Annotated in this window: 45 protein-coding genes, 2 pseudogenes and 1 riboswitch; of the genes and pseudogenes, 31 read left to right on the top strand and 16 right to left on the bottom strand. The window is 45.9% G+C overall.

Annotation, left to right across the window (positions count from 1 at the left end):
• Positions 1-486 precede the first annotated feature (486 nt).
• The 7 genes from RH949_RS21685 to RH949_RS21655 all read left to right on the top strand — a co-directional run bounded on the left by RH949_RS21685 (position 487) and on the right by RH949_RS21655 (position 10,633).
• Entirely contained in the window at positions 487-2,214 is a 1,728-nt protein-coding gene (locus tag RH949_RS21685) for a succinate dehydrogenase/fumarate reductase flavoprotein subunit (RefSeq protein WP_006103981.1), read from the top strand.
• Positions 2,215-2,608: 394 nt separating this feature from the next.
• Positions 2,609-3,376, top strand: coding sequence for a PEP-CTERM sorting domain-containing protein (locus RH949_RS21680; RefSeq protein ID WP_446356051.1), 768 nt, complete (start codon positions 2,609-2,611; stop codon positions 3,374-3,376).
• A 665-nt stretch (positions 3,377-4,041) separates the two neighbouring features.
• Positions 4,042-5,652, top strand: a complete 1,611-nt coding sequence (locus RH949_RS21675) for an NAD(P)H-quinone oxidoreductase subunit 4 (protein ID WP_006103950.1) — start codon at positions 4,042-4,044, stop codon at positions 5,650-5,652.
• A gap of 152 nt (positions 5,653-5,804) precedes the next feature.
• The gene (locus RH949_RS21670) at positions 5,805-6,311 is read left to right on the top strand and encodes a hypothetical protein (RefSeq protein ID WP_446356049.1); all 507 of its coding nucleotides are present in this window, start codon (positions 5,805-5,807) and stop codon (positions 6,309-6,311) included.
• A 315-nt stretch (positions 6,312-6,626) separates the two neighbouring features.
• On the top strand, positions 6,627-7,850 hold the full coding sequence (locus tag RH949_RS21665) for an HlyD family secretion protein (RefSeq protein WP_006104009.1): 1,224 nt from the start codon (positions 6,627-6,629) through the stop codon (positions 7,848-7,850).
• Between the two features lie 38 nt (positions 7,851-7,888).
• A complete protein-coding gene (locus tag RH949_RS21660) occupies positions 7,889-8,170 on the top strand; it encodes a hypothetical protein (protein WP_446356047.1) in 282 nt (93 codons plus the stop codon).
• Positions 8,171-8,281: 111 nt separating this feature from the next.
• Positions 8,282-10,633, top strand: a complete 2,352-nt coding sequence (locus RH949_RS21655; protein ID WP_446356045.1) for a glycosyltransferase — start codon at positions 8,282-8,284, stop codon at positions 10,631-10,633.
• An 83-nt stretch (positions 10,634-10,716) separates the two neighbouring features.
• On the opposite strand, the gene RH949_RS21650 is transcribed toward RH949_RS21655, so the two are convergent.
• From RH949_RS21650 to RH949_RS21640, 3 genes are all read right to left on the bottom strand, one after another.
• Positions 10,717-12,381 (bottom strand): 2-succinylbenzoate--CoA ligase, encoded by a 1,665-nt coding sequence (locus tag RH949_RS21650; protein WP_446356043.1) that lies wholly within the window; start codon positions 12,379-12,381, stop codon positions 10,717-10,719.
• Between the two features lie 106 nt (positions 12,382-12,487).
• Positions 12,488-13,834, bottom strand: coding sequence for a cytochrome P450 (locus RH949_RS21645; protein ID WP_446356041.1), 1,347 nt, complete (start codon positions 13,832-13,834; stop codon positions 12,488-12,490).
• A gap of 98 nt (positions 13,835-13,932) precedes the next feature.
• Positions 13,933-14,892, bottom strand: a complete 960-nt coding sequence (locus RH949_RS21640; protein ID WP_446356039.1) for an o-succinylbenzoate synthase — start codon at positions 14,890-14,892, stop codon at positions 13,933-13,935.
• 75 nt (positions 14,893-14,967) lie between these two features.
• Here RH949_RS21640 and alr point away from each other — a divergent pair, with 75 nt between their 5' ends.
• The 4 genes from alr (at position 14,968) to RH949_RS21620 (ending at position 20,743) form a co-directional block, all read left to right on the top strand.
• Positions 14,968-16,113, top strand: a complete 1,146-nt coding sequence (gene alr, locus RH949_RS21635; protein ID WP_446356055.1) for an alanine racemase — start codon at positions 14,968-14,970, stop codon at positions 16,111-16,113.
• Positions 16,114-16,432: 319 nt separating this feature from the next.
• Entirely contained in the window at positions 16,433-16,768 is a 336-nt protein-coding gene (locus tag RH949_RS21630) for a hypothetical protein (RefSeq protein WP_446345811.1), read from the top strand.
• A 307-nt stretch (positions 16,769-17,075) separates the two neighbouring features.
• Positions 17,076-19,604 carry a heavy metal translocating P-type ATPase gene (locus RH949_RS21625; protein WP_446356037.1) on the top strand — a complete coding sequence of 843 codons (2,529 nt, stop codon included), beginning with the start codon at positions 17,076-17,078 and terminating at the stop codon, positions 19,602-19,604.
• A 704-nt stretch (positions 19,605-20,308) separates the two neighbouring features.
• Complete coding sequence (locus tag RH949_RS21620; protein WP_006103925.1) at positions 20,309-20,743, top strand: FHA domain-containing protein; 435 nt, start codon at positions 20,309-20,311, stop codon at positions 20,741-20,743.
• 71 nt (positions 20,744-20,814) lie between these two features.
• Here the strand turns inward: RH949_RS21620 and RH949_RS21615 are convergent, their stop codons facing one another.
• Positions 20,815-21,162 carry a hypothetical protein gene (locus tag RH949_RS21615; protein WP_006104062.1) on the bottom strand — a complete coding sequence of 116 codons (348 nt, stop codon included), beginning with the start codon at positions 21,160-21,162 and terminating at the stop codon, positions 20,815-20,817.
• A 379-nt stretch (positions 21,163-21,541) separates the two neighbouring features.
• Here RH949_RS21615 and tmk point away from each other — a divergent pair, with 379 nt between their 5' ends.
• Both tmk and holB read left to right on the top strand, forming a co-directional pair.
• Positions 21,542-22,183 carry a dTMP kinase gene (tmk, locus tag RH949_RS21610; protein ID WP_446356034.1) on the top strand — a complete coding sequence of 214 codons (642 nt, stop codon included), beginning with the start codon at positions 21,542-21,544 and terminating at the stop codon, positions 22,181-22,183.
• A 48-nt stretch (positions 22,184-22,231) separates the two neighbouring features.
• A complete protein-coding gene (gene holB, locus RH949_RS21605) occupies positions 22,232-23,164 on the top strand; it encodes a DNA polymerase III subunit delta' (protein ID WP_446356032.1) in 933 nt (310 codons plus the stop codon).
• Between the two features lie 419 nt (positions 23,165-23,583).
• On the opposite strand, the gene RH949_RS21600 is transcribed toward holB, so the two are convergent.
• Positions 23,584-24,159, bottom strand: a complete 576-nt coding sequence (locus RH949_RS21600; protein WP_446356030.1) for a permease — start codon at positions 24,157-24,159, stop codon at positions 23,584-23,586.
• Between the two features lie 78 nt (positions 24,160-24,237).
• Positions 24,238-24,380: riboswitch (guanidine-I (ykkC/yxkD leader) on the top strand.
• A 74-nt stretch (positions 24,381-24,454) separates the two neighbouring features.
• Between RH949_RS21600 and RH949_RS21595 the strand changes: the two genes are divergently transcribed.
• The 5 genes and pseudogenes from RH949_RS21595 to RH949_RS21575 all read left to right on the top strand — a co-directional run.
• Positions 24,455-25,648, top strand: a complete 1,194-nt coding sequence (locus tag RH949_RS21595) for an agmatinase family protein (protein WP_446356028.1) — start codon at positions 24,455-24,457, stop codon at positions 25,646-25,648.
• A gap of 53 nt (positions 25,649-25,701) precedes the next feature.
• Positions 25,702-26,067 (top strand): hydrogenase maturation nickel metallochaperone HypA, encoded by a 366-nt coding sequence (hypA, locus tag RH949_RS21590; protein ID WP_446356026.1) that lies wholly within the window; start codon positions 25,702-25,704, stop codon positions 26,065-26,067.
• Positions 26,068-26,082: 15 nt separating this feature from the next.
• The gene (hypB, locus tag RH949_RS21585; protein ID WP_006104056.1) at positions 26,083-26,751 is read left to right on the top strand and encodes a hydrogenase nickel incorporation protein HypB; all 669 of its coding nucleotides are present in this window, start codon (positions 26,083-26,085) and stop codon (positions 26,749-26,751) included.
• Positions 26,752-26,837: 86 nt separating this feature from the next.
• On the top strand, positions 26,838-27,269 hold the full coding sequence (locus tag RH949_RS21580; RefSeq protein WP_446356024.1) for a CsbD family protein: 432 nt from the start codon (positions 26,838-26,840) through the stop codon (positions 27,267-27,269).
• A gap of 140 nt (positions 27,270-27,409) precedes the next feature.
• Positions 27,410-27,649: pseudogene (locus RH949_RS21575) on the top strand (Uma2 family endonuclease); the annotation flags it as partial.
• Here the strand turns inward: RH949_RS21575 and RH949_RS21570 are convergent.
• Positions 27,642-27,905, bottom strand: coding sequence for a hypothetical protein (locus RH949_RS21570; RefSeq protein ID WP_157453322.1), 264 nt, complete (start codon positions 27,903-27,905; stop codon positions 27,642-27,644). The pseudogene RH949_RS21575 and the gene RH949_RS21570 overlap by 8 nt on opposite strands.
• Before the next feature lie 913 nt (positions 27,906-28,818).
• Between RH949_RS21570 and RH949_RS21565 the strand changes: the two genes are divergently transcribed.
• The 6 genes and pseudogenes from RH949_RS21565 (at position 28,819) to RH949_RS21540 (ending at position 35,877) form a co-directional block, all read left to right on the top strand.
• Positions 28,819-31,197 (top strand): heavy metal translocating P-type ATPase, encoded by a 2,379-nt coding sequence (locus tag RH949_RS21565; protein WP_446356022.1) that lies wholly within the window; start codon positions 28,819-28,821, stop codon positions 31,195-31,197.
• A gap of 87 nt (positions 31,198-31,284) precedes the next feature.
• Positions 31,285-31,518 (top strand): hypothetical protein, encoded by a 234-nt coding sequence (locus RH949_RS21560; protein ID WP_006103972.1) that lies wholly within the window; start codon positions 31,285-31,287, stop codon positions 31,516-31,518.
• 481 nt (positions 31,519-31,999) lie between these two features.
• A pseudogene (locus RH949_RS21555) lies at positions 32,000-32,212 on the top strand (type II toxin-antitoxin system VapC family toxin); the annotation flags it as partial.
• Between the two features lie 209 nt (positions 32,213-32,421).
• Positions 32,422-34,419 carry a glycoside hydrolase family 10 protein gene (locus tag RH949_RS21550; RefSeq protein ID WP_446356019.1) on the top strand — a complete coding sequence of 666 codons (1,998 nt, stop codon included), beginning with the start codon at positions 32,422-32,424 and terminating at the stop codon, positions 34,417-34,419.
• A 264-nt stretch (positions 34,420-34,683) separates the two neighbouring features.
• Positions 34,684-35,256, top strand: coding sequence for a Uma2 family endonuclease (locus RH949_RS21545; protein WP_446356017.1), 573 nt, complete (start codon positions 34,684-34,686; stop codon positions 35,254-35,256).
• A 48-nt stretch (positions 35,257-35,304) separates the two neighbouring features.
• Positions 35,305-35,877, top strand: coding sequence for a Uma2 family endonuclease (locus tag RH949_RS21540; RefSeq protein ID WP_446356015.1), 573 nt, complete (start codon positions 35,305-35,307; stop codon positions 35,875-35,877).
• Between the two features lie 289 nt (positions 35,878-36,166).
• On the opposite strand, the gene RH949_RS21535 is transcribed toward RH949_RS21540, so the two are convergent.
• Complete coding sequence (locus RH949_RS21535) at positions 36,167-37,408, bottom strand: hypothetical protein (protein ID WP_446356013.1); 1,242 nt, start codon at positions 37,406-37,408, stop codon at positions 36,167-36,169.
• Positions 37,409-37,602: 194 nt separating this feature from the next.
• On the bottom strand, positions 37,603-39,216 hold the full coding sequence (gene cobA, locus RH949_RS21530; RefSeq protein WP_446356011.1) for a uroporphyrinogen-III C-methyltransferase: 1,614 nt from the start codon (positions 39,214-39,216) through the stop codon (positions 37,603-37,605).
• 149 nt (positions 39,217-39,365) lie between these two features.
• Between cobA and RH949_RS21525 the strand changes: the two genes are divergently transcribed.
• Positions 39,366-39,734: a hypothetical protein gene (locus RH949_RS21525; RefSeq protein ID WP_006103906.1), complete on the top strand. Its 369-nt coding sequence runs from the start codon at positions 39,366-39,368 to the stop codon at positions 39,732-39,734.
• 360 nt (positions 39,735-40,094) lie between these two features.
• Here RH949_RS21525 and thiL read toward each other — a convergent pair whose 3' ends face one another.
• Entirely contained in the window at positions 40,095-41,102 is a 1,008-nt protein-coding gene (thiL, locus tag RH949_RS21520; protein WP_446356009.1) for a thiamine-phosphate kinase, read from the bottom strand.
• A 20-nt stretch (positions 41,103-41,122) separates the two neighbouring features.
• A complete protein-coding gene (locus RH949_RS21515) occupies positions 41,123-41,419 on the bottom strand; it encodes a hypothetical protein (RefSeq protein ID WP_006103918.1) in 297 nt (98 codons plus the stop codon).
• A 228-nt stretch (positions 41,420-41,647) separates the two neighbouring features.
• Here RH949_RS21515 and RH949_RS21510 point away from each other — a divergent pair, with 228 nt between their 5' ends.
• The gene (locus tag RH949_RS21510; protein ID WP_044209638.1) at positions 41,648-42,907 is read left to right on the top strand and encodes an RNA-guided endonuclease InsQ/TnpB family protein; all 1,260 of its coding nucleotides are present in this window, start codon (positions 41,648-41,650) and stop codon (positions 42,905-42,907) included.
• 502 nt (positions 42,908-43,409) lie between these two features.
• Here RH949_RS21510 and RH949_RS21505 read toward each other — a convergent pair.
• Positions 43,410-44,558 carry a peptidylprolyl isomerase gene (locus tag RH949_RS21505; protein WP_006103902.1) on the bottom strand — a complete coding sequence of 383 codons (1,149 nt, stop codon included), beginning with the start codon at positions 44,556-44,558 and terminating at the stop codon, positions 43,410-43,412.
• A gap of 317 nt (positions 44,559-44,875) precedes the next feature.
• Between RH949_RS21505 and efp the strand changes: the two genes are divergently transcribed.
• The 3 genes from efp (at position 44,876) to RH949_RS21490 (ending at position 46,567) form a co-directional block, all read left to right on the top strand.
• On the top strand, positions 44,876-45,433 hold the full coding sequence (gene efp / locus RH949_RS21500; protein ID WP_006103982.1) for an elongation factor P: 558 nt from the start codon (positions 44,876-44,878) through the stop codon (positions 45,431-45,433).
• 146 nt (positions 45,434-45,579) lie between these two features.
• Positions 45,580-46,119, top strand: a complete 540-nt coding sequence (gene accB / locus RH949_RS21495) for an acetyl-CoA carboxylase biotin carboxyl carrier protein (protein WP_446356006.1) — start codon at positions 45,580-45,582, stop codon at positions 46,117-46,119.
• 94 nt (positions 46,120-46,213) lie between these two features.
• The gene (locus RH949_RS21490; protein ID WP_044209635.1) at positions 46,214-46,567 is read left to right on the top strand and encodes an ArsR/SmtB family transcription factor; all 354 of its coding nucleotides are present in this window, start codon (positions 46,214-46,216) and stop codon (positions 46,565-46,567) included.
• 339 nt (positions 46,568-46,906) lie between these two features.
• Here RH949_RS21490 and RH949_RS21485 read toward each other — a convergent pair whose 3' ends face one another.
• Positions 46,907-47,515: a GerMN domain-containing protein gene (locus RH949_RS21485; RefSeq protein WP_446356003.1), complete on the bottom strand. Its 609-nt coding sequence runs from the start codon at positions 47,513-47,515 to the stop codon at positions 46,907-46,909.
• Between the two features lie 205 nt (positions 47,516-47,720).
• A complete protein-coding gene (locus tag RH949_RS21480) occupies positions 47,721-48,509 on the bottom strand; it encodes an LmeA family phospholipid-binding protein (RefSeq protein WP_446356001.1) in 789 nt (262 codons plus the stop codon).
• 154 nt (positions 48,510-48,663) lie between these two features.
• On the opposite strand from RH949_RS21480, the gene RH949_RS21475 reads away from it, so the two are divergent.
• A complete protein-coding gene (locus RH949_RS21475) occupies positions 48,664-48,864 on the top strand; it encodes a hypothetical protein (protein ID WP_006103978.1) in 201 nt (66 codons plus the stop codon).
• Positions 48,865-49,018: 154 nt separating this feature from the next.
• On the opposite strand, the gene RH949_RS21470 is transcribed toward RH949_RS21475, so the two are convergent.
• Positions 49,019-50,008: a GDSL-type esterase/lipase family protein gene (locus RH949_RS21470; RefSeq protein WP_446355999.1), complete on the bottom strand. Its 990-nt coding sequence runs from the start codon at positions 50,006-50,008 to the stop codon at positions 49,019-49,021.
• Positions 50,009-50,194: 186 nt separating this feature from the next.
• Positions 50,195-50,566: a hypothetical protein gene (locus RH949_RS21465; RefSeq protein WP_006103903.1), complete on the bottom strand. Its 372-nt coding sequence runs from the start codon at positions 50,564-50,566 to the stop codon at positions 50,195-50,197.
• Positions 50,567-50,816: 250 nt separating this feature from the next.
• Between RH949_RS21465 and RH949_RS21460 the strand changes: the two genes are divergently transcribed.
• Positions 50,817-51,005, top strand: a complete 189-nt coding sequence (locus RH949_RS21460) for a heavy-metal-associated domain-containing protein (RefSeq protein WP_006103988.1) — start codon at positions 50,817-50,819, stop codon at positions 51,003-51,005.
• 107 nt (positions 51,006-51,112) lie between these two features.
• Here the strand turns inward: RH949_RS21460 and mnmG are convergent, their stop codons facing one another.
• On the bottom strand, positions 51,113-53,059 hold the full coding sequence (gene mnmG / locus RH949_RS21455) for a tRNA uridine-5-carboxymethylaminomethyl(34) synthesis enzyme MnmG (protein WP_446355997.1): 1,947 nt from the start codon (positions 53,057-53,059) through the stop codon (positions 51,113-51,115).
• Between the last annotated feature and the right edge of the window lie 697 nt (positions 53,060-53,756).

The following is a 53,756-nucleotide window of genomic DNA, read 5'->3' as shown; positions in this document are numbered from 1 at the left end:
ACCCCTGAGATTGACAACCTGCGTATCAACTCACGAATAACATCGGATTGAGTTCTTTCCGTTACTTGACAAAACTTGGCGAGGTGTTCATATTCTCTATTTGATACTCGTGTTGTTACCTGTTTCATAGTTGTCAATGTGCTTTCAATGTGCTACGATTGTAGCGTATAGGTTAAACAAAATTAAAAGCTAATCGCTTGCCTGTGCATTGAACCTTGACAACCACCGAATATGGGGTTCCGTCCAGAAACCGACTACTCGTAGTCGCATCTGTGGGCGGGTAAAATTCTAGCAGTACAGAGGTATGAACACATCTTTGTATTGTTCCGGCGCGGAGGGGCATCCCGTGTCGTTAATAAAGCCAAGAGTCTCCTAAGCTCTCTTCCGGATTGTCTTGGAAGCCTACACCATACTTGACTCAGTTGGTGTAGGAGTATGTCACTAATCAGTCAAGATAGATAACAGCAGAAATTCAATCGAGTTGAGATGCGAGAACACGATGTCATTATTGTCGGCGGTGGTTTAGCCGGGTGTCGGGCGGCGTTGGAAATTAAACGCACTGATCCGAAGCTGAATGTGGCGCTGGTTGCCAAAACCCATCCGATTCGTTCCCACTCCGTTGCGGCGCAAGGGGGAATGGCGGCGACGCTGAAAAATGTGGATGCGGAGGATACCTGGGAAGCCCACGCCTTTGATACGGTTAAGGGTTCGGATTATCTGGCGGATCAAGATGCGGTGGAAATCCTCACCCGCGAAGCCCCCGATGTGGTGATTGATTTAGAACATCTGGGGGTACTCTTTTCCCGCTTACCTGATGGTCGCATTGCCCAACGTGCTTTTGGGGGTCATTCCCATCGCCGTACCTGCTATGCTGCCGATAAAACGGGTCATGCGATTTTGCATGAACTGGTAAGTAATCTCCGCAAGAACGACGTGACGGTGTACGAAGAATGGTACGTCATGCGGCTGATTTTGGAAGATGGGCAGGCAAAAGGGGTGGTAATGTTTAACCTCCTGACGACTCACCTACAAGTGGTACGGGCAAAGGCGGTGATGTTTGCCACTGGGGGCTATGGACGGGTGTTTAATACCACCTCCAATGATTTTGCCTCAACGGGGGATGGTTTAGCCATGTCCGCGTTGGCTGGGGTGCCGTTGGAGGATATGGAGTTTGTCCAGTTTCATCCAACCGGGTTATATCCGGTGGGAGTGTTAATTTCCGAAGCGGTACGAGGTGAAGGGGCGTATCTAATTAATAGCGAAGGCGATCGCTTCATGGCAAATTATGCCCCCAGTAAAATGGAACTCGCCCCACGAGATATTACCTCACGCGCGATCGCATTAGAAATTCGTGCGGGTCGCGGGGTGCATCCAGATGGGAATCCTGGAGGTCCTTGTGTCTATCTGGATTTGCGACACATGGGCAAGGAAAAGATCATGAGTCGGATTCCCTTCTGTTGGGAAGAAGCCCACCGACTGGTTGGCGTTGATGCCGTATACGAACCGATGCCCGTGCGTCCTACCGCCCATTATTCCATGGGTGGCATTCCCGTCAATACCGATGGACAGGTGCGAAGTGGACCCGATGGATTGGTTGAAGGGTTTTTTGCCGCCGGGGAATCCGCTTGTGTCTCAGTTCACGGTGCCAATCGCTTGGGGAGTAATTCCCTGCTAGAATGCGTGGTTTACGGCAAACGAACCGGGGCTGCGATCGCGCAATATATTCAAAACCGCAAATTACCCGACATTGATGAGCAAGTCTACCTCAATGCTGCTCAAAATAAGATTAATGCCTTGCTGGGTCAATCCGGAAGCCTACGCATCGGTCAACTGCGTCAAAACTTCCAAGACTGTATGACTCAATACTGTGGTGTCTTCCGCACCGAGGCATTAATGCAGGAAGGATTAAATCAACTGCAACAGTTGAAACAGCAGTATCAAAATATCTATTTAGATGACAAAGGAAGCTGCTGGAATACGGAATTAATCGAAGCGTTGGAACTGCGGAATCTCATGGTGGTTGGGGAAATCATTCTCACCTCTGCCCTAAATCGCCAAGAAAGTCGCGGTGCCCATTCTCGCGAGGATTATCCCCAACGGGATGATACCAACTTCTTGAAGCATACCTTGGCGTACTATTCCTCAGCCGGAATTGATTTGCAGTATAAATCGGTGGCGATGACCCGATTTGAACCCCAAGAACGCAAGTATTAAGCAATTCTGGCTCCCCTCTCCTCATTCTCCCCTTACTAAGGAGGAAACGTTCCCTCCCCTTGATCAGGGGAGGGTTAGGGAGAGGTTGCGTCAAACTATTGCGTTCTGGCAAGAGCTTAAGTTGACACCAATGAAGGCTTGCGCCTCTCAAAACCGTAAAATCTATTCCACCATTTTAGCGATGCCACGCCAGTGGTAGCGTGACGCTTACAACTTATAATTTATTAACATTTTTTGACTGTTTACCTAAGCTAATCATTAAGAAAATATGCAGTTCACTAAGAAAAGTATAATGATATATTTTAGTATAACATTTCTGAATTAACTCTGCTCAAAGAATTAAACTACTTGGCAGTAGATATAAAAATAATCTCCACATTACTTGGAGGTTGCCATGAATTTAATACGCAACAAGCTGATTACCACAAGTTTAGCTGTAGGAGCATCTGTCATTAGTTTTGGCGTGCTATCCCAACCAGCATCTGCGGTCAACGTAACCTTTGTCAAGGAGGGAGGGAATCCCCCCGATGGCTGGACTAACTTGAACTGGACATTAGAAGGCAGAGCTGGTAAAGAACCAGGTGACTGGGAGTTTGCCACCAAAGAAGATGATGGTAATCCAATAGAGCAATTGGAATGGGAATGGCAAAACCAGGAAGAGGTTCCCTGGACGTTGGAGTGGGATGGAAATACGGTTTCCTTTAACATTCAGGATCAAACTATTTCATATTACCAGGCGACTCCACCTGCAACATCCTTTGATGGATTCTATCTCTGGACAAGAACCACAACCAGCGATGGGAAAGTCGCTCCGGGTACTAAAATGTTCTTGGAAGTCGATGCGGTTAACGGAATTGATATTGATCCAGTTTCAAGTTCCGCTATTGCGCCTGAACCAGATGGTCAAAATATCACGAAAAACTATTTTTCCAGCGATACCCAAATTAGTACTCTTTCTGGTATTGCCACGATGAGTTGGTCGGATGGAGCGCCTAACCCTAACCTGGCGGCAGCTCGTTCCCTAGTCGGCTTGAAAATTGAAGGGTTTTCTACCTCATCCACGCCTGTACCTGAACCCTTGACTCTACTTGGTTCGGCTACAGCCCTAGGTTTTGGAGCATTGTTTAAACGACAATATTCAAAACAACACAAATCCGGTTAAACCATTCAAAACATCTACCTTGAGAAACTAAGGCAGCAAATTATCTGGCGTGATTGCTGTTGTAGGGGGAAGTTGTTTTGCCCCTCCGGAGAACAGAAAACCTGCCTCTACCTTGGGAAGGGGCGGGTTTGATTTAACATTATCATCTAATAACAAAACGAAAGTCCATAAACCCGCCCCTACAAACCATGCTCAACGGGCGCTCATACTTGCGCCTGATTACAATGGTCAAATCTAATCCACAATTTTAGCTGTGTCAGTCAACTACTGGCGTGACCCACCTAAAATAAAGCTTTGTTTGTAGTGAGAACTTTAGTTCTCTAACGTCTAGCTCGACAGGGCTGAAGCCCTCACTACGAACCCAATCTATTGCACCAAATTAGCTGTGTCAGTCAACTACGCTCACATCCCCAATCAGCAATTAAGCCAATATCCTTCAGGATAATGGATGGGCGATCAGTAACCAAGGATTTAACTATTGACAATAGTGTTGCAGTGTGGTAATAGCTTCACTCAGAGCCGCTCCTCAATCTGAGTTGAAGAGAAGCTTACATTAGTCCTGTTTATCGTGAAGATTTGGTATGCTTGTGCTTCTCCTCTTCTCAAACCTTTACGAAACTTAATACAATGTAACCAACATTAACGATAAGCATATATCCTTAGTCATGATTGGCAGTCAGATTCCCTGGATAACGACGATTATTCTATTGCCGCTACTGGCGTCTCTAGCGATTCCTCTGATCCCTGACAAAGAAGGTAAAACCGTCCGCTGGTATGCCCTAGGGGTTGGCATGGCAAACTTCCTCCTCACCATCCATGCCTTTTGGCGTCACTACGATTTACAAAACTCTCAGTTCCAACTCCAAGAAACCTATTCCTGGATTCCCCAATTGGGCTTAAACTGGTCAGTCGGAGTCGATGGACTTTCTATGCCCTTAATTGTGTTATCGGGCTTCGTCACTACCCTCGCTATTCTGGCATCTTGGAAAGTCAACCGTAAGCCTCGTCTGTTTTATGTCTTGATGCTGGTGATGTATAGCGCCCAGATTGGCGTATTCGCAGCTCAGGACTTACTATTATTCTTCTTAATGTGGGAATTAGAACTGATTCCCGTGTATCTGCTGATTTCCATCTGGGGTGGAGAAAAGCGCCTCTATGCCGCGACTAAGTTTATTCTTTATACAGCAGCAGGTTCTATCTTCATTCTCGTCGCCGCATTAGCAATGGCATTCTACGGCGACACCGTTACCTTTGATATGCAACAGCTAGCCCAGAAGCATTACCCGATTGGGATGGAATTGGCGGTATATGCAGGGTTCTTAATTGCTTACGGCGTAAAATTACCGATTTTTCCCTTACATACCTGGTTACCCGATGCTCACTCTCAAGCCTCTGCCCCTGTCTCAATGATTTTAGCGGGTGTGTTGCTGAAGATGGGGGGTTACGGATTGATCCGGATGAATATGGAAATGTTGCCTGATGCCCATATTCGCTTTGCCCCGGTACTGGCTGTTTTAGGTGTCGTCAATATTATCTACGGGGCGTTGACTGCCTTTGCTCAAGATAACCTGAAACGGCGCTTGGCGTATTCTTCTATTTCCCACATGGGATTTGTCCTAGTTGGTATTGCCTCCTTCACGGCATTAGGTACAAATGGCGCAATGCTACAAATGATCTCTCATGGATTAATTGCCGCCGCGTTATTCTTCCTGTCGGGTGTAACTTATGATCGCACCCATACCCTGGCAATGGAAAATATGGGCGGTATGGCAAAACAAATGCCTAAAGTATTTGCCCTGTTTACGGCTGGTGCTATGGCATCTTTAGCATTACCGGGAATGAGTGGGTTTGTGGGAGAATTGTCTATCTTCCTCGGCATGTCTACTAGCGATGCCTATAACTCATCCTTTAAAGTAGTAATGGTACTGTTAGCCGCCGTGGGATTAATCCTCACTCCCATCTATCTACTCTCCATGCTGCGTCAGGTGTTCTATGGCACAGCTAAGGCGGAATTGGCGATGGATAATTATTTTGGAGATGCCAACCCACGGGAAATATTTATCGCCCTGTGCTTGTTAATTCCCATCGTCGGCATTGGTTTATATCCGAAGGTTGCTACCCAAACCTATGATGTCAAAACCGTGGCGGTAACGGCTCAAGTGCGTCAAGTTTTGCCAGTCGTTGCACAAGAACGGACAAACCTGTATTCTGGTAAATTCAACGCACCATCCCTACCCAAAGCCAAAGCCCAACCTTTGCTGGGTATACTTGAATAAGTTGACTCTCCAGATTATCAGGTCAACTCGCATTTACGAAACAAGTAGGGGCACGGCACTGCCGTGCCCTTACCTATGTGTTATGTGTGTTATGTAAAGGTAGTAGACTCGCACCAAGAAAAAAGTATCTTTTTAGACAACGTGGTATCAGGATGGATCAGATACAGGCAGAAATTGAGGCAATTCGCTCCCAACTCGAGGCACTACGTCACGAACGGGATACTCTAACCAATCAGGAGGTTCAACCGGAGAATAATTCACCCAAAGCGATCGCGGCGGCTTATCGTCATCAAGCGAGGGTAGCCGCAGAGGTTTCCGCCGAAGTCCAAGGAATTGATAATGCGATCGCGGCGTTGCAGACGCAGTTAGAGCAAAAACATCAACAGCTACAGCCTCTCGCCAAACCCAAGCAACCCTTAACCTTCGCTGATGAGGTAGAGATCGCCACTCAACAGGCTTATGATCATGCCAATCGGATTAACGAACTCGCCACTGAACTGGTGGAAGAACTTAGGGCTTTAAAATCGATCGCCAATGATATGAGTTCCAGCTATTGGCAGTTGCATCACAAGCCATTTATTACCGGGTTTAAGGGTACGTCTGTTCCCTATCTGCGAGCAGATCAGGGGGTTTTAATGATTGGCAAAATCATTATTTAGGGCTTGCTGCACAACTCCAAAATCCTTTTTATGTAGTCTATTTGCTCCGGAAAAATTTAGCTGAAAAATAAAAATTATGGTAATTTTGAAGATTTGTTAAAGTTGATTTTATTTAACAAAACTAATGCTAAATTAATAATCAAGGAACTTACAAAAAAGGAATACGTCGCCATCGGATTTGATCTAAACGCCGCAAATCCCCGACAAGCTTTCTAGATTTTCTAGTTCACTTTCTAGTGCAGGAAATCCAAAAGCAGTTTGAAGTCTGGAAGTAAAAATCCAGATAAATCCAGGTACAACCGATGAGATTGTAGCATGAGTAGCACTCAAGACTATCCAGCACAAACTTCCCCAAGGTCATGGTTAGCCAATATCCTAATTATCTTAGCGGGTGCAGGGTTGATTTATTGGTCGTTTCGTTTACTACAAACCCGATTAACGTCGGTGATTAGTCGCGATGCTATCATTAATGGCGTTCTCATTGAACTCAAAGCTCCCGCTGCAGGAGAAGTATCAAAACTCGCCGTTGAAACCGGAGAAGTAGCGACGAAAGATAAAGTTTTACTGGCACTGAAGAATGAACGAGTGAGTCAACTTGAAGTTCAGGAAATTACCAGCCGAATTAATGAGCAAAAAGCTGAAATCGAACGCGCTAAAGCTCAGTTATCTCGGCAGCTAGCCCTGGTAAAAATATTGGAAATAGACCATCAAAACCAATCGAATTTACAAGTCCGTGAGGCTAAACAATCAGTGGCACAAGTCCAATCAGATTTACAAGCCGCTCAAGCGCGTTATCAGCTTGCTCAAGTTAACTATAAACGCACAGCATTTTTGACCAATGAAGGGGCATTACCAAAAGCTGAACTGGATACAGTTAAGTTAGAAATGCAGGAAAGCAAAGCGGAGATAAATCGCTTGAATGCTCGCTTAGAAGCTGCCCGTGCGGAGGAAAAAGCGGCTCTTGTGGGTTTATCATTAGATCGAAGTAGCAGTAACTATGATCCGAAAATACGCTTACAAGAACTACTGTTAGATATCGCAGATCAACAGAAAATCATTCAAACGCTACAGCAAACCGTTAAAGATGCTCAAGCCGAATTAGCCCAAGCTCAAGCTGATATGCAGCGACAACAAACGGTAGAGGTAAAAACACCAACCACGGGTGTTATTTGGCGTCTCAATACTCAAAAAGGTCAGTTTGTGGAAGAAGGAGACACTCTAGGAAATGTAGTGGATTGTGGGCGACGCTGGGTTGATGTTTACGTAGAAGAACGCGCCTTGCGATCGCTCCAACCCGGTACACCCGCCACAATTGAACTCTATGGCTCGAAATCTCAGGTGTTTCAAGGAAAAGTCAGTTTAGTGCGATCGGGTTTAGGGCGACTCGCCGTCGGGGAAGATGTGGCGATTCCCCTCACCCCAAATTTGCCTCGCGATAGCCAGGTGCGCGTTGAACTAGCTCCCGATACAGATAAAGGTGAACCCAATCTTTTCTGCTATGTCGGGTATACCGCCCGAGTCAGTTTTCAAGTTAAATAAAATCAACAGACTTACCCTTTTATAACCCATCAGTTGCCATGAAAAATAATCTCAACGAACCCAAATCCTTACCGAAAACTAAAACCAAAACTCATATCTACCCCTGGGCTTGGACAATGTTCGTCAGTAGCGTAATTCTCTTTATCGGTTCAGTATTTTTCAGTACTGTGACTAGCACTGGACCCGCATTATTTTCAACAGAGGAGTCATCCAAAGATAATCCGGAAGCCCATTCTTTTCCTGGAGAACCTGGAATCCACCCTGACAGCGATTTGCTTAATTCTCCGCAGAAAAATTTTCTGATACAAAGGTTTGAGTAGAAAGAAACCCAAATAAATGGAGTGGATTCTTGTTTTTGAATCTCAAGTTTACTTTACACTAATACAAGTGGGTCGCCTCTACAGGTTGTTAAAAGAATATGAATAACACCAATGCTGCGGAAAAAACGTCAACCCACCTCCTCAACTAAACCGAAGACCAAAGGTTTAATTTCCCCTTGGGCTTGGGCAATCTTTATCGCTGGAATCGTGCTATTTTTCGGCACAGTCTTTAGCGGCAATTGGACTAGCAACAGTCCCACCTTTTTTTCTCCAGAACAGTTGCGTCCAGATGTTCGCCCTTCTCTCCTTTCAACTTCACCATCCAGTAGAGGAATTATTCCGTCAATTCCCTCCGATGAAACCCAAAAATCTAACTCATTAGTCGCGCCATTACATCCATTCCCTAACCGCTCTCTCCCGGAATTTATTCAGCCGCCGGGACAACCTTGGAACCTGTTATTTCCGACGATTGTTGTTGCCTACATCTGTTTGCTGCTGCGCTTTATTCCCTCCAATAATTGGACTCGTTTAATTGTCAAGGGTATTCTCTTGATATTAATGACGCGCTATTTTATTTGGCGCACCATCGCTACGCTCAATTTTGATCATTTGGCAACTGCTACCTTTAGTCTCCTGATTTACTTTATTGAATCACTAGGTATTCTCTCGTTCATCCTTCATATTCCCCAAAGTGTTTGGTCAAATGCCAAACAACGCAGCGCCCAAGCTGATCGCTATTCTCAGGATATACTCTCTGGCAAATACCAACCCTCCGTAGACGTTTTTGTTCCTACATATAACGAACCCGAATCTGTGGTAAGTCGCACAGTGATTGGTTGTCAAGCGATGGACTATGCCAATAAAAAAGTTTACATTCTCGACGATACTCGCCGTCCCAATATCCGCGCCCTGGCTAAGGAATTGGGGTGTGAATATATTACGCGCCCGGATAATCAACATGCAAAAGCTGGTAATCTCAATAGTGCCTTACCCAAAACTCAGGGAGAACTGATTGCGATTATGGATGCTGATTTTGTGCCATTCAAAAACTTTTTGACGCGCACGGTTGGCTTTTTTCTGCAGCCAAAGATTGCCCTAGTTCAGACACCGCAAGCTTTTTATAATCCTGATCATCATGCTCGAAATTTAGGAGTTGATCATATTTTGTATGATGATTTAGCTAACTTTTTTGGTTTTAGTTTATCCTGTCGAGATGTTACCAATAGCGTGCTTTGTTGCGGTACATCTTATGTAGTCAGGCGAATGGCATTGGAAGAGGTGGGTGGATATAACACAATTTGTCTGGCAGAAGATTCTCCTACCTCTACAACTATGTTAACTCTTGGCTGGCGCTTGATTTATTTGAATGAAGTGCTTTCAATGGGAGAATCAACCCGCACCTATGTGGATTTTCTTAAACAACGAACGCGCTGGCATCACAGTAATTATCAGATATTTTGCTGCGGGGATAAGATACCCATTTGGTCTACAATGAATTGGTTACAAAAAAGCTATTTTTTTACTTTTTTCCTGGGGACATTCGATCCCCTATTTCGGACAGTCTTCATGTTTACTCCCTTAATGAGCCTAATTTTAGGTATTTCTCCCATTGTTTCTACAACCCCGGAAATGATCTATTATTTTTTGCCCTGGATATTACTAATGGCTGGGAGTACAGGTTGGGCAACAGAATATTGTGGTTCGTTCTTTTGGAATGAAGTTTACCAAACTATCCTTTGCTTTCCTACCTTAAAGTGCCTGATATTTGCGATTCGTGATCCTTTTGGTTTAGCATTTAAGGTCACCCGTAAAGGGGTGAAAGCAGAAACGAAAAATTACAATCTCAATCAAACCTGGCCCCTGCTAGTTGGGGTAATATTGATGATTGCTGTCCTCTGTCTCCATCTGGTGGGTTATCACTGGGGGGTGTGGCAAACCGCAGCGTCTTCTGAATTTGCCATGATCTTTCTGTTGCTGATCTACAATATCATCATTATGAGTATCGCTTTTCTCGCCGCGATCGACCAGCCAGAGTGCCGAGGGATGGATCGATTTCCGTTGCGTACAGGTTGTACGCTTAGAGTTGGTGATTTCTCTAATCCTAACCATTCAATTTCCCGTGTTTATGAAGGATATACGGTTGACCTTTCTGAAGGTGGCGCGAGAATTATTTTGATAACCGATAATGTGGTGATAGAGAATGAACCCATTTCTCTAGAATTGCCCGATTATCATTTTTCTGTAACCGCAAACTTGCGCGGCTACACTGTCAACAGAAATAATACTGAAGTCACCTTAAAATTTGTCAACGTCACCACTCAAAAAAATCGACAATTAGTCGAGATACTTTATACAGATATGACGTGGTGGAAACGGAGTAAGAGACCCGGTAATTTAGATGTATTAATCGCGATGCTGGCATCTTTGTTGACTCTTAGACCTCTACGGAGTAAATATAATTGAGGCGGGTAAGCTGTCATGCATTTAATTTTGACTGACATTAAGATTTAAATGAATGGATTTTAAAGATAAAGGTTGGTGAATTTTTAAGCCATAGGTAAAAATTCTAAAGCCGTTGTTTTCACAGATTCATAATTTACCTTTCCTTGCTCATTGCGGGGTAATTGTTCAACAGGAACCCAATATTTAGGCTGCTTAAACCTACTTAACTGATTGACCAGCGCGGCTTTTAAACTATCCACAGAAACGTCCGATGCGCGAGGAACGTAAACCGCTGTAACGGCTTGACCCCAATAATTATGCGGTATGCCAATCACACACACATCACGCACTAATTGGGTGGCTAAAATAGCCGCCTCGACTTCGGCTGGGAAAATATTTTCACCTCCACTAATGATTTTATGACTGTGCCGTCCGACAATAGTTAGATATCCCTGATCATCAAAAAATCCCAAATCATCGGATTGCAGCGTTGGAATTTTATCAGGCGTTGCATGACTATTAGGGATTGGTGATTGGGGATTGGGGAAGTGTAGAGATACGCCATTATTCCTCTGTAGGGGCGAGGTTTGAAAATTCGCGCCAGTGGTTGACGATAACGTTTCCTCAACACCCGCCCTGATTGGGACATGGTTTTGAGTTAACTCTCCATCTTCCTTATCTCCTGAAGAATAGTAACCCAATGCCAAAGACTCTGCTGCAATCGTGACAATTCCAATTTGATTTGTCCCCAAAAATTCCCCGGTTGTACTGCAAATGGTAACGTGGGCGTGAGGGAGAACTTGACCGCAACTATTATTCCCCGCTAAAAATGCGTCCGGTTTCAGAGTAACCACTTGAGACGCCGTTTCCGTCATTCCATAAGTTGGCGCTAAACGAATACCCTGTTGTCTCGCCTCAGTTAAGAGAGACTCATAAGCTGGCGCACCACCTAACAAAACCGTGTGAAACTGGGATAACCAATTTGCTGCATTCGCCCGGAGTAAGCGTTGTAACTGAGTGGGAACTAGGGAAATAAAAAAATCTCTGGGGTCAATATCTCGTCCTTTCCCCGCCACCACCTCTTTAAAGGGTAGACTAGCAAACTGTCCTCCTGTGGTTAGCGATCGCAGAAATTGCATTAACCCACTCACATGATACACAGGCAAGACACAGAATGAGTTCACTGGCTTTTGGTCAAAATACTGATGAAACCCTCGCACCGACGCCATTAAAGTATCCCAACTGTGCATCACGAAGCGAATCTTACCAGAGGAACCCCCTGTAGGAATCATTATTTTAGGGTTCGTAGTAAGCACTTTAGTGCTATCAGCGTTCGTAGTAGGCACTTTAGTGCTATCAGCGCTAAAGCGCTGACTACAAACGCCCAATTCAGTGACACCCATTGTCGGTTCCGTCTTGACTATCCCTTGTCCCTTATTTTTGACAAATGACTCTTGACGAATCACCGGTGACAAATCTCCCCAAATTAAATCGGGTTGAACTAATGCTAAAACCTGCTGCCATTCCGGTTGTGTCCAGTTGGGATTGCCCAAAACTACTGAACAATCGGCAGCAATAGCGGCGCTCAATGCAGCAAGGAATCGCCAAGGGTTAGATTCAGCCAAAATAATCTTAGTAACGGTTTGACCTAGAGACAAATTATAAAATTGAGCAAATAATTTATGATTTATTTCTTGGAATTGCTTATTGTCAAAACCAATGAGCCAATCATTATTTCGCTGTTTTATATCGATTAAAATAGAATTCATTTCCTTAAACCCACCCAAATAAAATCTTAGGACGGGTTGCGCATTCTAGTTAGGAAGAAAAACAAAATTAATCCCTAAACCCGCCCCTACAAATACCCTGGTTCCCCTATCTCTTACCTTGCATAATTAACCTTACACCCGTGCTAGGCGCTAAGGTTACGCTCCGTCGCTGAGGTTGCTCAGGTTGCTGCTGTGCTAGAGTTAGTTGATACTGAGAGGCAATTTTGGCAAGGACTAATTTCATTTCAAAGAATGCCAAAGCTTCACCAATACAGCGACGTATCCCACCGCCGAAGGGGAAAAACTCATAGGGAGAAAACTTGCGTTCTAAAAAGCGTTCTGGCTTAAATTGATGAGATTCTGGATATAAATCCTGGCGATGATGAGTTAAATAAATACAGCCATAAACTCGGGTTCCCGGTTGTAGTTGATATCCCATCAATTCAACAGGTTCTTTCACGGCTCTCGGTACAGTTAAGACAGCCACAGGATAAATCCGCAAGCTTTCCTGGCACACGGCTGTGAGATACGATAAACGAGCAATGTCCACAGGGTCTGCTTGTTGACCCAGAGAATCCAATTCCTGCAACAGCTTGTTCTGCACATCAGGCGATCGATAAACCCAATACAAAGCCCACGCGATCGCAGTAGCGGTAGTTTCGTGACCGGCTACTAATAAAGTAAACAATTCATCATGCAATTCTTCATCTGTCATGGGTTGACCTTCTTCATCCTGTGCCGATAACAGTAGGGTGAGAATATCTGAACCCGAAGAGTCTTTCTGTTGACGGCGCTCTCGAATTTCCGCATAGATTAGCTGACTCACTTGCTGCTTTAAGCGACGAAACGCACCCCAAGGTGTCCAATCTTTCTGTAGGGCTGGAAAAAAAAGTAATCCTGATGTGAAGGGAGATTTAAATTGATCCATCATGCTAGCAATTAGCCCTTTCAGTTGACCAAATCGCTCTGGATCATGAATGCCAAAAACAGAATTTAAGATAACTTCTAAAGAAATTTCTTGAGCTAGAGAACGAGCCACAAAGATTTGACCGGGACGCACCTGCTGCATTACCTTATCCGTTAGGTCACAGATAAGTTGCCCATAAGTTTGGATGTGTTCGCCGTGAAACGGTGGCATTAAGAGTTTGCGTTCCCGACGATGGGGATTGCCTTCTAGCACAAATATTGAATGATCTCCAACAATTGGCTGCAAAAGCCTATCTGGAGGAGCTGTAAATTGCTTGGTATCGTTGGTGAAAATCTGTTGTAAGGCTTGGGGATGACTGACAAACAACATACAGGAATGATTGCTAATAACAGGCGCATTGAAAATATCACCATATTGTTGTCCTGCTGCATCCATGTAATCCAGCGGCTTAGTAATCCACTGAATTTTTTGCCACCATTTGGGGGCTTTTGGTCCTTCGGGTTGTTTAGTTTTGACTTGAATCATAAGCTGTTGAGCCGTTGAATTTTGATTCTAAATTTCTCAAAGGGAATAGAGAATAGGCAACAGGCAATAGGGAATACAGAATTGAAATGCACATCCACTTAGACAAACCAGTGATTAACTCCAAACCCAACTGCCCGATGGGGATGAGATAATTCTACAGCTAAATTGAGAACCGCTTGTCTGGCGATCGCACTTTCAAAGACGGAGGAGAAAACCACGTCGATATCGTGGGCTTGACAAAATTGTCGGAGTTGTGTAGGAGATCCGGCGATCGCCGCTTTAATCACAAAGATTCCTCGCCATCCCTGCTGGTAACAGGTTTTGAGTTGGTTCAACGTAGCAACGGATTCATCAAGGGCGATCGCTGTTTTATACTGATCTTGGATTGCCCTGAGTGCGGCAAATTCCTCTGGTGGCAAGGGTTGTTCCAGAAACTCGACAATTCCCACCTGATCCGCCACCTGCAACCACTGTTGAGCTTGATGCTGTGTAAGTCCCCCATTCGCATCTAAGCGTAATTGAGCCGATTCAGGTAAGATTTGAACCAATTGTTCAAACCACCTCAGTTCCGACTCCATAGAGGTTACACCAATTTTCCATTTAAACGTGCGATCGCCCTGTTGCCAACCTTGCTGCCAAGAGGTTAACGCGGCTTCCCCAGTGGGCAAAAGATAACTGTATTTCAGCGACGAATTGGGTAACAACGAACTTGTTTTTTCCGTTTCAATACGACTCTCTCCCTCATCTTCCCCATTACTTGTGACTAACCCATCCCACGCTGACTCAAAGCCAAACTGACAGGCGGGAAATTCAGCCGGAATCGAGAAAATATCGGTTGACGTAATCTGAGACGGGAACTGCTGACAAACGGTTAGGGCTTGTTCTAAGGTTTCAGAACCAAACCAAGGAAGTGGGGCAATTTCTCCCCAACCCACTCGCCCCTTTTCATCCACCAAACGCAGGATAATCCCCTCGCGTACTTTCCAGATGCCATGATGAGTGGTTAGGGGATGTCGAAATTGGCGCTGGTAAGGATTAAACTCAAAACGATACGTCACCGGAAACCTGTTTAATACTCAATAGTGATAGAGGAGTGGAGGAAAATGCAAGAACTCATCCCCACCAATGGGTTTATGCCCAACTTATGGGAAGTCTCTGGCGGATTAACGGAACGCGCTTGGGTAGAAATCGATCGCGCGGCACTTGCCCATAACCTAAACCAATTAAAACAGCTTTTGTCTGCCAAAACCCAACTCATGGCGGTGGTGAAAGCAGACGCCTACGGACATGGTGCCACAATGGTTGCCCAAACCGCACTCGCCACAGGTGCTTATGGATTATGTGTCGCCACAGTAGAAGAAGGTATTCAACTGCGAGAAGCCGGAATTGACGCGCCCATCGTGATTTTAGGCGCAACCAATACCCCCGAACAAGTGCGTGCGATCGCGCATTGGTATTTACAACCCACTATCTGTACACCCCAACAGGCTTTAGTTTTTTCGGATACCCTAAGTCGTTGTCAAACACCCTTATCGGTTCATCTCAACATCGATACTGGGATGTCTCGCTTGGGAATGTCTTGGCAACAAGCCACAGAGTTTGTGCAATTAGTCCAGCGATTACCCCATTTAAAACTAGCCAGTGTCTATTCCCATTTAGCCACAGCAGATAGTCCAGATCCCACCGTGATGAGACTACAGCATCAGCGGTTTGAAGCGGCTATTGCCCAACTTCACGCGGCGAATATCGTCCCACCCTGCTTACACTTAGCTAACTCCGCCGCCACGTTAACTGACCCCGCTTTGCATTACGATTGGGTTCGAGTCGGATTAGCGATTTATGGACTCTATCCCGCACCACATTTACACCCAAAAGTCAACCTAAAACCCGTCATGCAAGTCAAAACGCGGGTCACTCAAGTGAAAACAATACCGGCGGGGATGGGGGTGAGTTATGGATATACATTCAGGACACAAAAACAGCTACGTCTAGCGGTAGTGGGTATCGGTTACGCCGATGGCGTTCCCCGGAATCTCTCGAATAAAATGACCGGATTAATTCGGGGTCAAAGGGTGTCCCAAATTGGGGCGATTACCATGGATCAACTGATGTTTGATGTGAGTAATATTCCCGATTTACAGGTTGGTGAAATCGTCACCCTAATTGGACGAGACGGGGACAGGCAAATCTCTGCGGATGACTGGGCGATATCGTTAAACACAATATCCTGGGAAATCATTTGTGGCTTTAAGCACCGACTCCCGCGTGTGGTGATTTAAAAGAACGGGTCTTCCGTAGTTAGTGTGCTAAATTGTTAGTTTGATTTGCCGGAATAATTCATCATTTTGTCATTATCAAAGCTATATTTAGTATCTGTTGTAAGAAGGGTTAACGCCATAAAGCTGAGATAAATATGAGTAAAGATTCTGTGAACCTAAATTGGCTTATGCCTTCGACAACGCAACAAATACTTATATAGCATCCGCCAAATAGCGCAATAGTCTTAGCAGCTATTGCTGAGGTAATCACTCACCTGAATCAGCTAGTTTAGAGGTGAAAAGACCCAGAAAGCGAAAACTATAACAAAGGAGTAATCAAATGGACGAAGCTGTTAGAAAAATTGCGGCACTAGGATTCCCAGGAATTATTCTCCTGATTGCAATGGCTACCACGGGTTTTACAGGAGCAGCGGCAATCACAGCCGCCTTAGCAATGCTCGGACCAGGAGGAATGATTGGAGGCATCATGTTCCTTGGAGTCATAGGTATAGCTACCGATGCCTTATCTAAGTTTGGGCTGGAAGCTTTACTGGTGGGCGTATATCAAGATCGTCAGGAAAAGGGAGAAACCTTAGAGGCTCTTACAAAGGAGATTAGTGGACTATTTATTTCTGATGACTTGAAGCGCAAACTAAAAGAAGAGCTTGGCTGTTAAGCAGGCGACTTAAGACGAATGGCACGCTCCTCATATTCTGGTGGGCAATGCCCACCCTACGGAATATCAATGGTTTTGGCGATCCGAAAATGCTTATTTAACTGCCACCGGATCGGGAAAAACATAACGCCTCCCTATCCCATCAAAAACACACCTCAAACCTCCAACCGATCATCGGCATTGTCATCAAAATATGATATTGGCTAGTGGCAGAGCGCATTGGCAAAATAATCCTTATCATTAAAGAGACGTATTAACAAAACTCAGCATTCAGGCATCGCAACGCCTATCGGTATTAAAAACATCTATGCAAATTTCTCCCGAAAAAGCCGTCGATATCCCCACCCCAACCATTGAGCAAATGACGCTAGATGTTGGGGGAATGAAATGTGCAGGCTGTGTCAGTGCGGTAGAACGACAGCTAAAACAGCAACCCGGAGTTATTTCCGCCCAGGTCAACTTGGTTACAGAAGTGGCTGTGGTTGAGTATGAAGTCAGTCAGGCTGATCCCGCCACCCTAGCGGAAAAATTAACCGCAACCGGGTTTCCCTCCCAACCCCGTTACTCCCAAGCCGGGGAAACCTCAGAAGAACGCCTCACCCCGACTCAACGCCATGAACAAGAGGCAAGGGAACAACTGCAGCAATTAATAATTGCTAGTGTCCTAGTTATTCTCTCGACCATTGGACATATTGGTCATTGGTTTAATGGACCCATGTTACCCGTGTTTAGCACCATCTGGTTTCACTGGGGATTGGCAACCTTAGCCCTGCTAGGACCTGGGCGTCCAATTATCAGCGATGGCTGGCGGGGATTGCGGCATCAAACCCCGAATATGAATACCTTGGTAGGATTGGGAACCTTGGCGGCTTATGGGGCGAGCTGTGCCGCATTATTGTTTCCTCAATTGGGCTGGGAATGCTTCTTTGATGAACCCGTGATGTTACTTGGCTTTATCCTGCTAGGACGTACCTTGGAACAACGGGCAAGGCGTCAGGCATCAGCGGCTTATGAATCATTATTGGCACTGAAACCCAAGGTAGCCCGGTTAATTGGTAAATCCACCCCCACAGCCACAGAACTGGGGATCGAGATTCCTGTCGAACAAGTTCGCGTGGGCGAGTGGTTGCGGGTTTTGCCGGGAGAAAAAATACCCGTTGATGGGGAAGTGGTGACGGGTCAGTCGTCGGTGGATGAGTCAATGTTGACGGGGGAACCCTTACCTGTTCTCAAGCAACCTGGTGATCCGGTTACGGCTGGCACCTTAAATCAATCCGGTGCGATCGCCATTCAAGCCACACGCATTGGACAGGAAACCACATTAGCGCAAATTGTCGCCCTGGTGGAAGAGGCGCAAACCCGGAAAGCACCGGTGCAGAATTTAGCCGATAAAGTCGCCGGGTATTTTACGTATGGGGTATTGACAATCGCCACCTTCACCTTTCTATTTTGGGAGCTGGTGGGGACAAAAATCTGGACTCAGGTTTTAGGGGAAGGAGACTCCCTGATCGGTGATTCAACCTCACCCTTACTATTGAGCTTAAAATTAGCGATCGCGGTATTAGTGATTGCCTGTCCCTGTGCCTTGGGATTGGCAACCCCGACAGCGATTCTAGTCGGCACCAGCTTAGGGGCAGAACGGGGCTTACTGATTAAGGGAGGTGACATCTTAGAACGAGTCCATCAACTCGATACCATCGTCTTTGACAAAACAGGCACTCTCACCCAAGGAAAACCCACCGTAACCGATTGTCTGTTTGTTGGAGAATGGGCAGAGGAAGATGGGGAGACGGGGGGTACAGGAGCCGAGGTGTACAGTGAAAGCTCGGTCAGGGCGGGTTTTGAACAAAGCTTATCCTCAATAGCTGGCGCGAATTTCCTAAACCCGCCCCTACAGACGAATAATGGCATATCTGGTAACTCAAAACTCCTTCAACTTGCCGCCGCAGCCGAAAGAGGCACAACTCATCCCCTCGGAGAAGCGATTTGTACAGCAGCAGCACAACAAGAGTTACCTCTATTAGCCGCTAAGGATTTTTATACCGAAGCCGGACTAGGAATATCTGCCCTAGTGGACAATCAATCGGTATTACTGGGGAATGAAGATTGGTTACGTCAGCAAGGCGTGACTATTAGTGATACCACCCAAGCCCAAGCCCAAACCTTAGCGGCTGTCGGGAAAACCGTGGTGTATTTAGCCGTAGATGGAGAATTGGCTGGACTCATTGCCCTAACCGATTTACCCAAACCCGATGCCAAAACCACCGTAGAACAGCTACAGGCGATGGGACTGCGGGTGATGCTGCTAACCGGAGATCAACCCAATGCCGCCGTGAAAGTGGCGCAACACCTTGCCATTGATCCAGCCAACGTTATGGCAGGTATCCGTCCCGATGGCAAAGCCGCCGCGATCGCCCAACTGCAAACCCAGGGAAACTGCATCGCCATGGTTGGAGATGGAATTAACGATGGTCCAGCCTTAGCCCAAGCTGATGTTGGTATCGCCCTGCAAGCTGGCACAGATGTTGCCCGGGAAACGGCGGGGATTATTCTTATGCAACCAAGCGCTAACAGTCCTCAAGCTGGCGGCTTGCTGGATATTGTCCAGGCGATTCAACTGTCTCGCGCTACCTTTAACAAAATTCGCCAAAATCTCTTCTGGGCGTTGGGATATAACACGTTGGGTATTCCCGTAGCGGCTGGTGTACTGCTACCCGGATTTGGTATCGCTCTCAATCCGGCTGTAGCTGGCGCACTGATGGCATTTAGTTCAGTGACTGTAGTTAGCAACTCTCTGCTATTGCGTCGAGGTTGGAACTCTGACAACGGGGTGTAGAGTGTGGGGTTTGGGGTCTTGGTAAAATACTCATCCTTTATCCCGCATCATCAGGCAAGACTGGGAAAATTCACACCCGTTCGTTCAATGGGTCCTAACCTTTATGTAGTATGTAGTAGAATACAAAGTAATGGTGGTGTCTGGATGATTCTTTTCAAGTCTCGCTTACCAAGCGGCGAAGGCTGGTAAATCTTAGGTTATCACCCGCTTTCCTCCCCGCCCATGTTAAGCATGGACTTTCTGCGGAGCAGGACAAAGTCCGGTATCCAGCGGGAAAGTAGGGTGAACATGATAGCCAAATTGAGAAAGTTTTATCGGTACGAATTTACAGCCTACTTGTGGGATCTTCTAAACCGGGAGTGTAACGCAGCTATTAAGATCACCAGAGAGGAGTTATTACATAGTCCTCATGATAAAAGCCGGAAGCACTGCCAATTAGCAGAACCCCAAAGGAAGCCTACAGGCTCTCCAGGAGGGTCAGTGTAAAAAAATGTCACAAAATTGTAACATTAGAGTCTATGCCATGATCTGCATTAATGCTTATGATGATTGAATGGGGGGAAGACCAAGTTGAAGGTCGGCAATTCGGTCATTTCTTCTTGATACGTTAAGGAAAGATTATTAAGCAGTTTGCTAATGTAAGAAAGCATAGACACAGCGACAGTGAATTAACTGCACTCTCTATCCCTATTTTTCGATGTTCAATGCCTGCAAAATCCAATCAAAACCATCTGTTAATTATTGAAGACGAAAAAGGACGCAAGGAATATACCTTGGAGGAACCCGTCTATTCTATAGGCAGAGATCCGGATGTGGATATTCGTTTGTTCTCACAATTTGTATCTCGCCGACACGCCACCTTAGTGCGGCGAGAACGAGAGGACGGCAGTCTCTACTACCGCATTGTCGATGGTAACCTCAAAGGTAAAGCCAGCGCCAACGGACTCGTAATTAACGGTCGTAAACTTCAAGCCCACGATCTTGAAGATGAGGACGAAGTCGTCTTCGGTCCTCAAGTTAGTGCCAAATATTACATACTCAAGCGAGACTCTGTTCCCACTGGACCTCCCGATGAGTTTGATATCACCCTGATTAGCCCAAATATGATGGGGGGAGATCCAGATGACTGGACACCCTGATTATTAGCCCAACTATGATCAGGGAAATCCAGAGGATTGAAACCAGAGGATTGAAACAAAACCAGAGGATGTCAACCAGCAACACTTTCTAAGAGTTGCCAATGGCGGTTTTGGGCAACCGCCTCTTGAACTTCATAAAACTTATCGTGACAGTGGTTGTCTACCTGTAAGGGCAACTCTTCATTTTTGATCACGAAATTCATGCGAATTTCCTGATCGGTAGCCATCGATTTGTCAATCAAGACTTCCACTGTCACGAGTTTGGCAAAGGCAACATGACCGGGGATCTCCCGTGCCATGATATAGTCTCCCGTATCATAAATAATGTCGAAATCGCAGGATTGTAAAACCTCAATCAACGATGGCTGAAGGTGATCGGGAGAAACTGCAACCGTAAATGAACAAGTGTAGCGAGCCATATTTAACCCTTGGCGTCAGATAGCTAGATCATTACATAAGATCTATCCAAAGCAACCCACAAGTGGGCATCTGGAGGTACTTACTTCCTGCTTCACTCTGGCTGTGACAGCACTGAACACCTCGACTACGCTCAGTGTTAACCAGTCCACAGGCTAACACCACCTGTACGGGCTTGGTTACCAAGCTCCTACGGCGGCTATCTAAAGTCACCTACCTAGCTGTGGTCTTTGGCTGGATAGGTATACCAATAAAGTATACATACTCTTGACGGTAGATTCCATCGGGACAAACATCTGCCCATCTTTCACTTTATTTGAGGACATGATTTTGGGTGACAATGGGGAGAGATGTAATCAGATGAGGCGTGGATAAGGGGAAATGCTGATTGTGTTTGAGGGAGTCGAAGGCAGTGGTAAAACCACCCAAATTCAGCGATCGCGCGATTGGTTCCTCAGCAGTGGCATACTCGACATGCTGGGCAATAGCGGCAACCCCCCACCTGTGATCATCACCCGCGAACCCGGAGGAACCGCCTTAGGCATAAAATTACGTCAACTCTTACTCCAAGAACAGTCCTCATCCCTACAACACCGCACCGAACTCCTCCTCTACGCTGCTGACCGATCGCAGCATGTTGAAGAATTGTTACAGCCTCAGCTTGACGCCGGGGCAATTATTTTGTGCGATCGCTACACGGATTCAACAATTGCCTATCAGGGGTATGGACGAGGGATTGACCTAGCCCTAATTGAGCAAATCAACCACATCGCCACAGGAGGGCTAGAAAGCGATTTAACCTTGTGGTTAGATGTCGATGTCACAATAGGCTTACAGCGAGCCAGAGAACGGGGCGTCGCCGATCGCATGGAACAAGCAGAGTTAACCTTTCACCAACGAGTACAGCAGGGTTTTGCCCAATTAGCCTCCCAGCATCCCCAGCGAATTGTCCGGATTGACGCCAATCAAAGCCCTGAAGCCGTACAACGAGATATTCAGGCGGTGTTACGTCAACGGATTTAAATACACGATGTCATGGAAAAATGACATAAGACATAAGACATAAGACCAATGACAATAATCGGACAAAAACAAGCGATCGCACTCTTAGAAGGGGCAATGACAGCCAACCGCATCGCCCCAGCTTATCTATTTGTCGGTTCTCCTGGAGTCGGGCGGGGTCTAGTCGCCCGGTGGTTCATTGAACAGTTATTTTGTCAAGATATTCCACCCCAGAAACAACCCTTAGTCCAGAAACGCCTCCAACAGGGGAACCACCCGGATCTCCTCTGGGTTGAACCCACCTACCTACACAATGGCATTCGCTTATCCGCCAAAGAAGCCGCAGAAAAAGGACTCAAGCGCAAAGCCCCCCCGCAAATCCGCTTGGAACAAATTCGCGAAATTAGCCAATTTTTAGGACGTTCTCCCCTAGAAGCCTCCCGCCAAATTGTGGTGCTAGAACAGACGGAAACCATGGCAGAATCAGCCGCCAATGGCTTGCTCAAAACGCTAGAAGAACCTGGAAACGCCACATTAATTTTAATCGCGCCCAGTCCCGATGCCTTATTACCCACCTTAGTATCACGTTGTCAACGCATTCCCTTTTCCCGATTGGCACAAGACGACATGGCACAGGTACTACAGCAAACGGGTTATCAGCAGATTCTCCAAGAACCCTCGATATTAGCCATTGCCCAAGGGAGTCCCGGAGAAGCGATCGCGGCGTTTGAACAACTGCAAGCCATTCCCCCAGAATTACTGGCAAAGTTGAACCAATTGCCCAACTCATCCCGTATGGCGCTAGAACTGGCTAAGGAAATTGATAAAACCCTTGATCCCCAAGCCCAATTGTGGTTAGTGGATTATTTACAGCATCAGTATTGGCAACACCAACCCCATACCCAAATCATTCACCAATTAGAACAAGCCCGAACCTACTTACTTGGCTATGCTCAACCTCGATTGGTTTGGGAAGTGACATTCTTAGAGTTAAAGCGTTGATCAGTGTAGTGGCGTGGCACATTTAATTTGATAGATTAGCTTGGTTTTGTAGTAAGGGCTTTAGCCCTAGATATATTTTGCTGGGTTTCCGCGATTTTTTAGCCGCCCTACTTATGTACAATCGCTGAAACCTTGATGTAGCGTGGGTTTCAACCGATCTCTTGTCATATTGCGAAAATACCGCGATACGTTCCTTCGGAACAGGCTCCGCCAACGCGGTATTTTTGCAAGTGCTACATGGGTACGTTTTTTGAGGGTCTTGAGCGTTCAAACCATTACGGTATAAGGCTTTAGCCTGGGTGCAGTACATCTGTATGGGGGGAACTTCAGTTTAGAGTTTGTAGTAAGCGCTTCAGCGCTTATGGCACTAAAGTGCCTACTACGAACCCAGCTTAAGTCAGTGACATTCAACCTAACCTCTACTTAATAACAGCAGCAATCAAACCCCCAGCTAACCAGATATAGGAGACAATCGCCAGCCAAAACAGCACCCGCTCAATGATACTTTTCTTACCACCGCCGTGATGCATTCCACCTTTGTGTTCTTTTTTGCCACCCCAGCGCAGCCAAGCCAGAACCCCGGTGACAGCGAGAAAGGCAAGATTCAGCCAGAAGGTATAGTCAATGGCAAAACGTTGTGTCTCAGCTTGACTCTGCCCAGTGCTTTCTGGCAAAAGCCCGAATAGGGAAAAGCCATAGTGCATAACAATCGCTGTCGCCACCAACGCCGCTAAAAAGACACCCAGGATATAGAATGCCATTTTCCAGCCATAGTATTTGGCATTAATCCGAATCACCGGGAACACAACTAAATCACTAAAAATAAACGCGATTACCCCAGCAAAACTCACCCCATTGCTATAGAGAACCGAAGCCAAAGGAATATTTCCCATGGAACCGATAAACGTGAAAAACGCCGGAAGCCCCACCCTGTCAGGAAGCGCAGCACTGGGTACGTCACCCAAGGGTAGCCAGTTTACGATTCGCTTACCCAAGCCAATTTAAATGGATTTTTGTAACTTTTCATACATTTTGTTACTATCAGAGAATAGTAATTATAAAGAAAGCGAAATAGAATTAGCTTCTAGGGTTCCGATTTCGGATTCAACCGCTGAAATGACTGGTCCAAGAGAAGCAGGCTACCCAAAAAAGATTTTATCAATCCTCACGGATTACTAAATCAGTAGCCCCACGGCGGGAGAAAAGCCCGGGAGATGTTGGCGAAGGCAAGAGTCGCCACACTTCTGGGTATTTTTCCTGTTTTTTGGTGACATTAATCTGGAGAAATTTATGAGTGAGTCATTTCCATTTCAACGCCCGAATAACAACCCCAATGGATACCCCAGCGAAGCTCAACGTGCTTTAGAACGAGAACAACAGCTTCCTTTAACTGGCTGGCAACAAGAAGTCAACCAAGGGTTAGACTACGGTTTAGAAGCCGCTGAAAGTATCCGCGATCGCACGATTCCTACGTTTTCGCGAGGTGAATTGCCCCACTATGCTGGGATTAATACCTTTATGAAAGCGCCCTATTTAGAAGATGTACGTCAAGTTGGCAATTATGACGTAGCGATTATCGGGGTTCCCCATGATTCCGGTACAACTTATCGCCCGGGTACGCGGTTTGGTCCCCAAGGGATTCGTCGGATTAGTGCCTTGTATACGCCTTATAATTTTGAATTAGGCGTTGATTTACGCGAACAAATTACCCTCTGTGATGTGGGCGATATTTTTACCATCCCGGCGAATAATGAAAAGTCCTTTGATCAAATCTCCAAGGGAATTGCTCACGTTTTTAGTTCCGGTTCATTCCCAATTATTTTAGGCGGCGATCATTCCATTGGATTTGCCACAGTGCGGGGAATTTGTCGGCATCTGGGGGATAAAAAAGTGGGCATTATTCACTTTGATCGCCATGTCGATACCCAAGAAACCGATCTCGATGAACGGATGCATACCTGTCCCTGGTTTCACGCCACTAATATCAAAAATGCTCCGGCTAAAAACCTAGTCCAACTGGGAATTGGTGGCTGGCAAGTACCGCGTCAAGGGGTTAAAGTTTGTCGAGAACGGGCGACGAATATTCTCACTGTTACTGATATTACAGAAATGGGATTAGATGCAGCAGCCGATTTTGCGATAAAACGAGCCACTGATGGGACAGATTGTGTCTGGATTAGTTTTGATATTGATTGTATTGATGCTGGATTTGTTCCCGGAACCGGGTGGCCCGAACCTGGTGGGTTACTGCCCCGTGAAGCCCTCTATCTGCTCAAGAAAATTGTCCAAAATGTTCCGGTTTGTGGGTTAGAAGTGGTCGAAGTTTCACCACCCTATGATATTAGTGATATGACCTCGCTCATGGCAACCAGGGTGATTTGTGATACGATGGGTCATTTAGTCGTATCGGGTCAGCTTCCTCGCCAGGAGAAGCCTGATTACATTCACATGAATTATCAAGCTGAAATGGTGGAATGGGTTTAATTCATTTAAGTAGAAAATGGCAGAAATTGAGAAAATTGGCGGAGGGATAAAGCGTGCATGAAACCGATATGACCAAAGCGTTAATTTTGACAGTCCGCCAATGGTGGGAGGAACAACCCTCTCGTCCGCAAATTGATACGATTCATCTAACAGTGGGGCAATTCACTTGTGTGGAACCGGCTAGTTTGCAATTTGCGTTTGCGGCACAGACTCAAAAGGGTTTTTTAGAGGGGGTAAAATTAGCCATTCACGAGACGCCTTTGGTCGCCTTCTGTCACGCCTGTCAAGAGGAATACAAACCCGAAATCGGATTGCACTATTCTTGTCCTAGTTGTCAATCTCCGATGGAGGATATTCGTTCGGGACGAGAACTGAAAATTGATCGGATTGAATATACTCAATCTTGTGTTGAAATTTAAGCTATCTATCTAATAATGCACCAAACCGTTGAAGCTGCTTTAGAAATTAACTTACTCCACGCTAACCAAGCGGGAGCAAATCACAATCGCGCCCATTTTGATCAGTGGGGAATTACCTGTCTAAATATCATGAGTAGCCCCGGTGCGGGAAAAACCGTGCTGTTAGAGCGTACTTTAGCCGCCCTGAATCCTGACTTAAAAATGGCAGTAATTGAAGGGGATATGACAACTGAATTAGACGCCGAACGGCTGCGTCAATACGGTGTTCCTGTGATTGCGATTAATACCGGGCGTTCCTGTCATCTTGACTCAAAGATGGTATCAGGAGGACTTCACAGTTTAGCAGCAGACTACAATCCAGCGGAATTTGATCTCGTTTTTGTCGAGAATGTCGGTAATCTGGTTTGTCCGGCTGAATTTGAAGTGGGAGAACATGGCAAGGTTGCACTGATAAGTGTCACCGAGGGAGAGGATAAACCATTGAAATATCCAATCATGTTTCAAGAAGCAGACTGCTTATTAATTAGCAAAATTGACTTAGCCCCTTACCTGGATATTGATCTCAACCGTCTGGAATCTAACGTGCGTCAAATTAATCCCCAGGTTACGATTATTCGGCTTTCGGCGAAAACAGGTGCAGGATTAGAAACCTGGTTGACTTGGTTGCGAAATCAGGTCAAATAATCAAAATGTCTATCTAAGGGATGAATCCTGAACAGGGTTGAATGGGTTATCATTCGAGAGTTCAAGTTCTAAATTCTCAATTAAGTATGTTCAGGATAACTAATCAAGTTTCGGGAAATTCTCAACAATACCGGGCTAAAAAGGTACTGTCAGTTCTTTTGTCGATGGCATTAGTGGCATTGACTTGGACAGGCACCTTATTTAATCCCATGCCTACAGCCCAGGCTTTAACCGTGAAAACGACACAATTTATCATTGCTGATAGTAACCCCGTTGATAAAGTATTTGGTTCGGGAACCAGCGACCAAATTCAAGGGAAAGCCAAAGAAGATATTGGCACGGTAGAACGAAATATGGGCAAAGCTAAGGAAGATATTAAAGGTGCAGCCAAACAAGTCCAAGGGCGGGCGGAACAAGATACAGGTATGGTTAAAAATCGCGCCGAAGATGCCGGTTCGGAGCTAGAAGATGCTGCTGAAAATTTGGGAGATGCGATTAAGAGTTTGTTTGGAGAATAGTAGCTAAGGCGCTTGTCTAAACGAATTGGCTACAAACTGCTCAACAAATGGTAAAATTAGTGAGTTAATAACGGCTTTTTTGACTTCAGTAGAAACGTTCTAGTAGAGCGTCTCTACTGAATTTGTAATTTTTTGATAGTATGACGGCTCTTTCCCCAATTGTTAAACCCGTTAGCCAGATGCAACTAGCACCCGGCAGTGCTGTGACAATTCCTAATGTCAACTGGCAGGAATTTGAGTCTATTTTGGCAGAGTTAGGAGAAAAACGTCCAGCAAGACTTGCTTACAGCCAAGGAACGTTAGAAATTAGGGTTTCTTTACCTGAGCATGAAAAACCGCAGGATATTATTTCAGATATTGTCAAGCTATTGCTTAAGGCGAGAAGTTAGAGGAATTTGAAAGAGAAGGGCGGTTCAAACCGCAGCTACACAAACTAAACCCGCCTGCGCGGGTTTCACAAATTCCATTCGCCAGGGTTTGTTTGAGGTTCTTAATGAGTGTACTATTTCTCTTATGCTGCTGATTATGGGAATTATTATCTGGTTTCAGACGCGATCGCATTCCCGGCGCTAATTTTAATCCCTCATCGGGATTCACGGAAATTCCAACATTCCAATAATTGTAGGGGCACGGCATTGCCGTGCCCGTGTCAACTTAAGGTGAAACTAATACAGGGGAAGCGTTTCACCCTCATCCCCTAACCCCTTCTCCCATCAAGGGAGAAGGGGAACCATCATATAAATAGGTTTCCAAAATACCCTAGAATACCGCTTCCTTCTTGCTCCAAGGTAGAATCTGTCATGCTGAGCAGAATGCAGTGAAAGGGAATGACGCGAAGCATCTGTCCAGATTCTTCGCTTCGCTCAGAATGACATGATAGAACGCAACTTGGTATCAGGGGAATTTAGACCGGAAGTTCGCGCCATACCAATGCTTTTATTTTGGTTTCAATCCCTGATAGGGATTCAGGGGAATTTAGACGTTAGACGCTGGTACTATTACTGAGAAGGAATACCGTCGTTTCAATCCCTGATAGGGATTCAGGGGAATTTAGACTGCCGACCTCTGAAACGCTTGCTGTATTTAGTTTTCAAGGTAAAATTCCGAGAGACTCCATTAAAGATATCATTTCAGACTTCGCTAGACAAGAGGCATCTCAAAAAAAAACTCCCAAATCCACTCCCAGTAAACGTTTCAAGATTTCCGAGAACCTCACCCTGAGGCAAATTTCCTCAAACCTAGATCAGACAAGGAATACAGCCCGAAAATAAGACTCGCCCAAAAAAACACCTACCCCCTCTCGGATTTCATCCCAAAACATCGACCTGATCATCCTTCATACTCAACCCATCTCCCTTATCGACACAGGTTGCAGTACAACCATCCTACCCCACCAGATCAGCAACGATACTAATTAGCTCTTGACTCTCCAGTCTACTGGAGACTTTATCCTATATCTATAACACCCTTAAGACCTTAAAACCTGCTATCGCCCCTTTGCACCCCTGCACCCCAAACGCCCCAAATTGCAGATCTCCAGGAGTCAACCATGGAAACCAGCCATCTACGACTACAAGGAATGGGTTGCGCCTCTTGCGCCGCCACCATTGAACAAGCCATCAAAAACGTTTCTGGCGTTGTTGACTGTAATGTTAACTTTGCCATGGAACAAGGAACTGTAACCTATAATCCCAAAGCGACAACCTTAGACACCATCCAAAAAGCCGTCGCCGATGCGGGATATGGGGCGCATCCCTTAGATACCACCCGAATGGGTGAAGACACCGACGCCGAAAAAGAAGCACGAGAAGCCCATCAACGGGATCTCAAACGTAAAGTTATCGTCGGCGGCGTTATCAGTCTCCTCCTCGTGGTTGGTTCACTTCCGGCGATGACAGGATTACACATTCCCTATTTTCCCTCCTGGCTGCATAATGCCTGGGTGCAACTGGTTTTAAGTACACCTGTACTATTTTGGTGTGGTCAATCCTTCTTTGTCGGCGCATGGAAAGCCTTTAAACGCCATGGCGCGGATATGAATACACTGGTGGCGCTGGGGACAGGTTCGGCTTATTTATATTCTCTATTTGTTACCCTTTTTCCTGGCTTTTTAATCGCCCAAGGCTTGTCCCCAGATATCTATTATGAACCCGCCGCCGTGATTATTACCCTCATTTTATTAGGGCGACTGTTGGAAAATCGGGCAAAGGGTCAAACCTCAGAAGCGATTCGTAAGTTAATGGGATTACAGGCAAAAACCGCGCGGGTAATTCGGAAAGGAGAAGAGGTTGATATTCCCATTGAACAGGTAATCGTCGATGATATTATTGTTGTGCGCCCTGGGGAAAAGATTCCTGTGGATGGAGAAGTGGTTGATGGTGCATCCACGATTGATGAATCCATGGTTACGGGTGAACCTATCCCGGTAAAAAAACAAGCTGGCGATGAAGTGATTGGCGCTACGATTAATAAAACCGGGAGTTTTAAATTCCGCGCCTCACGAGTGGGAAAAGATACGGTATTGGCGCAAATTGTCAAATTAGTGCAAGAGGCGCAAGGGTCAAAAGCCCCAATTCAGAAACTCGCGGATCAAGTCACAGGCTGGTTTGTACCCGTTGTAATTGCGGTTGCGATCGCGACCTTTTTGATCTGGTTTAATGTCATGGGTAATGTTACCCTTGCCACGATTACAACGGTTGGGGTTTTAATTATCGCTTGTCCCTGTGCCTTAGGATTAGCTACCCCGACATCGATTATGGTTGGCACTGGCTTGGGCGCAGAAAACGGGATTTTAATTAAAGGGGGAGACAGTTTAGAACTCGCTCATAAACTTCAGGCAATTGTTCTGGATAAAACCGGAACGATTACCGAAGGAAAACCCAGCGTAACTAACTATGTTACTGTCAAAGGAACAGCTAATCGTAATGAAATTAAACTGCTCCGATTAGCCGCCGCTGTAGAACGGCTTTCAGAACATCCCTTAGCTGAAGCCATTGTTGATTATGCCAAATTACAGGGCGTAGAATTCCCCTTACCCGACGTACAAAACTTTGAAGCCGTAGCCGGAATGGGCGTACAAGGTGAAGTGGAGAATCACCTCATCCAAATTGGTACTCAACGCTGGATGGATGCATTAGAAATTGATACTCAATCCCTACAATCCCAGAAACAAACCTGGGAAGCGGCGACAAAAACAACGGCTTGGATTGCTGTGGATGGTAAGATGGAGGGATTAGTCGGTATTGCTGACGCCTTAAAACCCTCCTCCGTCGAGGCGGTAAAGAAACTGCAACGCCTGGGGTTGCAAGTAGTGATGTTAACAGGGGATAATCAACAAACAGCAGACGCGATCGCACGAGAAATTGGTATCCAGCACGTCTTTGCCGAAGTGCGCCCCGATCAGAAATCGGATGTCATCCGTTCCCTACAAAGTCAAGCGATTAAGAAGACTCCACAATCAACAAATAGCCAGGGCGGGTTTAGTAAAATTAGTGGTTTTTTCCTAAACCTTATCGGTAAAACCCGCCCCTACACTATCAACAATCAACATTCAAATCGTATTGTTGCTATGGTAGGCGATGGCATTAATGACGCCCCAGCCTTAGCCCAAGCGGATGTGGGAATTGCTATTGGTACGGGTACGGATGTGGCTATGGCGGCTAGTGATATTACGTTGATTTCTGGGGATTTAAACGGGGTGGTTACGGCGATTCAACTCAGCCAAGCCACGATGCAAAATATTCGCCAAAATCTGTTTTTTGCTTTTGTTTATAACACCGCAGGGATTCCGATTGCGGCGGGAATTCTTTATCCATTATTTGGTGTATTGTTGAATCCTATTATCGCCGGGGGAGCCATGGCACTGAGTTCAATTTCTGTGGTCACAAATGCATTACGATTACGGAATTTTAAGCCCAAAATTCTGTAGGGGCGACCCGCTGAAATCAATGAACAACTCAAATCTATTCAACTTTATCGGGTCGCCCTTTACTACCCTTGAGGAGGAATCAAACCAATGGCAACTAAACCTAAAATCTTAGCCTATCTGATTAGTTTAGGACTTATATTCGGAGTTGCTGTTAATCCAGCTACGGCTAAACTATCAGAACATCCGTCCCAGAAAACGAGTCAATTTAGCAAAATTGAGCAACCGTTACTCCTGAAAGTGAGTGTTACTTTAGGGGGAGTTGTATTAATTGGTGCAGAACTTTGGTGGTTTTTATTCAGCAAACATCAATCCAATATGTAGAGACGCGCCATGGCGCGTCTCTACAATGGTGACTAAATGGATACAAAAGCGTCTTCAGTCAGCGTTGATGTATTAATTCCACTCAACATAGCTAAGGTTTGACCGTTGTACCGAATCTCGTTCCCTTGGAAGAACAAATCGTTAAAGGTGACACCGTTGGTTAAACCCAGTTTGTCTCCTTGACCTAAACTAAAGTCAGTGATCCATTACGGGCAAATAATAAATGGCAACTTAATTAACGGTCAACTGATGAAATCTTATGTCTTGACAAGATGACACAAGTATGGATTTAATGAAATTTGCTTGAGTTTTTATGGAAGTTCGCTTTTGTTCTCCTTTTTATTGGCTTAAGGCTGGTGGGTTTCGACTTCGCTCAACCCACCCTACGATATATCAAGGGTTTTGATGCTCCCCAAATGCTTAAGTGGGAAAGGTGCGTTACGCTACGCTAACACACCCTACACATAGGGGCTTTGCGTAAGTCCTATATCAGCTAAACAAGCTAACTCTGCCGCAGTCACCCGAAATCTATTTACCACAACAGCGGGTTCGCCATCAAATTGCTAGCCTGAGTCTTGATGAGGATAGTGTTGCTCAACTTATCAAGCTGCCTTTATTACACCGTGATCCCTTTGATAGAATGCTTATCTGTCAGGCTTTGCACCATCGTTTAACCATTGCCACCGTCGATTAAAATATTCGTGCCTACTCAATCAGTGTTATTTAACTAGGTTAGTGGAAATAAACTCAACTAAATTAAGTTTGGTAAACCCGCCTTAAATCCTTACAAATGACAAATGACGTAGCTTGCTTCTCGCTCTTCGAGTATGACGAATGACAAATGATGATCCCTACCGTTAACTTTAATGAAAGTCCAACTACTTAGCTAGGTTACCAATCCTCATGGCAGCATCAACTCCCCGTTTCCCCGATATCCAAAACCACTGGGCGCGTTCTTTTATTGAAGGGTTAGCCCAGGTGGGTATGATTAGTGGCTTTCCGGATGGGCGTTTTCGTCCCGATGATCCCATGAGTCGGGCGCAGTTTGCGGCGTTGTTGCAGAATGCTTTTGCTAAACCGAGTAAACGCCCGAATGTTCCCTTTGTGGATGTTCCCAGCAAACATTGGGCAATTGGGGCGATTGCTAGGGCGTATCAAACTGGGTTTATGTCAGGGTATCCGGGAAATCGGTTTCGCCCAGAGGCGAGTATAGCCAGAGTGGAGGTGTTGGTGTCTCTGATCACGGGATTGGAGATAACTACTGCTGGATTAACGGAAGTGAAAGCCGCCCTACCGGAACTCTATGATGATTTTGGTGAGATTCCCAACTATGCTATTGATCGGATTGCGATCGCAACCAATACGGGAATGGTGGTGAATTATCCCCAGCTTAAGCGCTTCAATCCCCTCAAAGCCGCCACTCGTGCGGATGTTGCGGCGTTTATTTACCAGGCGTTAGTCTATACTGGGAGACTTGACGCCATTGGTTCAGACTATATTATCGTGCGCCAGCAAACCCTGAAACTGAGCCATCAACGGGAGTTTCGCGGGGTGTGGGTGGCTACTGTCTGGAACATTGATTGGCCCCCCCAACGAGGCTTGTCTGTCGCCCAACAGCAACGGGAACTATTACAAATTATTGACCGCATGGCGGAACTTCAGTTAAATGCGTTAATCTTACAAGTTCGACCTACAGGTGATGCCTTTTATGCCTCTGAGTTAGAACCCTGGAGTGAATGGCTTACTGGAGTACAAGGTCAAGCTCCCGATCCTTATTATGACCCTTTAGAGTTTGCGATCGCGGCTTGTCATCAGCGCAATATTGAACTCCACGCCTGGTTTAATCCCTACCGCGCCAAAACCTCTTCCCACAGTTCCGCCAGTGTCGCCCCTCACATTAGCGTCACTCATCCCGAATATGTGTATAAATATGGCAATCAGCAGTGGATGGACCCTGGGGTGAAAGTAGTTCAAGATTTAACCTATAACGTAATCATGGATGTGGTGCGGCGTTACGATGTCGATGGCATTCATTTAGATGATTATTTTTATCCCTATCCCATCGCGGGGGAAGACTTCCCCGATGATAAAACATACAATGCTTATCAAGCCGAAGGTGGTACCCTTAGCCTAAGCGATTGGCGGCGGGAAAATGTCAATCAAATGGTTCAGCGCCTTTATAAAGGGATACAGGCGACAAAAAAACAGGTTAAATTTGGTATTAGTCCCTTTGGCATTTATCGTCCCGGACAACCGCCTCAAATTAAAGGATTAGATCAATATGAATCCCTGTATGCTGACCCGAAAAAATGGTTAGAAGCAGGATGGATTGATTATATCGCCCCGCAATTGTACTGGCGTATTGACCCCCCAGCCCAAAGTTATCCCGTTCTCCTGGAATGGTGGACTGATAATAACCCGAAACAGCGCCATATTTATCCCGGCAATCGGTTAAGTATGTTGGATGATAAGGACTGGTCATTTTTGGAATATGAACGACAAGTTGATATTACCCGCAACCTTGCCACCAAACTCTCCCTGGGCAATATCTTTTATAACATGAAAGTCTTTAATGAAAATCGTTTTGGAGTGGTTGAAAAGTTCCAAGCGTCTGTTTATAATCAACCCGCCTTATCTCCAACCATGTCGTGGCTGAGTGATACACCGCCAGCGATTCCGGTTCGGGTGAGAGTGATTGGAAATAAGCTAATTTGGAATGCAGCGATTAACGCCAAGATTCGCTCTTGGACAGTGTATCAGCAGCAAGGCGAAAACTGGACACTGCACAAAATTTTGCCAGAGGAGATAACCGAGGCAGAATTAGCACCGGGAACCTATGCGGTGTGTGCTGTAGACAGACTGGCGAATGAAAGTTTAGGCGTTGTGGCATCTATTCAATAATGCCTTTTAGATGTGGAAATCAGGGTAGACAAAGGGAACGGAGAACAGGGAACAGGGAACAGAGAATACATCATTTAAATGCACATCAGTTTATTCGTGATATACCGTAGGGTGGGCACTGCCCACCAGCCTTAAGTCTGTGCCATTCGACTTAAGCGTTTAGCCAGGAATTAGAATCCCTGGCGGGAAGAAAGCGAGAGGTGTTATGACTTTGTACAGATGTTATAACTGCTATTACTAGACTGATAATATTGGGTAAAGCTCATGAATACTGTAACCTTAAATTTAGACACCATTCCCTTAACCGACGAACAATTCTATCAATTATGTCAAAATAACCGCGAGTTTAATTTTGAAACAACGGCGAATGGAGAATTAATTATTATGCCACCCGTTGGCGGAGAAAGTGGAAATCGAGAATCTGAACTGATTGCCGATTTGGTCATCTGGAATCGGCAATCTGCCCTAGGTTATACCTTCAGTTCCTCCACAATATTTAAGTTACCCAATGGCGCGAAACGTTCCCCAGATGCCGCTTGGATTCGCCGAGAACGCTGGGAAGCGCTCCCCCCTGAACAACGGCGCAAATTTCCCCCGATTGCACCCGATTTTGTCATCGAATTAAGGTCAGCCACCGACGATTTGCAACGGCTACGTGACAAAATGCAAGAATACATGGATGCTGGGGTACAATTGGCATGGTTAATTAATCCCCAACAACAGCAAGTGGAAATTTATCGCTGGGGACAGCCAGTAGAAATACGAAATCTGCCGACAGAATTATCGGGTGAAACCCTATTACCAGGATTTAGCTTAACTTTATCTGCCTATTTGTAGATTCAATGATAGGGAAGTTTAAATTTAATTTAAGCGAGTGCAAAGACCATGAATACTGTAACCTTAAATTTAGATACAATTCTTTTAACCGACGAACAGTTCTATCAATTATGTCAAAATAATCGCGAGTTTAACTTTGAAACGACGGCGAATGGAGAATTAATTATTATGCCACCCGTTGGCGGAGAAAGTGGAAATCGAGAAGCTGAATTAATTATCGATTTAGGACTCTGGAACCGACAAACTGCCCTAGGTTATACCTTCAGTTCCTCCACAATATTTAAGTTACCCAATGGCGCGAAACGTTCCCCAGATGCCGCTTGGATTCGCCGAGAACGCTGGGAAGCGCTAACGCCTGAACAACGGCGCAAATTCCCCCCGATTGCACCGGATTTTGTCATCGAATTAAGGTCAGCCACAGACGATTTGCAACCGTTACGTGACAAAATGCAAGAGTATATGGATGCTGGAGTGCAATTGGCATGGTTAATTAATCCTCAACAGCGACAAGTGGAAATTTATCGCTGGGGACAGCCAGTAGAAATGCGAAATCTGCCGACAGAATTATCGGGGGAAACCCTATTACCGGGATTTAGCTTAACTTTATCTGCCTATTTATAAAGATATGGAATTTGAAATATGATTTAAGTTTGGGCATAGCTATGAACACTGTAACCTTAAATTTAGACACCATTCCCTTAACTGACGAACAGTTCTATCAATAGCCATCAATGCTTTGAGCCGTAGAGAAAGTTGTTCATCTTCAAGGAAATGTGAGACTATCTATAACAACTATGGCGATAGAATCACCGAAAATGTACCATTGCTCCCCCAGCTAAGAGACGTAGCATGCTACGTCTCTACATTGCTTCAAGAGCTCCCCCTCACCACAACACTTATTCAGCAAACCTTATTCGGTTTTGTCCTCTGGCTTCTGCTCCTTGGCTTTTACTCTCTTCCTAACTTTACTTGGCTTCGGCTTGTTGGCTTCTAGCTTCTGCTCCTCTGTCGTAGGTTTCTGTTCTTTGGCTTCTGGCTTCTGCTCATCTGTACTAGGCTGTTGCTCTTTCGTTTCTACCTTCGGCTCTTTGGCTTCTGGCTTCTGCTCATCTGTACTAGGCTGTTGCTCTTTCGTTTCTACCTTCGGCTTTTTGTATGGCTTCTGCCGTTTTATACTCGGCTTCTGCTCTGTGCCTTCTGACTGCTGTTCTTTACCTTCTGGCTTCTGCCTTCCCGTACTCGGCTTCTGCGGTGACTTATTCTGCCGTTTCTCCTGCTGTACGGCTGTCTTATCCGCCTTCGACGCCTTCAAAAACTTAGGTGCTTTATCCAAGGGTGGTGCTAACAGAGCATCAAACTCAAAAAGATTCCGAGTGGGCAAAAATTTAGCCTTGACTTGAATAAATGCCGGATGTCCTTGCTCCTCTTTGGGGGTTTTGGGATTGAATCGGAACGGCTTAACCGGAGAATCTTTCCACATCAACGGTAGGTGAGACGCCTTCATAAATCTCACCTTTTGCGCGGGTTCAGCTTGCTTGATATAATCTAAGCGATCGCGATTGAAATTACGGAAAATCGAGACAACGGGTCCTCGACAAACAGGTATAAATTGCCACAAGCCACGAAGCTGAAACTCAAAATCGTCCAATTGTGCCGCAACACCATCGGGTTCTCCTTTCGAGAATCCTACCAACTGAAAGGAAATCTGATGCGACTTGGTGCGCTGAGGAAAGTGGGTGACTCTGGGATAAACGATTAATCGTTGAGTCGCTTCGCCAGTGTTTTTGATTTCCAGTTTCAGAGCGTTGAAAGCCTTGCGTAATCGAGATGTATAAAACAAGGGATAGTCTCGACCCGCCATAGTAAGCATAGCCCGCCCCTCGTCTGACCAGCTAACATCACCGACGACGATTCCAATCGCTTGGAAGATAATTCCATCATTTTCTGATTCCTTTGTTTCCTCCTTAGGAGTGTCAGATGTTTCAGGAGTGTCAGATGTTTCAGGTGTTTCAGATGTATCCGATGTTTCAGGGGGTTCAGGTGTTTCAGATGTATCCGATGTTTCAGGTGGTTCAGGTGTTTCAGGCTTTTTAGGTGTGTCAGGTGTTTCAGGTGTTGCTGTCGTCTGTTCGAGTTCTGGCTCTGTCATCATGGCTGCTGCTGACTTTTTCGTTCAGGGTAGCATTAGAAGCTATATTCCGTCGCCAATTGCGGTACGTTGATTCAATTACAACCGACGGAAATTCCTATCCCGTCGTGTTTGGACGCCTGTAAGCGGTTTGCTGGGGGCGTTGAATCTCTGGCAAATTATGGCAATTAGTGCGGCTGCGGTTTCCAGAATGCAATTTATGTTTGATTTACCCATTGTACAATGGCTTGGGTTAACCCTTCTAAGGTATACTGTTGCGCCTCTACATCCACTCGTCCTAAGAGTTGTTGACAGGTTTTAGAGGTTTCTGGACCAATGGAGGCAATACAGACATTTTCCAAAAGCGAGAGTGGATGATTACTGTTTTTGTCCAAAAGCTTCCTAAAATTTTTGACGGTTTTAGAACTGGCAAAGGTAATAATATTGACGGTATGATTTTGCAACGCTGCCGCAGCTGGGGGTGCTATTTCCCCTGGACAGGTTGACTGATAGGCTGCTACTTCCACAATAGTAGCACCCTGGGCAGTTAAGTCTTTGACTAAAACCTCTCGTCCCCCAGTTTCTACACGCGGGAACAGGATAGTTTGTTCCGCCAAGGGTTCCGGAAAATGTTCAACTAGAGAATCGGCGACAAAATCTGGGGGAATAAAATCTGGATGTAATCCCCGTTCCTTTAAACTAGCCGCCGTTTTCTTGCCCACAACAGCAATTTTGACGCCGGATAACGCACGACTATCTTTTCCTAGTGTCAGCAATCGTTCAAAAAAGTACTTGACGCCGTTACTTGAGGTGAGAATTAACCAATCAAAATCGGATAAATTAGTAATGGCTTGATCTAAGGCGTCCCAACTCGACGGCGGTGTAATCACCAAGGCGGGCATTTCAATCACCGTTGCGCCTTCTTTCTCCAACAAGTCCCGAAATGTACTCGACTGTTGCGCCGAACGAGTGACTAAGATTGTTTGACCCTGAAGCATCTGCGGGAAACTACGTTTATTAATGTCCTCGCCTATTGTCTCTTGTTTTGGGGTAAACTCAACGGGTAACTGTTGGTGCGATCGCAAATAGTCTCGTAATCCTACCACTTCTCCCACGACAATCACCACCGGAGACAGGGAGACACCCGCCGTTTGCTTAACAATACTGGACAGGGTTCCTACCCAAACCTGTTGCTGAGTCTGTCCACAAGCCCGAATCACCGCCACAGGGGTTTGATAGGATTTGCCATAACGCTGTAGCTGCTGAACGATAGTGGCTAAATGACGCCCACCCATTAAAATAGCCAGAGTATCGATTCGCGCCAATGCTTCCCAGTCTAAGGCTTCGGGTTGATGCGCCGTCAGGACAGTAAAACAGCGACTCAAAACCGCATCAGTCAGGGGAATATTTGCCAGTAATGGTGCAGCTAGGGCAGAGGAAATCCCCGGTACGACTTCAAAGGCACAATCGGCATCGGTTAACGCTTGAATTTCCGATGTAGCCCGACCAAAGATAAAGGGATCACCACTTTTTAAACGGGCGACTTGCTTTCCTTGTTGGCATTGTTCAACCAACAATTGATTAATCTTTGCTTGTGGAGTTGAGGGACGCCCCCCCCGCTTTCCCACATCAAACTGGCGGCAATTTGCGGGGACTAATTGTAAAAGTTGGGTGTCTACTAAAGCGTCATAGACTAATACCTCCGCTTGACCAAGAAGTTGTTGCCCGCGTAGGGTGAGGTATGCCATACTTCCGGGTCCAGCACCGACGAGATAAACTTTACCCAAAGGGCGTCGAGAACCCAGATTTTTAGCAGGATTGGGGTGAATCATTCTCAAAATTTAAACCGTTTTGGTGAATACATCCCTCTTAAGTATAATTTTAGTTATCACCTAGGTGATAAATACACAGTTACAAATAATCCTACATCAGGGGAATGTATTCCGTTTAATCTGACAGGTAAAATGGACTGTCGAACTACATGGAAATCAATAGTATGCAATTTATCCGCGAAAAACTCTTTTCTGCACGTCCAGTGCGTTTTCTCATTGCTGCTTCACTGTGTACATTTTTGTTTTTATCAAATGCTTTGCCAGCAGTGGCTGTGGGTGGCTCTGATAAAGGTGGCACAACCCTAGACGAAATAGTCGAGAAGGCTGAACAAGTCGTCAAACAAGAACCGCGTTCTATGCAACAGGTACAAGCGGAGGCGAATAAAAGTACGAATACGGTTCAAGGATCAGCGAATAAAGAAAAGATGGAGCAATCTCAAGATTCTAAGTCCGGACCGGCTATGGCAGAAGACATCAACGAAGCGGTCAAAGACATGGAAGATACTGATTATGATTAGAGCATCATTCAATTATTAATACCACATCCGCCTTTATCACCCCATGCAAGAGGAGGCGATTGAAATCGCTGCTACACAAACAAAGTCCGCCTGCGCGGACTAGGGGGCTGTCTTAGGTTTGAGTAGTTCAAGGTTAAGCAAGATCCCCGACTTCTTAGAGAAGTCGGGGATCTGTCTGTGTACCTAACTTACTTTAAAAGCCCTGTAAGCTGTCATGCATTTAAATTAGGAATGGGTAGCAAGGAGGAATGGAAAACAGAGAACGTTTACAGATTATTAGAAATAGCTTATATATATGAGCGCACATTTTCCCACTATGAAATAATAGTATCAAAAACTAATCGAATTGTCTAGATTTTTTCAAAAATGCTGAAATCCTCGACTTAGGGTTAATAATTCATCCGCATACTTTCCTGTACTATCCCGGAGACAAACCGACCTACCGGATGTAATGTAACCAATAATGGCTGATCCGGCTGCAAATTTTTCGACAAATACCTGAGCCAATGGTTCAGACAAACATAACACCAGTTCAAAGTCTTCACCCCCATACAAAACCCAATCCCAAACTTGTTCTGGAGACGTTAGCTGAGGTAATACGGAGGGGATAGGAATCGCATCCCGTTTCACCACAGCCCCCACCCCACTCGCTCGACAGATTTGGGCGATCGCATCCGCTAGTCCATCACTGCTATCCATTGCGGTTAGGGGGATTGGAGATTGGGAGGCTAGACTTTCCCAGAGTTGAGGTAAGATATCTAGTCTTGGTTTAGGGCGTTGGTGAGCTTGGATGAGACGCGATCGCTCTTTTTCATTCAAGTCTTTGCCGAATTCCGGATTAAGTAACAATTCCAACCCAACTCGTGATCCACCATGAACTCCTGTCACCACAATCGCATCGCCGACTTTAGCATTAGAACGCCGCATGACGCGCTGGGGTAAGACTTGACCAAATGCAGTAATCGATACCGTAATCACCGGAGACTGACAAACATCACCCCCGACAATGGGCGTATTATACGGCTGTAAACACTCAGACATACCTTGATAGAGTCGTTCAACCCAACTCACCGCCACATCACCCGGAAGACTCAAGCCAACCGTAATCCCCAGAGGCGATGAACCCATTGCAGCTAAATCCGATAAATTTGCCGCCACCGCACGCCAACCCACATCTTCCGCCGACGTCGTGCGATCGCTAAAATGAATTCCATCTACTAAAACATCGGTTGTCACCACTAATAATTGCCCCGGTTCTGGATTTGGCATAATCGCCGCATCATCACCCACAATATCTGAGGGACAAAAGCGCTGTAATCGTTTTAAAACACCCTGTTCTCCAATATCTCTAATTACATCATTGCTCATTTGTCAATTTATGGGTTTCATTATTCATTCATACGCCGATGTAGTTTCGGAAAGCGATAGTAGGTATCTCCATCCGGATCAACTTCTGGGATAGCATTAAACACCTGAACTTGGTGTTCCAAATACTGCTGTGCGATTTCGGGTTCAACCCTAGCGGCTGCAGCCAACTGAATCAGAGAAATACAGCTATTTTCCGTTTCTAATAACTGATAAAACGTTTCCTCTAATTGCTTTTGTTGACTTCGGGTGGCTTTTTGCAAGAACAAGATACCTAAAACACCTAAAGTGATCACCAATAGCAAGTCAATAATTGGCATATTCAGGGAACAGAGAATAGGGAACAGGAAACAAACCGATGATCCTTACAGTACAAGCGATGGTGCAGGCTCCCTCGTGATTTATCCGAGGGATGAAACCGAATTTCGACAAGCTCAATTGCCGCAAGGCGTCCAGCCTAGCCACTTGAGTTGCGAGTATATTTTTTCTAAGCCTCCTCAATTAATAGTGTATTATAATGTTAGCAAACATTGTATATTGTCGAGCAAGTGTTTAATCTGATTTACGAGTTTAAGCTAAAACCAACTACCGCTCAAGTCGCCACTTTTGCTGAGTGGCTAGAACAATGTCGTCGAGTCTATAACTATGCCCTTTGTGAGCGGAAAGATTGGGCAAATTCCCGTAAGTCTCCACTAAACGCTTGTTCGATTAAATACGAGTACATTATACCAGCGGATGCACCAGCACCCAACTATTCCAGTCAGTGCGAAAGTCTCACTCAGGCTAAAAAAAATATTCCTGCACTTAAGCAGGTACACTCACAAGTGCTACAGCAAACCCTTAAGCGTTTGCAAAAGGCATTTGAGGGAATGTGGGAGAATGGGCGAGGGTTTCCACGGTTTAAGAAAGCGGGTCGGATGCGGTCATTTGTTTTTCCATCAATGGGAAAAGATCCCATTCAAGGGAGATCTGTCAAATTCCCTAAAATTGGGCGGGTTAAATTCATCCAATCCCGTCCAATTCCCGATGATGCAATTATTAAACAAGCACGAATCGTCAGACGGGTATCCGGCTGGTATGTACAGTTAACCTTACAATGGAAAGTAGATGTGCCCTTCGGCAAGCTCAGGGCGTCGCCTGAAATCAGTCCGACTGGTACATCACTGGGAATAGATGTCGGCTTAATGCACTTTGCCGCCCTGTCTAATGGGCGAACGTTTCCCAATCCACGACCATTTAAACATCTAGAAGGCAAGCTTAAATCGCTGCAAAAGAAGGTGTCTAAAAAGCGTCCAGGGTCAAACAATCGCGCCAAAGCACAAGCCAAAGTGTCACGACTACATGAGCGAATAGCTTGCCACCGCAAAAACTACCATTGGGAGTTAGCCCATAACCTTTGTGATTGGGCGGATATGATATTTGCCGAACAACTCAACCTGAAAGCGTTAGGTCGAGGCTTTTTAGCTAAACACTGCCTAGATGCAGGGTGGGGTCAGTTTCTCGATATCCTATCTCAATGTTGTTTTAAGCGGGGTGTGTACTTCCAGAAAGTACCCGCAGCCGGAACAAGTCAGACTTGCCCCAACTGTTTAGAGGATACAGGTAAGAAAAAGCTCTCTCAACGGGTACACAAATGCCAGTATTGTGGGTATGAATGTGATCGGGATGTAGCATCCGCTCGCATTATAGAAATTAAAGGACTGCAAGCCGTGGGACACACGGTAGGTAAGCTTTCTGAGGGTAAAGGTTTCATCCTAGAAGATGTAAAACTCTGCCTCCCTGTGACGGAAGAATCACCCGCGTTTTAACCGGGTGAGTGTCAACTTAACCTGAATGGCACGCTCAGATGAGGCTGGTGGGCATTGCCCACCCTACGGGATATCAAGGGCTGAAGGGGTGACAAGCTAGCGTCAAAAGTAGGCAGGGTGTGGGGTATGGGGTGTGGGGCTGGCTCTGTAAGGAACACAAAAGCCCATCAGAGGAGATCGGGTATAGAGTTTTTGGTGACTCCCTGAGATTAGTTCAACACCTCGACTCCGCGGCAATTGAGCGTTCGACTAAGCGCTCACGCCGAAGTCCTGTCGAAATTCGGTGTTGACGCTGAGCGGAGTCGAAGCGAGCGACTTGTACCGAGCGCAGTTCGACTAGGCTCACTGACCGTCGAGGTAAGTCGAAGCGTCAATTTTTCCCTACACTTTACACCCTACATCCCTACACCCTACACCCAGTAGTACCTTCAAGACCCTTGTCACCCCCTCAGTATCAAGGGTTTTGGCAATTCCAAACGGCTTATTGAGCGTGCCATTGTACTTAAGCTGCAACGTCGGGTTCAACCAAATTATCAGCACCCTGAACAACTGTAGCTGACTCAATGATATCGCCGAGTTCTAGCTTGTCCAATACGTCTTTCCCCTCAACAACATAACCAAAGACCGCATAACGCCCATCCATAACATTAAAACCAGGAGGGGTTAACTCACTATCAAACTTGAAGAAAAAGAACTGAGACGAACCCCCATTGGGATCATCTCCTGGACGCGCCATGGCGACAGCACCGTAAGCGGAGAAAGGAAGCACGGGTTCATCTAAATAAATCCCCGCCTGTTCTAAGGTCATACCATAGATGGGTTCCTCATCTCCCCTGACTAACACTTCAAAGGGAATAGCCCGATATTCACCTGTCTTGGGATCGATAAATCCTTCTTCAGGTCCAGGTGGATCACCAGTTTGCACGTAGAAGTCTTCAGTACGGGTAATTGCCAGCTCATCATAAAAACCCCGTTGCACCAAATCAACAAAGTTACCCGCCGTAACCGGGGCGCTATAGCCATCAACGACTAAGGTCATATCCCCTTTATTCGTAGCTATCTCTATCGTGGCGCGACCTTTGAGTTGAGGTAAATTACTATACTCTGAGGGGACTTCAAAAGGAAATCCCTTGACCATCATTCGTTCCAGTTCACCCACCTTGTCAAGGATTTTGCCTCGCTCAATCCAGACGGCTTCTTTATCCTTGGCTTCAACTGCTTCTCGGAGTGAAACGATATCATCTTTCATGGTGGTAATGATCGCTTCAGCTTGCGGTTTTTGCTCCTCTGGGATGTCAGCCAGCACTTTTTCCGGGCGATTGCTCAAAATTACATCCGCTTTGGTGATATCCCGGTTAATCGGACTCCAGCGCTTTCCCCGTAACTGAGTGGCAATATCTTCGAGACTTGCTTGCACGTTCCGCACCGCTTGGTTTTCAATGGGCAGAGCATACCGCAGTAGGGCTTTGCCATCAGTAATCGCATTCCCTTGCGCCAAGCGACTTTCTCGGGCAGGTGGTTGTTGATCATTACCAAAATTCCACCAGGCACCGCTTAAACTTACGGAGAGTGTCACCAGTAGCAGCGCCACAAAACTGGTTTTGAGCAGACGTTGGCACCAATCGAGCTTGAGAATTTTTAAAGGTCGCATAAACATATCGCCTAAGGCTGAATACCATTAGGTTGAGGCTAACTTACAGCATTGAAACAGATATTCTTCATCTTGCCATACGGGGTGTCCGTGCCAAAACATCCGAGCGCGAATACCTCTCTTGCCGAATTAACTATGGGAATGTTCTTCTACAAAGGTATAATAGAGTGCCGAATGTTATGCCCAAAGTTATGCCGAAGCCGTCAGCCGTCGCGAATTAGGGGTTTGACAAGTCTGATGTGGGCGTTACGTTTAATGCTGACCTCAATGCCAGCTACAATATCTTGCGTACACTATTCCCCAACCCTTGAGGAACAATGATTTCAAGTAACGACTTTCGCACGGGTGTCACGATTGATTTAGAAGGATCGGTGTGGCGGGTGGTGGAGTTTCTCCACGTCAAGCCTGGAAAAGGCTCGGCTTTTGTCCGCACCAAGCTGAAAAATGTTCAGACGGGGAATGTCATGGACAGAACCTTTCGGGCTGGGGAAACAGTACCCCAAGCCATCCTAGAAAAACGCACCATGCAGCATACCTACAAAGATGCTGACCAATTTGTCTTTATGGATATGGAAACCTTTGAGGAAAATCGCCTCAATGAAGAGCAAATTGGCGATCGCGTCAAGTATCTCTCCGAAGGGATGGAAGTCAATGTGGTGACGTGGAATGATCAAGTCCTGGAAGTGGAGTTACCCAACTCCGTGGTGCTGGAAATTGTGGAGACTGATCCGGGTGTCAAAGGTGATACCGCCACAGGTGGTACTAAACCCGCTACGGTGTCTACGGGAGCGCAAGTGATGGTACCACTGTTTATTTCCGTCGGCGAGCGAATTAAAATCGATACTCGTAACGATTCCTATCTGGGTCGCGAGTAAATGGATCTGAACCAATCAATCAACAGCTAAGGTGAATATCCAAACACCGCTTTTGCCCAGCTCAAATCGTGATCAATCCTGCCTGAGGTATCATGTAGAACTCTAACCTTGAATTTTTCCAGAATTCCTATCTCCCTAATTTAGTTGTGCCATTAGACTTCAACCAAATCCGTGAACTGCTAACCGCGATCGCTCAAACCGATATTGCGGAAGTGATATTGAAAAGTGATGACTTTGAACTGACGGTACGTAAAGGATTATCCGCCAGTCCTCCTAGCGACTCAACAGTGAGTCGAACAGATACCGCTGTAGCGTCCAGCGTGGGAACAGCGGTGGCTGGAATGGCTCCCCCACCGCCTCCCCCTTCCACACCCACACCTGAACCAGCACCATTGGCTCAAACGGGAACAGCTTCAGCTACACCGTCTCCAGGAGTGGAGTCAAAATGGGAAGAGGTGAAGTCGCCCATGGTTGGCACATTTTATCGGGCACCATCGCCAGATGACACCCCTTATGTCGAAGTTGGCGATCAGGTTCGCGTCGGTCAAACTATCTGTATCATTGAAGCGATGAAGTTGATGAATGAACTTGAAGCCGAAATATCCGGACAAGTGATGGAAATTTTGGTCGAAAATGGCGAACCGATTGAATATGGTCAACCGTTGATGCGGATCAATACAGGGTAAATGAGCGATGTAAAGGATTGATGATTACTCTATTGTTATCAATTGACCAAAAATAGGCTAAAATTTGATGATCACCTAATTTCGGGTTAGACCGATGCCAAGAGTAAAAACAGTCCCTCAAGAGGTCGTCCAACAAGTTTCTGAGTATTTTAGTATCTTAAGTGAACCTATGCGTCTACGCCTGCTCAATTTACTCCGCGAAGGTGAAAAATGTGTCCAAGAATTGGTAGAAGCCACAGAGACGAGTCAGGCAAATGTCTCTAAGCACCTGAAAGTGATGCTACAGGCGGGAATACTTAGCCGCCGCACTGAAGGCACATCTGCCTACTACAAGGTAGAAGATGAGCTGATTTTTGACCTATGTAATTTAGTGTGCGATCGCCTCGCTACCCGCATCGAACAACAAGCCCGCCATTTTCGGAACTTTACTTTGACGAACAAAGGGTAGAAGGGGAATTTTTTTGTCCAAAAATTGAACCGAACAGGCGATCTAAGTACCGGGACATAAATTCTGTTCGCTGTAAGCTGTCATGCATTTAAATTGGGTATTAGTAGCGAGCAAGATGGGTATTAGTAGCGAGCAAGATGGGTATTAGTAGCGAGCAAGATGCAAAGCCTGCGGCATGGCTTCGCTAAACGCACTACAAGGATTGCGCCATTATTGATATTTAAGGTTTAAATGCCGAACAGCTTACTCAGTTAACAAGCGTCAAAACCTTACTGTTCCCCGTTCCCCGTTCCCTGTTTCCTTGTCCTCAGGCTAAACTTTAATCATGGTTGTTTGACCTTAAAGTTGAAAGTTTGTTTCAAAGTTTTGGCGAGTCATCGGTTGATCGACGATCAACCCTTCACCTCCTAAGACTTCAAGGGGTTTTCCTTCCACATTAATCCAGATTTGAGCATCCGGATCTAAGCTGGTGGCTGTATAGATAATTTGTCCGAGGCGGCTTTGCATCGAAGTACTGCCACCCCCTGTGGTAAAGTCTTCAGATAGATCTAGATGCACTCCGTCAGATTTGATCGAAAGATTCCGTAGCTCAGTTCCTTCGGGAATTGCCGAGGCTACCGCTTGCTGTTCAGGTCCAGACAATAATTGCTGGAATGCCATCTCTAACACTTCAGATGGATTATCAGCATTTTCGACAGTAATGGAACTGGGAACCAATTCAATTTGATTATTGACAGCATCAACCCAATACACTTGAACCTTTTGTTCAGTCGCGGGCGGCGTGTCTTGGGGCGATTGGGAGAGGGTAGGCACTTCGGATTGGGGGGGTGAGGCGGTAATCGTATTCCAAGCCCACCAAGCGCCTCCACCAGCGGCGGCTAACATGGCGACGGAAACACCAGCGATCAAACTTGTGGGAATACGACGTGTATCTTGTGGATTTTGCATAGTTATTACCTGTCCAATCGTTCAATGTTTTGTAGGATTAAGAAAAAATGTGATATTGTTTCACTGACAATGTTCCCTCTGTTTCCTTAACAAGGGCGGGTTTAGTTCAGTTAGGGCTTATCTCCAAAACGTTAGCGGTAAAACCCGCCCCTACAGAACGTATAAACTACCCAGACCTTAGGTGGGAAACGTATGAGGTGCAGGTTTAGTCCGCTTGCGGTACATCAGCTCGAACAAATGCGGCTATCTGTAGATCCTGATTATCTATCTCTAATTGTAAGAGTCTGACCGTAATCCCAGCATCTTCCAAGCTACGGAGATTGGCGCGATCGCTTATTCCCTTGGCGAAGCCTTCAACCAAGCGAGACGGTAGCGCTTGACCATCAACGGTTACTTTTGGTTCAATCAGTTGCAAGCGATGTCCGGCTTCAATCCCCAATCCAGATTCCACAACGATGGCTAGGGATTGACGATTCCCTTCCACCGCATCCACTTGGAAACGCAGGCGATTATTTCCCAGCAACTCTAATCGAGGATTGAGAAACTGGTAACGTTGTGCGGTATCTCTGGAGAGACGACTACCGAGTTGTTGTAATTTTGCAGCAACTCTAGGAGACTGAAGCATCTGGTTGAGATCCGATTCGGTTAAAACCAGACGCACCCCTGCTTGTAACGGTTGACGTAACGAGGCTAAGGGCGACGTTTGACCCTCCTGTCTCAGACGGTTGATATCCAGATTAATCGGATCAGTTTCGACTTCTAGAACATCAATCCGAATGTCTGGTGTCAACCATAACCCTCGACCCGCAATCCGGACTTGTTCGAGTTTCCCTTGCAAAGCTCGATAATTCGGCGTATTGTCAATCCGCACATCAAGCTGTTCAACTCTCTCCAATTGAGAACTCAGGACATTTTCCACCACGCGATCGATGATTAAGCCCGGAGGGGAACCCAGCGTGAGTAACGCCGATAGGAGGATGCTCAAAATTTCCATATTTCGGTGGAGTTGTTTATATTACTTAACATTTAACCCCTAAATCTTTAAACTTTATTGCAGTTTTATTACAGAGTGAGAGCCGATTGCCATAGGCATGATACCTTCAATGAGGTGTTGACGAAAAGCACAAGCCTAAGGAAAGGAGGACATTTTGGATTTGCGTTCTGCTCAAACCCCCAACGACTTTGTTCATGAAGATATTAGTGAGTACGTGGCTCAGCTCCAGCTACACATGGCGTTACAAGCCCGGAATTTAGTCCCGACTCTCACCAAAGCAGTAGATAGCCGAGAGCAGTTGTTACAGCAAACCCAAGCCACCTTGGAAAAGCTAGCGTCTCGACAGGCGGTTTAGTTGAGTGGTGAGTGTTGACCCTTCGCTTCGCTCAGATAACCGATTTGGTAGGGGCGGGTTTCACAACTATCGTTTCTGATCTCACCCTAGATGTAACTAAACCCGCCCCGACTGAGTGTTGTTTGACATAAGACATAAGACATAAGACAAATAATTAACGACTCGCCAAAATTAAAGCATCGGCGTAGTTTAAAGCCTCTTGCCACACAGCATAGCCGCGTCTGGCGAGATGAATCCCATCAGTAGTTAACTCCCGTTGCATTTGACCCTGATTATTCACAAACAAACGGTGCAGGTTAAGATAGCCTGCACCTTCTTGCTGTGCGATCGCGGCGATGTGTTGATTCAGGTTGCGGATGCGATCGCTGGGAATAGCGCTTAATCGTGTGGGTAAAATAGACTGAACAATAATTTGGGCTTGTGGGTGGTTTTGGCGTAAGCGCTGGATGATGTGGCGGGTATTATCGAGAATCACGCGATCGCGAACCCCCTGACGCAAGTCGTTGGTGCCAGCCATGACATAGATTGTATCGGGTCGGGTTTGGGAAAAAGCCGAGAGTCGCTCCAGAATTTGGCTAGAGTTTTCCCCAGAAATCCCCTGATTCAGCCAAAATTGACCGCTAGGTAGGTTGGCTGTAGGAAACCAAAGACTCAAGGAATCGCCCACTAAAATAGACAGACGATTATTCCCCTGTCCCCTCGCCATCGCTTTCGCTTCTTCTGCAAGTAGCTGTTTCCATTGAGTATGAGTGGGTTTAGCCAGTGTCGCTTTACTCCAAACCGACTGGAAACTATCAGCCGGGAGGCGGGTATAGGTTTGACCTCTATTTAATGCGGCTAATCGTTGATAATAGAGTTGGGTTCCCGATTTAGGGGAAATGTTACGTTGAGAGTTAGTAGTAAGCGCTTGATTCGTGGTGGCACTAAAGTGCCCACTACTAACCGATGAACTAAACTCAACACCAGGGATTTCCACCCCAGAGATCATCGGTTGAGTGACGACGGAGTGCGAGTGATCAGCTTTAGCGGAAGCCAACAAAGCCGACAAATTCTCGAACAGGTTGGGAACCAGTGGTGGTGGCGGGGGTGCAGATACGGGACCAACGGTAAGCAGACTGGCTGCTAGTAAATAGGGATCGCTCATGGTACATTCCATTACTCTCTCTTTTTCCTTTGACAGGAATTTGCCAGAGTATCAGGAATATATGGCAGAAGGCAGGAGGGTTCTCACTGTTCCCTGTTTCCCCATCTCAAAAAGCAGGGGAAGCAGGGGAAGCAGGAAAAGCAGGGGGAGGGAACGTTATATCTTTGAATGCAACTTGGTATGGTATCACTTCTGCTTCTGTTGATCTCGCAAAAAAGCAATAATGACAGCTTTTCTCAGGGTTGCCTCGATGGAATTGATAAAGCCTATCGCAACGAATAGATTATTCATTGACAATTGTATAGTTTGTAAAGCATTGTTGACTTCTGTGTGATTGTCCTCGATCCATTTTTCCAGAAATTTATGCTCTGTTAACGCTTCGTCAATATCATTCTGGGAAAAAAATCGCTGCAATTTGGATGATTTTTTCATGGAGTTAATTCTCTTGTCCAAATCCTCTCCAGATGAGTTCACTTGAGGACGGGTGAATAAGGCAGAAATTTTTGGCATGATTGATGTGGGACGAACGGTTTCACTTAATATATTGACACAGTTCAAAGGTGTTTTGTTTAGAAATATATACGGCAATAAGCGTAAAAAATACTACGTCAATTATCGTAAATCTTGTTAGGTATTATTTTTTCATAAAAGATATAAATCAGCCAAAAAGATGACATGGAAATAAATGAAATTTGTCCGCCTAAGCTTTTTGAAAAATTCATACTTTAGAGTGAAAAACAAAAAGCAGCACTTCGCTATAATGATAGATTGAATAAAAAACTGGAGTGAAATCTACACGATGGCAGCAATGAAATTCAACGTTCCGAGTATTGCTTGTGATGCTTGCGCCAAAACCATTAGCGAAGGGATTCGTACTCACGAACCTGAAGCGAAAGTCGATGTTGATGTGGCAAATAAGACGGTTAGCGTGGAAACTGAGGCGTCTCAGGAGTCGATTAAACAAGTCATTACTTCAGTTGGGCATCAGGTGGAATAATATCTAATCTGGCATTATAGAACCCCCTGTTCTTTGTAAATTGTAGAAATAGTAGAGACGTTGCATGCATTGTAGAGACGCGCCATGGCGCGTCTCTACTAAACAAATTAGCCTGAAATGGCTGAGACTGTTGGCATTTGGGAATCTGAACGGTTTGCTCCCAAGCGCGATCGCACTTCCAAATACACCAGCAAAGCATTAATATCAGCCGGGTTCACCCCACCAATGCGAGAAGCTTGACCAATTGTCAGGGGTTGAACCTGGGAGAGTTTCTCGCGAGATTCCTTGGATAAGGTTTCAATGGCATCATAATCCAGATCCGTGGGTAATCGTCGCTGGCTTTGACGGGACACTTGATCAATCTGATTTTGCTGGCGTTGCAGATATCCGGCGTATTTGATATCGATTTCCGCGCCGTCTCGTTCAGCTTGATTGAGACTGGAGTTTCCTAATCCGTAGTGATCCAGATTGGTATAGTGGAATTTGGGACGACGCAGCAATTCAGCCAGGGTAATCGAACCCTTAATCCGTTGCTGAGTATCCGACGCGATCGCAACACCTAATTCCTCATGTTCTTTGATCCGTACAGTCTGAAGTCGTTCCTTCTCCGCCGCAATATTGGCTTGTTTTTCAGTATAAAGTTGCCAACGGCGGTCATCAATTAAGCCAATCTCTCGCCCCAAGGGAGTCAGACGCCGATCAGCATTATCGGAACGCAGGAGTAACCGATACTCGGAACGACTGGTTAGCATCCGGTAGGGTTCTCGCAAATCTTTCGTACATAAATCATCAATTAATGTACCGATATAGCTTTCCTCACGGGGGAACACCAACATCTCTTGATGTCGCACATAGCGTACCGCATTAATCCCCGCCACAATCCCCTGGGCGGCGGCTTCTTCATACCCCGTTGTTCCATTAATTTGTCCAGCGCAGAATAACCCCTCAATTTTTTTGGTCATTAACGTGGGAAAACACTGGGTTGCAGGGAGATAATCATACTCCACCGCATACGCCGGACGCAGCATAGTACAGTGTTCTAATCCAGGGAGCGATCGCAACATTTGCAACTGTAGCTTCTCTGGTAATCCTGTCGAGAATCCCTGGATATAGAGTTCGGGAATGTCTCGCCCTTCCGGTTCAATAAAGATCTGATGGCTTTGCTTATCCGCAAACCGGACAATTTTATCTTCAATACTGGGACAATAACGGGGTCCTTTGGCATCCACCCAACCCCCATAAACCGGAGACAGATGCAGGTTTTCCCGAATCAACTGATGCGTTTCTGCCGTGGTACGGGTAATATAACAATTCATCTGTTCCCGTTCCACCCACACCTCTGGGTCAAAGCTGAACCAAGACACCACCTCATCCCCAGGTTGAGGTTCCATCTTACTGTAATCCACCGATCGCTTATCCACCCGCGCCGGGGTTCCTGTTTTCAGGCGTCCGGTTTCAAATCCCAGTCGGTTCAGAGTTTCCGTCAATCCCACGGCGGCAAATTCTCCAGCGCGTCCAGCGGGCATCGACTTATTTCCCACCCAAATACATCCACCCAGGAACGTTCCCGTTGTTAATATAACCGCAGGGGCTTGGAATGCTACACCAAAATAAGTCTGAACACCGATAACCTGATCATTCGCACCCAGGACTAAATCCGTCACCATCCCTTCCCGGATAACCAAATTCTCCTGGTTCTCGACAATCCGTTTCATCACCGCCGCATATTCCCGCTTATCGGTTTGCGCCCGTAACGCCCAAACCGCAGGTCCGCGCGACTGATTCAGTACCCGCTTCTGGAGATAGGTACGATCTGCCATTTTACCAATTTCTCCCCCCAAGGCGTCTACCTCGTGGGCGAGTTGGGATTTAGCTGGCGCACCCACAGCGGGGTTACAGGGTTGCCAAGCAATTTTATCTAAGTTCAGGGTAAGTAGCATAGTGCGACATCCCAGACGGGCGGCGGCGAGTGCGGCTTCGCAGCCAGAATGTCCAGCACCGACAACGATGACATCAAAAGCGTCTTGGAAATCTACGGGGGAATTTGTGGTCATGGTTAGTGTTTGAGTGACAAGGACTCATGGTTCATTCTACCGAATTCCCTGGTAGAGACGCGCCATGGCGCGTCTTGACATTGATATCGGGGCAGATTTTACCGTTATCTTTATTCAATGTAGGGGCGCAAAGCTTGCGCCCTTAAACATGATGTCAGTCGGTGGACACAATAAAAGCTAACAGTAGAAATTGTTATTTGTCCTTTGTAGGGGACTGTGTGCTTCTCCTCCAAGGCTTCCCGGATTGCGCTTTTTATAGTGAAGCGAACGCAAGAGTCCTGTTGATTTTATGGGCGCACGTCGGTGCGTCCCTACAGTTTCTGGATGTAATTCTAATTCATCAAATAAGCCAGTAGGGTGGGTTTCGACTTCGCTCAACCCACCAGCCTTAATTCAGGTAAGCGAACCTTATCCAGCAGCTAATAGCACTCCCACAATCGAACCTAAAGCATTTGCCCCTGCATCTCTTTCCGTGTCGTTCTGGCAATAAAAATCAGTCAAATTGGATTACAATAAATGAACTTAAATCAGGGCAAGGATGAGAATTGAGGAGTGACTAAGATGAGCGAATATGATTCGCCATGGAAGGAAAGCATTTCGCTATATTTTCGGGAGTTTTTGAGTTTCTTCTATCCACGCATAGAAGAGGACATTGATTGGGAACGAGGATTTGAATTTTTAGACACTGAGTTACAAC

The sequence above is a fragment of the Coleofasciculus sp. A1-SPW-01 genome, from assembly GCF_040217205.1.
GTDB lineage: Bacteria > Cyanobacteriota > Cyanobacteriia > Cyanobacteriales > Coleofasciculaceae > Coleofasciculus > Coleofasciculus chthonoplastes_A.
The sequence above is the reverse complement of the archived record's forward strand: the minus strand, read 5'-3'. Positions and strand labels throughout refer to the sequence as shown.

Excerpts from the sequence above, each read along its gene's own strand:
- RH949_RS21650 (WP_446356043.1), bottom strand. The coding sequence starts at position 12,381 with ATGAATTCTATTTTAATCGATATAAAACAGCGAAATAATGATTGGCTC.
- RH949_RS21665 (WP_006104009.1), top strand. The coding sequence starts at position 6,627 with ATGAGTAGCACTCAAGACTATCCAGCACAAACTTCCCCAAGGTCATGG.
- RH949_RS21660 (WP_446356047.1), top strand. The coding sequence starts at position 7,889 with ATGAAAAATAATCTCAACGAACCCAAATCCTTACCGAAAACTAAAACC.
- RH949_RS21685 (WP_006103981.1), top strand. The coding sequence starts at position 487 with ATGCGAGAACACGATGTCATTATTGTCGGCGGTGGTTTAGCCGGGTGT.
- RH949_RS21515 (WP_006103918.1), bottom strand. The coding sequence starts at position 41,419 with ATGCCAATTATTGACTTGCTATTGGTGATCACTTTAGGTGTTTTAGGT.
- hypB (WP_006104056.1), top strand. The coding sequence starts at position 26,083 with ATGCACCAAACCGTTGAAGCTGCTTTAGAAATTAACTTACTCCACGCT.
- cobA (WP_446356011.1), bottom strand. The coding sequence starts at position 39,216 with ATGATTCACCCCAATCCTGCTAAAAATCTGGGTTCTCGACGCCCTTTG.
- RH949_RS21655 (WP_446356045.1), top strand. The coding sequence starts at position 8,282 with ATGCTGCGGAAAAAACGTCAACCCACCTCCTCAACTAAACCGAAGACC.
- RH949_RS21560 (WP_006103972.1), top strand. The coding sequence starts at position 31,285 with ATGGCAACTAAACCTAAAATCTTAGCCTATCTGATTAGTTTAGGACTT.
- holB (WP_446356032.1), top strand. The coding sequence starts at position 22,232 with ATGACAATAATCGGACAAAAACAAGCGATCGCACTCTTAGAAGGGGCA.
- RH949_RS21565 (WP_446356022.1), top strand. The coding sequence starts at position 28,819 with ATGGAAACCAGCCATCTACGACTACAAGGAATGGGTTGCGCCTCTTGC.
- tmk (WP_446356034.1), top strand. The coding sequence starts at position 21,542 with ATGCTGATTGTGTTTGAGGGAGTCGAAGGCAGTGGTAAAACCACCCAA.
- RH949_RS21470 (WP_446355999.1), bottom strand. The coding sequence starts at position 50,008 with ATGAGCGATCCCTATTTACTAGCAGCCAGTCTGCTTACCGTTGGTCCC.
- RH949_RS21550 (WP_446356019.1), top strand. The coding sequence starts at position 32,422 with ATGGCAGCATCAACTCCCCGTTTCCCCGATATCCAAAACCACTGGGCG.
- RH949_RS21680 (WP_446356051.1), top strand. The coding sequence starts at position 2,609 with ATGAATTTAATACGCAACAAGCTGATTACCACAAGTTTAGCTGTAGGA.
- RH949_RS21595 (WP_446356028.1), top strand. The coding sequence starts at position 24,455 with ATGAGTGAGTCATTTCCATTTCAACGCCCGAATAACAACCCCAATGGA.
- RH949_RS21570 (WP_157453322.1), bottom strand. The coding sequence starts at position 27,905 with ATGCCGTGCCCCTACAATTATTGGAATGTTGGAATTTCCGTGAATCCC.
- RH949_RS21630 (WP_446345811.1), top strand. The coding sequence starts at position 16,433 with ATGGACGAAGCTGTTAGAAAAATTGCGGCACTAGGATTCCCAGGAATT.
- RH949_RS21535 (WP_446356013.1), bottom strand. The coding sequence starts at position 37,408 with ATGATGACAGAGCCAGAACTCGAACAGACGACAGCAACACCTGAAACA.
- RH949_RS21460 (WP_006103988.1), top strand. The coding sequence starts at position 50,817 with ATGAAATTCAACGTTCCGAGTATTGCTTGTGATGCTTGCGCCAAAACC.
- RH949_RS21485 (WP_446356003.1), bottom strand. The coding sequence starts at position 47,515 with ATGCAAAATCCACAAGATACACGTCGTATTCCCACAAGTTTGATCGCT.
- RH949_RS21645 (WP_446356041.1), bottom strand. The coding sequence starts at position 13,834 with ATGATTCAAGTCAAAACTAAACAACCCGAAGGACCAAAAGCCCCCAAA.
- efp (WP_006103982.1), top strand. The coding sequence starts at position 44,876 with ATGATTTCAAGTAACGACTTTCGCACGGGTGTCACGATTGATTTAGAA.
- RH949_RS21620 (WP_006103925.1), top strand. The coding sequence starts at position 20,309 with ATGCCTGCAAAATCCAATCAAAACCATCTGTTAATTATTGAAGACGAA.
- RH949_RS21615 (WP_006104062.1), bottom strand. The coding sequence starts at position 21,162 with ATGGCTCGCTACACTTGTTCATTTACGGTTGCAGTTTCTCCCGATCAC.
- mnmG (WP_446355997.1), bottom strand. The coding sequence starts at position 53,059 with ATGACCACAAATTCCCCCGTAGATTTCCAAGACGCTTTTGATGTCATC.
- alr (WP_446356055.1), top strand. The coding sequence starts at position 14,968 with ATGCCCAACTTATGGGAAGTCTCTGGCGGATTAACGGAACGCGCTTGG.
- RH949_RS21545 (WP_446356017.1), top strand. The coding sequence starts at position 34,684 with ATGAATACTGTAACCTTAAATTTAGACACCATTCCCTTAACCGACGAA.
- RH949_RS21670 (WP_446356049.1), top strand. The coding sequence starts at position 5,805 with ATGGATCAGATACAGGCAGAAATTGAGGCAATTCGCTCCCAACTCGAG.
- thiL (WP_446356009.1), bottom strand. The coding sequence starts at position 41,102 with ATGAGCAATGATGTAATTAGAGATATTGGAGAACAGGGTGTTTTAAAA.
- RH949_RS21480 (WP_446356001.1), bottom strand. The coding sequence starts at position 48,509 with ATGGAAATTTTGAGCATCCTCCTATCGGCGTTACTCACGCTGGGTTCC.
- RH949_RS21540 (WP_446356015.1), top strand. The coding sequence starts at position 35,305 with ATGAATACTGTAACCTTAAATTTAGATACAATTCTTTTAACCGACGAA.
- RH949_RS21490 (WP_044209635.1), top strand. The coding sequence starts at position 46,214 with ATGCCAAGAGTAAAAACAGTCCCTCAAGAGGTCGTCCAACAAGTTTCT.
- RH949_RS21675 (WP_006103950.1), top strand. The coding sequence starts at position 4,042 with ATGATTGGCAGTCAGATTCCCTGGATAACGACGATTATTCTATTGCCG.
- RH949_RS21505 (WP_006103902.1), bottom strand. The coding sequence starts at position 44,558 with ATGCGACCTTTAAAAATTCTCAAGCTCGATTGGTGCCAACGTCTGCTC.
- RH949_RS21525 (WP_006103906.1), top strand. The coding sequence starts at position 39,366 with ATGGAAATCAATAGTATGCAATTTATCCGCGAAAAACTCTTTTCTGCA.
- RH949_RS21625 (WP_446356037.1), top strand. The coding sequence starts at position 17,076 with ATGCAAATTTCTCCCGAAAAAGCCGTCGATATCCCCACCCCAACCATT.
- RH949_RS21580 (WP_446356024.1), top strand. The coding sequence starts at position 26,838 with ATGTTCAGGATAACTAATCAAGTTTCGGGAAATTCTCAACAATACCGG.